The sequence below is a fragment of the Pseudomonas sp. Irchel s3f10 genome, assembly GCF_900187515.1.
GTDB lineage: Bacteria > Pseudomonadota > Gammaproteobacteria > Pseudomonadales > Pseudomonadaceae > Aquipseudomonas > Aquipseudomonas tensinigenes.
In genome coordinates this window covers 229662-283935 of record NZ_FYDZ01000005.1, presented here as the reverse complement: position 1 = coordinate 283935, position 54274 = coordinate 229662, and the positions used below count along the sequence as shown (strand labels likewise).

At 58.3% G+C, this 54274-nt stretch carries 61 protein-coding genes (1 of these 61 running past the window's edge); 30 read left to right on the top strand and 31 right to left on the bottom strand.

All coding sequences use genetic code 11. The annotated features are described in order from the left end of the window. The 3 genes from CKW17_RS14360 to CKW17_RS14350 all read left to right on the top strand — a co-directional run. A protein-coding gene (locus CKW17_RS14360) for an ABC transporter permease (protein ID WP_095120334.1) crosses the window boundary here: on the top strand, positions 1-811 show its 3' portion. 32 nt of this gene lie to the left of the window's left edge; 811 of the gene's 843 nt are visible here — the last part of the coding sequence; the start codon falls outside the window, past its left edge; it ends in the stop codon at positions 809-811. Between the two features lie 28 nt (positions 812-839). After that, positions 840-1520, top strand: coding sequence for an SOS response-associated peptidase (locus CKW17_RS14355; protein ID WP_095120333.1), 681 nt, complete (start codon positions 840-842; stop codon positions 1518-1520). Between the two features lie 331 nt (positions 1521-1851). Beyond that, the gene (locus CKW17_RS14350) at positions 1852-2124 is read left to right on the top strand and encodes a hypothetical protein (protein ID WP_095120332.1); all 273 of its coding nucleotides are present in this window, start codon (positions 1852-1854) and stop codon (positions 2122-2124) included. Between the two features lie 47 nt (positions 2125-2171). On the opposite strand, the gene CKW17_RS30375 is transcribed toward CKW17_RS14350, so the two are convergent. Genes CKW17_RS30375 through CKW17_RS14340 form a run of 3 tightly spaced genes read right to left on the bottom strand, consistent with a single transcriptional unit; the run spans position 2172 to position 3381 of the window. Then, positions 2172-2318 (bottom strand): hypothetical protein, encoded by a 147-nt coding sequence (locus CKW17_RS30375; RefSeq protein WP_176470073.1) that lies wholly within the window; start codon positions 2316-2318, stop codon positions 2172-2174. A gap of 53 nt (positions 2319-2371) precedes the next feature. Further along, the gene (locus tag CKW17_RS14345; protein WP_162835977.1) at positions 2372-2683 is read right to left on the bottom strand and encodes an AzlD domain-containing protein; all 312 of its coding nucleotides are present in this window, start codon (positions 2681-2683) and stop codon (positions 2372-2374) included. Then, on the bottom strand, positions 2683-3381 hold the full coding sequence (locus tag CKW17_RS14340; protein ID WP_095120331.1) for an AzlC family ABC transporter permease: 699 nt from the start codon (positions 3379-3381) through the stop codon (positions 2683-2685). Before CKW17_RS14340 ends, CKW17_RS14345 begins: the two co-directional genes overlap by 1 nt. Before the next feature lie 186 nt (positions 3382-3567). On the opposite strand from CKW17_RS14340, the gene CKW17_RS14335 reads away from it, so the two are divergent. After that, positions 3568-3951, top strand: a complete 384-nt coding sequence (locus tag CKW17_RS14335) for a DUF2784 domain-containing protein (RefSeq protein ID WP_095120330.1) — start codon at positions 3568-3570, stop codon at positions 3949-3951. Here CKW17_RS14335 and CKW17_RS14330 read toward each other — a convergent pair. After that, the gene (locus tag CKW17_RS14330) at positions 3948-4388 is read right to left on the bottom strand and encodes an Rrf2 family transcriptional regulator (protein WP_095120329.1); all 441 of its coding nucleotides are present in this window, start codon (positions 4386-4388) and stop codon (positions 3948-3950) included. The two genes, CKW17_RS14335 and CKW17_RS14330, sit on opposite strands and share 4 nt — an antisense overlap. 133 nt (positions 4389-4521) lie before the next feature. Here CKW17_RS14330 and CKW17_RS14325 point away from each other — a divergent pair, with 133 nt between their 5' ends. Then, positions 4522-5409 carry an NAD(P)/FAD-dependent oxidoreductase gene (locus CKW17_RS14325; RefSeq protein WP_095120328.1) on the top strand — a complete coding sequence of 296 codons (888 nt, stop codon included), beginning with the start codon at positions 4522-4524 and terminating at the stop codon, positions 5407-5409. 19 nt (positions 5410-5428) lie between these two features. On the opposite strand, the gene CKW17_RS14320 is transcribed toward CKW17_RS14325, so the two are convergent. After that, complete coding sequence (locus CKW17_RS14320) at positions 5429-5956, bottom strand: DUF3087 domain-containing protein (RefSeq protein ID WP_095120327.1); 528 nt, start codon at positions 5954-5956, stop codon at positions 5429-5431. 228 nt (positions 5957-6184) lie between these two features. On the opposite strand from CKW17_RS14320, the gene ppnN reads away from it, so the two are divergent. Next, positions 6185-7558, top strand: a complete 1374-nt coding sequence (gene ppnN / locus CKW17_RS14315) for a nucleotide 5'-monophosphate nucleosidase PpnN (RefSeq protein ID WP_008085844.1) — start codon at positions 6185-6187, stop codon at positions 7556-7558. Between the two features lie 208 nt (positions 7559-7766). On the opposite strand, the gene CKW17_RS14310 is transcribed toward ppnN, so the two are convergent. Beyond that, a complete protein-coding gene (locus CKW17_RS14310; protein ID WP_095120326.1) occupies positions 7767-9161 on the bottom strand; it encodes an FAD/NAD(P)-binding protein in 1395 nt (464 codons plus the stop codon). Further along, on the bottom strand, positions 9162-9725 hold the full coding sequence (locus CKW17_RS14305; protein WP_095120325.1) for a helix-turn-helix domain-containing protein: 564 nt from the start codon (positions 9723-9725) through the stop codon (positions 9162-9164). A gap of 85 nt (positions 9726-9810) precedes the next feature. Between CKW17_RS14305 and CKW17_RS14300 the strand changes: the two genes are divergently transcribed. The 7 genes from CKW17_RS14300 to CKW17_RS14270 all read left to right on the top strand — a co-directional run bounded on the left by CKW17_RS14300 (position 9811) and on the right by CKW17_RS14270 (position 17052). After that, on the top strand, positions 9811-10746 hold the full coding sequence (locus tag CKW17_RS14300) for a DMT family transporter (RefSeq protein ID WP_095120324.1): 936 nt from the start codon (positions 9811-9813) through the stop codon (positions 10744-10746). A 248-nt stretch (positions 10747-10994) separates the two neighbouring features. Next, positions 10995-13913: a monovalent cation/H+ antiporter subunit A gene (locus CKW17_RS14295; RefSeq protein ID WP_095120323.1), complete on the top strand. Its 2919-nt coding sequence runs from the start codon at positions 10995-10997 to the stop codon at positions 13911-13913. Continuing rightward, positions 13913-14257, top strand: a complete 345-nt coding sequence (locus CKW17_RS14290) for a Na+/H+ antiporter subunit C (protein ID WP_007910763.1) — start codon at positions 13913-13915, stop codon at positions 14255-14257. Before CKW17_RS14295 ends, CKW17_RS14290 begins: the two co-directional genes overlap by 1 nt. Then, positions 14254-15933, top strand: a complete 1680-nt coding sequence (locus CKW17_RS14285; RefSeq protein WP_095120322.1) for a monovalent cation/H+ antiporter subunit D — start codon at positions 14254-14256, stop codon at positions 15931-15933. The genes CKW17_RS14290 and CKW17_RS14285 overlap by 4 nt, the downstream gene beginning before the upstream one ends. After that, complete coding sequence (locus tag CKW17_RS14280; RefSeq protein ID WP_095120321.1) at positions 15930-16418, top strand: Na+/H+ antiporter subunit E; 489 nt, start codon at positions 15930-15932, stop codon at positions 16416-16418. Before CKW17_RS14285 ends, CKW17_RS14280 begins: the two co-directional genes overlap by 4 nt. Then, entirely contained in the window at positions 16415-16693 is a 279-nt protein-coding gene (locus CKW17_RS14275) for a K+/H+ antiporter subunit F (protein ID WP_007910754.1), read from the top strand. Before CKW17_RS14280 ends, CKW17_RS14275 begins: the two co-directional genes overlap by 4 nt. Next, complete coding sequence (locus CKW17_RS14270) at positions 16690-17052, top strand: Na+/H+ antiporter subunit G (RefSeq protein WP_016982998.1); 363 nt, start codon at positions 16690-16692, stop codon at positions 17050-17052. The genes CKW17_RS14275 and CKW17_RS14270 overlap by 4 nt, the downstream gene beginning before the upstream one ends. Positions 17053-17161: 109 nt before the next feature. Here CKW17_RS14270 and CKW17_RS14265 read toward each other — a convergent pair whose 3' ends face one another. Then, positions 17162-17602, bottom strand: coding sequence for a DUF3995 domain-containing protein (locus tag CKW17_RS14265; protein ID WP_095120320.1), 441 nt, complete (start codon positions 17600-17602; stop codon positions 17162-17164). A 94-nt stretch (positions 17603-17696) separates the two neighbouring features. On the opposite strand from CKW17_RS14265, the gene CKW17_RS14260 reads away from it, so the two are divergent. Further along, a complete protein-coding gene (locus CKW17_RS14260; protein ID WP_034152420.1) occupies positions 17697-18086 on the top strand; it encodes a DUF2946 domain-containing protein in 390 nt (129 codons plus the stop codon). Positions 18087-18178: 92 nt separating this feature from the next. Continuing rightward, positions 18179-20311, top strand: a complete 2133-nt coding sequence (locus CKW17_RS14255; RefSeq protein ID WP_095120319.1) for a TonB-dependent siderophore receptor — start codon at positions 18179-18181, stop codon at positions 20309-20311. A gap of 89 nt (positions 20312-20400) precedes the next feature. Here the strand turns inward: CKW17_RS14255 and CKW17_RS14250 are convergent, their stop codons facing one another. The 3 genes from CKW17_RS14250 to CKW17_RS14240 all read right to left on the bottom strand — a co-directional run bounded on the left by CKW17_RS14250 (position 20401) and on the right by CKW17_RS14240 (position 22188). After that, complete coding sequence (locus tag CKW17_RS14250; protein ID WP_095120318.1) at positions 20401-21417, bottom strand: ABC transporter substrate-binding protein; 1017 nt, start codon at positions 21415-21417, stop codon at positions 20401-20403. A gap of 127 nt (positions 21418-21544) precedes the next feature. Then, complete coding sequence (locus CKW17_RS14245; RefSeq protein ID WP_038366428.1) at positions 21545-21742, bottom strand: hypothetical protein; 198 nt, start codon at positions 21740-21742, stop codon at positions 21545-21547. Then, positions 21739-22188, bottom strand: coding sequence for a hypothetical protein (locus CKW17_RS14240; protein ID WP_052178306.1), 450 nt, complete (start codon positions 22186-22188; stop codon positions 21739-21741). The genes CKW17_RS14245 and CKW17_RS14240 overlap by 4 nt, the downstream gene beginning before the upstream one ends. Here CKW17_RS14240 and CKW17_RS29885 point away from each other — a divergent pair. The 3 genes from CKW17_RS29885 to CKW17_RS14230 all read left to right on the top strand — a co-directional run bounded on the left by CKW17_RS29885 (position 22183) and on the right by CKW17_RS14230 (position 23145). After that, positions 22183-22506: a hypothetical protein gene (locus tag CKW17_RS29885; RefSeq protein ID WP_141234569.1), complete on the top strand. Its 324-nt coding sequence runs from the start codon at positions 22183-22185 to the stop codon at positions 22504-22506. The genes CKW17_RS14240 and CKW17_RS29885 overlap by 6 nt on opposite strands. A gap of 102 nt (positions 22507-22608) precedes the next feature. Continuing rightward, positions 22609-22860 carry a hypothetical protein gene (locus CKW17_RS30575; protein WP_095120317.1) on the top strand — a complete coding sequence of 84 codons (252 nt, stop codon included), beginning with the start codon at positions 22609-22611 and terminating at the stop codon, positions 22858-22860. A gap of 48 nt (positions 22861-22908) precedes the next feature. Continuing rightward, positions 22909-23145, top strand: a complete 237-nt coding sequence (locus tag CKW17_RS14230) for a DUF2789 family protein (RefSeq protein ID WP_007910733.1) — start codon at positions 22909-22911, stop codon at positions 23143-23145. Here the strand turns inward: CKW17_RS14230 and CKW17_RS14225 are convergent. The 3 genes from CKW17_RS14225 to CKW17_RS14215 form a co-directional block, all read right to left on the bottom strand. Beyond that, positions 23102-23356: a hypothetical protein gene (locus tag CKW17_RS14225; protein WP_095120316.1), complete on the bottom strand. Its 255-nt coding sequence runs from the start codon at positions 23354-23356 to the stop codon at positions 23102-23104. The two genes, CKW17_RS14230 and CKW17_RS14225, sit on opposite strands and share 44 nt — an antisense overlap. Before the next feature lie 113 nt (positions 23357-23469). Continuing rightward, entirely contained in the window at positions 23470-24693 is a 1224-nt protein-coding gene (locus tag CKW17_RS14220) for a methyl-accepting chemotaxis protein (RefSeq protein ID WP_371850957.1), read from the bottom strand. A 597-nt stretch (positions 24694-25290) separates the two neighbouring features. Beyond that, positions 25291-25695 (bottom strand): TraR/DksA family transcriptional regulator, encoded by a 405-nt coding sequence (locus CKW17_RS14215; RefSeq protein ID WP_095120314.1) that lies wholly within the window; start codon positions 25693-25695, stop codon positions 25291-25293. Between the two features lie 401 nt (positions 25696-26096). Between CKW17_RS14215 and CKW17_RS14210 the strand changes: the two genes are divergently transcribed. From CKW17_RS14210 to CKW17_RS14195, 4 genes are all read left to right on the top strand, one after another. Beyond that, on the top strand, positions 26097-27005 hold the full coding sequence (locus tag CKW17_RS14210; RefSeq protein WP_095120313.1) for a MurR/RpiR family transcriptional regulator: 909 nt from the start codon (positions 26097-26099) through the stop codon (positions 27003-27005). A gap of 61 nt (positions 27006-27066) precedes the next feature. Then, complete coding sequence (locus tag CKW17_RS14205) at positions 27067-27672, top strand: glutathione S-transferase (protein ID WP_095120312.1); 606 nt, start codon at positions 27067-27069, stop codon at positions 27670-27672. A 2-nt stretch (positions 27673-27674) separates the two neighbouring features. Then, the gene (locus CKW17_RS14200) at positions 27675-28781 is read left to right on the top strand and encodes a DNA alkylation repair protein (RefSeq protein ID WP_095120311.1); all 1107 of its coding nucleotides are present in this window, start codon (positions 27675-27677) and stop codon (positions 28779-28781) included. Between the two features lie 218 nt (positions 28782-28999). Continuing rightward, positions 29000-30538: a P-loop ATPase, Sll1717 family gene (locus CKW17_RS14195; RefSeq protein WP_095120310.1), complete on the top strand. Its 1539-nt coding sequence runs from the start codon at positions 29000-29002 to the stop codon at positions 30536-30538. Positions 30539-30985: 447 nt separating this feature from the next. Here the strand turns inward: CKW17_RS14195 and CKW17_RS14190 are convergent, their stop codons facing one another. The 13 genes from CKW17_RS14190 to CKW17_RS14130 form a co-directional block, all read right to left on the bottom strand. After that, complete coding sequence (locus tag CKW17_RS14190) at positions 30986-31645, bottom strand: DUF2931 family protein (protein ID WP_095120309.1); 660 nt, start codon at positions 31643-31645, stop codon at positions 30986-30988. Positions 31646-31656: 11 nt separating this feature from the next. Beyond that, positions 31657-32313: a DUF2931 family protein gene (locus CKW17_RS14185; protein WP_095120308.1), complete on the bottom strand. Its 657-nt coding sequence runs from the start codon at positions 32311-32313 to the stop codon at positions 31657-31659. After that, entirely contained in the window at positions 32313-33854 is a 1542-nt protein-coding gene (locus CKW17_RS14180; RefSeq protein WP_095120307.1) for a DUF2235 domain-containing protein, read from the bottom strand. The genes CKW17_RS14185 and CKW17_RS14180 overlap by 1 nt, the downstream gene beginning before the upstream one ends. A gap of 136 nt (positions 33855-33990) precedes the next feature. Beyond that, entirely contained in the window at positions 33991-34353 is a 363-nt protein-coding gene (locus tag CKW17_RS14175; protein ID WP_016982978.1) for a DUF6124 family protein, read from the bottom strand. 571 nt (positions 34354-34924) lie between these two features. Beyond that, the gene (locus CKW17_RS14170; protein ID WP_095120306.1) at positions 34925-35404 is read right to left on the bottom strand and encodes a GNAT family N-acetyltransferase; all 480 of its coding nucleotides are present in this window, start codon (positions 35402-35404) and stop codon (positions 34925-34927) included. A gap of 13 nt (positions 35405-35417) precedes the next feature. Beyond that, the gene (locus tag CKW17_RS14165) at positions 35418-35630 is read right to left on the bottom strand and encodes a DUF4287 domain-containing protein (RefSeq protein ID WP_095120305.1); all 213 of its coding nucleotides are present in this window, start codon (positions 35628-35630) and stop codon (positions 35418-35420) included. A 125-nt stretch (positions 35631-35755) separates the two neighbouring features. Next, on the bottom strand, positions 35756-36649 hold the full coding sequence (locus CKW17_RS14160; protein ID WP_095120304.1) for a tetratricopeptide repeat protein: 894 nt from the start codon (positions 36647-36649) through the stop codon (positions 35756-35758). Between the two features lie 292 nt (positions 36650-36941). Then, the gene (gene arsH / locus CKW17_RS14155) at positions 36942-37631 is read right to left on the bottom strand and encodes an arsenical resistance protein ArsH (protein ID WP_095120303.1); all 690 of its coding nucleotides are present in this window, start codon (positions 37629-37631) and stop codon (positions 36942-36944) included. A 12-nt stretch (positions 37632-37643) separates the two neighbouring features. Further along, positions 37644-38114 (bottom strand): arsenate reductase ArsC, encoded by a 471-nt coding sequence (locus tag CKW17_RS14150; RefSeq protein WP_095120302.1) that lies wholly within the window; start codon positions 38112-38114, stop codon positions 37644-37646. 15 nt (positions 38115-38129) lie between these two features. Further along, positions 38130-38477 (bottom strand): metalloregulator ArsR/SmtB family transcription factor, encoded by a 348-nt coding sequence (locus CKW17_RS14145; protein ID WP_095120301.1) that lies wholly within the window; start codon positions 38475-38477, stop codon positions 38130-38132. 148 nt (positions 38478-38625) lie between these two features. Next, a complete protein-coding gene (locus CKW17_RS14140) occupies positions 38626-39057 on the bottom strand; it encodes a VOC family protein (RefSeq protein ID WP_095120300.1) in 432 nt (143 codons plus the stop codon). Next, positions 39047-39499, bottom strand: coding sequence for a GNAT family N-acetyltransferase (locus CKW17_RS14135; protein WP_095120299.1), 453 nt, complete (start codon positions 39497-39499; stop codon positions 39047-39049). Before CKW17_RS14135 ends, CKW17_RS14140 begins: the two co-directional genes overlap by 11 nt. A 74-nt stretch (positions 39500-39573) precedes the next feature. Continuing rightward, positions 39574-40479, bottom strand: coding sequence for a LysR family transcriptional regulator (locus CKW17_RS14130; protein ID WP_095120298.1), 906 nt, complete (start codon positions 40477-40479; stop codon positions 39574-39576). 133 nt (positions 40480-40612) lie between these two features. Between CKW17_RS14130 and CKW17_RS14125 the strand changes: the two genes are divergently transcribed. Together CKW17_RS14125 and CKW17_RS14120 are read left to right on the top strand one after the other, a co-directional pair. Then, a complete protein-coding gene (locus tag CKW17_RS14125) occupies positions 40613-42265 on the top strand; it encodes a GMC family oxidoreductase (RefSeq protein WP_095120297.1) in 1653 nt (550 codons plus the stop codon). 130 nt (positions 42266-42395) lie between these two features. Then, positions 42396-44018: an MFS transporter gene (locus tag CKW17_RS14120; RefSeq protein ID WP_095120296.1), complete on the top strand. Its 1623-nt coding sequence runs from the start codon at positions 42396-42398 to the stop codon at positions 44016-44018. A gap of 51 nt (positions 44019-44069) precedes the next feature. On the opposite strand, the gene CKW17_RS14115 is transcribed toward CKW17_RS14120, so the two are convergent. After that, positions 44070-44438 (bottom strand): DUF427 domain-containing protein, encoded by a 369-nt coding sequence (locus CKW17_RS14115; protein WP_095120295.1) that lies wholly within the window; start codon positions 44436-44438, stop codon positions 44070-44072. Between the two features lie 291 nt (positions 44439-44729). Further along, positions 44730-46136 (bottom strand): serralysin family metalloprotease, encoded by a 1407-nt coding sequence (locus CKW17_RS14110; protein WP_095120294.1) that lies wholly within the window; start codon positions 46134-46136, stop codon positions 44730-44732. A gap of 277 nt (positions 46137-46413) precedes the next feature. On the opposite strand from CKW17_RS14110, the gene CKW17_RS14105 reads away from it, so the two are divergent. The 3 genes from CKW17_RS14105 to CKW17_RS14095 all read left to right on the top strand — a co-directional run bounded on the left by CKW17_RS14105 (position 46414) and on the right by CKW17_RS14095 (position 49752). Next, a complete protein-coding gene (locus tag CKW17_RS14105; protein ID WP_095120293.1) occupies positions 46414-48360 on the top strand; it encodes a DNA topoisomerase III in 1947 nt (648 codons plus the stop codon). A 48-nt stretch (positions 48361-48408) separates the two neighbouring features. Continuing rightward, complete coding sequence (locus CKW17_RS14100) at positions 48409-48912, top strand: GNAT family N-acetyltransferase (protein ID WP_095120292.1); 504 nt, start codon at positions 48409-48411, stop codon at positions 48910-48912. A 510-nt stretch (positions 48913-49422) separates the two neighbouring features. Beyond that, positions 49423-49752 carry a hypothetical protein gene (locus CKW17_RS14095; protein ID WP_095120291.1) on the top strand — a complete coding sequence of 110 codons (330 nt, stop codon included), beginning with the start codon at positions 49423-49425 and terminating at the stop codon, positions 49750-49752. A 331-nt stretch (positions 49753-50083) separates the two neighbouring features. Here CKW17_RS14095 and cynR read toward each other — a convergent pair whose 3' ends face one another. Beyond that, a complete protein-coding gene (gene cynR, locus CKW17_RS14090) occupies positions 50084-50971 on the bottom strand; it encodes a transcriptional regulator CynR (RefSeq protein ID WP_095120290.1) in 888 nt (295 codons plus the stop codon). Between the two features lie 121 nt (positions 50972-51092). Between cynR and cynS the strand changes: the two genes are divergently transcribed. The 3 genes from cynS (at position 51093) to CKW17_RS14075 (ending at position 52550) form a co-directional block, all read left to right on the top strand. Next, positions 51093-51560, top strand: coding sequence for a cyanase (cynS, locus tag CKW17_RS14085; protein ID WP_016982959.1), 468 nt, complete (start codon positions 51093-51095; stop codon positions 51558-51560). Positions 51561-51641: 81 nt separating this feature from the next. After that, a complete protein-coding gene (locus CKW17_RS14080) occupies positions 51642-51878 on the top strand; it encodes a DUF2790 domain-containing protein (RefSeq protein ID WP_095120289.1) in 237 nt (78 codons plus the stop codon). Positions 51879-51890: 12 nt separating this feature from the next. Continuing rightward, positions 51891-52550, top strand: coding sequence for a carbonic anhydrase (locus CKW17_RS14075; RefSeq protein ID WP_095120288.1), 660 nt, complete (start codon positions 51891-51893; stop codon positions 52548-52550). Positions 52551-52600: 50 nt separating this feature from the next. On the opposite strand, the gene CKW17_RS14070 is transcribed toward CKW17_RS14075, so the two are convergent. Continuing rightward, entirely contained in the window at positions 52601-54103 is a 1503-nt protein-coding gene (locus tag CKW17_RS14070; RefSeq protein WP_095120287.1) for an aldehyde dehydrogenase family protein, read from the bottom strand. Between the last annotated feature and the right edge of the window lie 171 nt (positions 54104-54274).

Genomic DNA, 54274 nt, shown 5'->3' with positions numbered 1-54274 from the left:
ACTTGCCGTACCGCGCCAGCGTCCTGCGAGCTTGAATCCGACATGGCAGCGCCGCTGCAAAGGCCTGGCCCTGCCGCTGCTGATCATCGTCGCGCTGGAAATTATCGTACGCATCGGCTGGCTGCCGTCCTACCAGATGCCGGCGCCGAGCGAGATCGCCCTGACCCTCACTGACCTCGCCGAAGGCGCGCTGTGGAAACACATCGGCGCCAGCCTGATCCGCGTGCTGCTCGGATTTGCCATCGGTGCCAGCCTGGCGCTGGTATTTGCTGCCTGGGTCGGCTTGAGTCGCGAAGCCGAGGCTTATCTGGAACCGACCTTCGCCGCCTTGCGTTCCATTCCAAGCCTGGCCTGGGTGCCGCTGCTGCTGTTGTGGCTGGGCATCGACGAGACCTCGAAAATCGTCTTGATCGCCATCGGCGCGTTTTTTCCGGTGTACGTCAACGTGGTCGCGGCCATTCGCAACATTGATCGCAAACTGGTGGAGGTTGGCCGCATCTATGGCTTCAGCCGCTTGCAACTGGTGCGACGAATATTGCTGCCCGCCGCCCTGCCTGGCCTGTTCACCGGGTTGCGCAGCGGCATGAGTCTGGCGTGGATGTTTCTCGTGGCAGCAGAGTTGATCGCGGCCACCAAGGGTTTGGGCTATCTGCTCAGTGACGGCCGGGAAACCTCGCGGCCGGACATCGTACTGGCTGCGATCATCGTGCTCGCCTTGCTCGGTAAATTCAGCGACGGCCTGCTCGCGATGCTCGAACGCCGCTGGTTGAACTGGCGCGACACATTCACCGGTCAGGGCGCCAGCGACTAAGCTGAACTCTCCAACCGGAGATCGGCCCATATGCGGAAGACTCTCGCAGTACCGTGGCATTCACGACTTCGTCGCGGTGCTGAGCATTCCCGACGCGTTGATCAACCACGTTGGCGATGCGCCGCTTGATCGCTATAACGCGGCGCCGACCACCGCGCTAGCCGTCCTGCATCAACAAGGGCAGCACCTGCGTGCCGACAATCTGCGCTGGGGCTGGCGCCCGCATTGGGCCAAGGATCGCCCACCACCGATCAATGCCCGGGTCGAGAAAGTTGCGCATGGCCCGTTCTTCCGAGCGATCTGGCGACATCGCTTGATCGTGCCCGTGGACAACTGGTTTGAATGGGTCGATAGCGGAGACAAAACACGACAACCATGGCTGATCCGTCGCGCGGATCACGAAGCGGTTTTCTGCGCAGCCATCGGGCAGTTTCCGACAGCCGAAACGCCGGCTCGGGATGACGACGGTTTCGTGATTATCACCGCCGATGCCGTCGGCGGCATGCTCGATATCCATGATCGCCGACCGGTGGTGTTCCGCGCAGAGTTGGCGCGCGAATGGCTCGATCCGGCGACGCCGGTTGAACGCGCCGAGCAAATGTTGCGGTTCGAAGGCGAAGGTAGCGAAGCGTTCGAGTGGTACAAAGTCGGCAAAGCTGTCGGTAACGCACGCAATCAGGGCGCCAGTTTGATTATTGAGCAGACTTAAACATTTGCCGACTTCACGCGTCTATCAATGTAGAACCTGCCGAAGGCTGCGATCTTTTGACGCAGCATTATAAGGAATAAAACTATTGCAAACTTTACCAACTCATAGAGCGAATCACTGCCGTTACAAACCCTGTTTCATTTTTGAGACGGCGCACATAAAACACACGTTTGAATGAACTAACCGCCTGTCTGACATTTCAACCGTCATACATACATTTAGATGCACTACGGCTAGCATGCGCGCCGCATTTCCATTTGGTATACCAGTTGACCAAAGAGTCAACAAACCAGGAACCCCCTAACGTCTACAAGCCTTGCAGAGAAATAAGTTGCGCGACGATTTTGCAATCAAACAGGTCAGCGGCCTGGAGTGTATTTATCTGTCGATGACAGAACGCTTTGAACTCGACTGTTTTATCGGCCACTACATCAAGACCCGAAACCTGCGTGCCGTACCCGATATCGAACGCATCCTGCGCACCACCCTTGAAGGGTATCCGGGCCACGCGCCGGTGATGGTCAACGAGCTCAATGCGTGGATTGATCGAACCTTGGGATATCGGGCCACACACCCCGATTTCACGCAGTTGGACGAACTTTGAAACCGTAAAAAAGCCCCACACTTGTGGGGCTTTATCGTAGAAGTCACTCAAAACTTGCGGTCAGGATCGGAAAGCTCTCGGCCATCATCGTGCTTCCAGGTCTGCTCCTTGTGCTTCTCCCGCTCTATTTCTTCTTGCGTCGGTTCATCCGTGTCTTCGTCATCCGTCTCTGGATGCTTTTGCTCAGTCGCCATGTGCACCTCCCGTGATCAGTAACCTTTCATCCCTGAAGCGTAGAACAGACAACTTACAGCCACCAGCGCAGCAAAAAGAAGAACGCCATGCTCAACAACATGCTGAGCAAAGTACTGCGCGTGTAGATCACCAGAGCGATCGCCACCAGCGAACTGAGCAGGTAGGGATTATCCCACTGCAGATTCAGCTGTTTGTCGGGCATGAAGACAATCGGCCCACAGATAGCGGTCAACATCCCCGGTACCGCAAACCCGAGAAACTGTCGCGCATTGCTGCTCAGACGCACCGGCAAACGCGGTTCGAGAAACACGTAGCGGTTGAGAAACACCAGAAGCCCCATGCCAAAAATCACCGCCCAAACCATCATGTGCGCTCCCGATACAGCTTGTTGCAGATAAACCCGGCGGTCATTCCAGCCAGTCCGGACAACACCAGCGCCGAACCCCATTGCCAGTAACTGAACAGCACCGAACAAAACAGCGACACCGCCACACACACCAGCGTCGGTACGTTACGCACCACCGGCGTGATCAACGCGATAAACGTGGCGGCAATCGAGAAATCCAGCCCCAAGTGCTCAAGCCCTGGAATGCTGCTGCCGAGGACAATGCCGGCGAGAGTGAACAGATTCCACGCGATGTAGAACGTCAGGCCAACGCCCAGCGCATACCAGCGGTTAAACTGCTGGCGATCATGTTGACTGGTCAGTGCAAACAACTCATCGGTAAGCAAAAAACCCAGACCTGCTCGCCAGCGCCCCGGCAGCGGCGAAATCACCGAGCGCATGCTCATGCCATAGAGCAAGTGCTGCGAGGTCAGCAGCAACGTGGTCAGCAGAATCGAGAAAATCCCCGCACCGCCCTTGAGCATGCCGATCGCCACCAATTGCGCCGCACCGGCAAACACGATGCTCGACAAGCCCTGCCCTTGCAGCGGCGTGAGGTTGGCCTCGATCGCCATGGAGCCGGCCAGTAGCCCCCAAGGCGCGGTGGCCAGAGACAACGGCATGATCGCCGCAGCGCCGCGAAGGAACGCACTGCGCGGCATAACTGAATCAGACATAAACGTTCTTCAACCAGGAAAACGGTCGAAGACTGTGCCAGCCATTTCGCCTATCTGGCTTGAACAATCTTGCGCACTTGTGGGAAATCGGCCGGATGAGCGCGCAATACGCTGATTTTCGCACTGACTGTTAATGCCCTGAGCGGCGTAACATAGCGCCATTCACAACCGCGTCAGGGAGACGACATGCTGTACCGAATCGCAGCCGACGGGCTGGTGCTGTTTCATTTGTCATTCATTCTGTTCGTGCTGTTTGGCGGGCTGCTGGTCCTCAAATGGCCACGGGTGATGTGGCTGCATTTGCCCGCCGCCTCCTGGGGCGTGGCGGTCGAGGTGCTGCATCTGACCTGCCCGCTGACGTACTGGGAAAACCTTATGCGTCACGCCGCCGGGCAGACCGAATATGCCGGCGGCTTCATCGAGCATTACATCTGGCCGATCATCTATCCGGCCGGGCTCACCCCGCAGATTCAACTGGCGCTCGGCAGCGTGGTGCTGGCGGTCAACCTGCTGGTGTATGGGCGGGCAATTCGCTCATGGAAACATCGTCGCGCCGCTTCGCCGCTTTAATTATCCTCGCCGACTGACTTGAAGCGGGCCTCGAAATCCGCTGCCAGGTCCGCCAAGGTGATGCCGCCCAACCGCGATAGCAACAGCGCCTGCGCCTCATCGAAGGTGCGTGTCAGTGCGGCGTTCACCGCTTGCTCGACCAGACACTCCGGGTGATCCGTCGACAAACCGATGGAAAAAATCGACTGCGTGCCCAACGCCTGGTGGATATCCAGCAGGGTGATCTGCGCCAGCGGTTTGGCCAGCGCCCAGCCTCCCTGATGGCCCTTCTCTGACGTCACAAAACCCTGCTCCTTGAGCAAACCCATGGTGCGCCGCACCACCACCGGGTTGGTGCCAAGCATGCCGGCGATGGTTTCCGAGGTCGCGCGCTTTTCATGGCGAGCCATGTGAATCAACACATGGAGCATGCGCGATAACCGCGTGTCGTTTCTCATCGATGAACCTTTTCTCAAGCCGTTGCGAAGATGCGCCGAGTATCGCTTGCAAGGTCTGAAGTTACGAGACTATTGACAGCAATATTTCTCGTAACTTACGGTGTGCCTTGAAAACTCAAGAGGAGATTCGCTCATGGTGTACGACGTCATCATCGTCGGCGGCAGCTATGCCGGGCTGTCCGCCGGCCTGCAACTGGCCCGCGCCCGACGCGATGTGCTGGTGCTGGATTCAGGGCTGCGACGCAACCGTTTTGCCGAAACATCCCACGGTTTCCTCGGCCAGGATGGACGTGCACCGGGGCAAATTGCTGACGAGGCACGCGCACAATTACTGGCCTACCCCAGCGTGCAATGGCTAACGGATACCGCAGTTGAAACGACTCGGACTGACAGCGGATTCGATTTGCGCACCCAGAGCGGACAATGGTTCAGCGCCAAGCGACTGATCCTGGCCTCGGGCGTCATCGACGAGTTGCCGGACATCGACGGCCTCAGGCAACGCTGGGGCCAAAGTGTTTTCCATTGCCCCTACTGCCACGGTTATGAACTGAATCAAGGCGCGATCGGCGTATTGGCGACGTCACCGATGTCGATTCTTCACGCCCTGCTACTGCCGGATTGGGGCCCGACCACGTTCTTCACCAACGGCGTGTTCGAGCCGGATGCCGAACAATTGGCGGAACTGGATCGCCGCGGCGTAACCCTGGAAACCCGGCCGGTCAGTCACATCCGTGGCGAGCGTGCGGACGTGGTACTCAGCGATGGTCAAGTCATCGCTGTTGCAGGCCTGTTCGCCATGCCACGCACACGCATGGCCAGCCCGCTGGCTGAACAATTGGGATGTACATTCGAGGATGGCCCGATGGGACCGTTTATTCAGACTGACGCGACACAACAAACCAGCGTCGCCGGCGTATTTGCCTGCGGAGATGCGGCATTGGCTGCCGGTTCGGTAGCGCTGGCAGTTGGCGATGGGGCCCGCGCCGGTGCAGGCACTCATCGCTCACTGATCTTTGGCTGAAACTTATACTGCGGACGTTTCAGCGCGAAGTTGGCTTCAACGCCTCCAGCCAGGCCGGATCCAGGCGCGTCTGCTCGGTATCGAGTCCCAGCGCCTGCATCCCCTCCTTGTGCATTTCAACTTCCCGCCACAGCTGCCCGTGATCGCTGGAGTTGCCGTCCAGTTCGTGCATTTGCGTCAATCCCAGATGGTAGAAGCGTAGAACCTTCATCGCCGTCGGATCGTTCTGCTCCACCGCCGCCGTCACCTGATGCATCACATTGGTGATGCTCATCAGATTGCGCTTGAGCCGCCAGCTGTACACCGCTGGCGCCATCCAGCTCTGATTCCAGAAGCGCCCGCGCAATAACGCAGCGGTCAGCAGAAATGCGACAAACACCCCGCCGACATTGAAGCGCAGGTTATCGCCGCCAGGCTCGCCGAACAACGCCACTGCCACGCTGGAAAACAGCATCGCCAGCACCAGGAACAGCACGGCGATGATGATCGTGCTGCGGCGCGTCTGCTGGCGAAAGGTGGCGGCGTCCATCGGCTGAATCTCGAACATCACAAATGACTTCCTTGAGCGACAAAAGGGCTAACTGAAAAAACCGGCCGGCGCATTATCGCCTCTAGCGCGGATTTAGCTATGCTGGGGCTCCTTTTCATCTTTTCAGCGTCCAACGGGGACATGGCGGTATAGCGCAGATCGTGCCATCTTCACTTCATTCATGGATACACACTATTCGGATGCCATCGCCTAGTCTTGAGATGACATCGTTTTAAGGATCATTGCATGACCCAACGACACGTAATCAATGCCTCGGTCAGCCCGAAAGGCAGCCTGGAAACCCTTTCTCAACGTGAAGTTCAGCAACTGAGCGAAGCCGGATCCGGCAGCACCTACACCCTCTTCCGCCAGTGCGCCCTGGCCATCCTCAACACCGGCGCCCATGTCGATAACGCCAAGACCATCCTCGAAGCCTACAAAGACTTCGAAATCCGCATTCACCAGCAGGATCGCGGCGTACGCCTGGAGCTGTTGAACGCGCCGGCCGACGCTTTCGTCGATGGCGAAATGATCGCCAGCACCCGCGAAATGCTGTTCAGCGCCCTGCGCGACATCGTCTACACCGAAAACGAACTCGACAGCCAACGCATCGACCTGACCACCTCGCAAGGCATCAGCGACTACGTTTTCCACCTGCTGCGTAACGCGCGCACCCTGCGCCCGGGCGTCGAGCCGAAGATCGTCGTGTGCTGGGGCGGCCACTCGATCAACACCGAAGAATACAAATACACCAAGAAAGTCGGCCACGAACTGGGCCTGCGCAGTCTCGACATCTGCACCGGTTGCGGTCCGGGCGTGATGAAAGGCCCGATGAAAGGCGCGACCATCGCTCACGCCAAACAGCGTATTCACGGCGGGCGTTATCTGGGTTTGACCGAGCCGGGCATCATCGCCGCCGAAGCGCCGAACCCGATCGTCAACGAGCTGGTGATCCTGCCGGACATCGAAAAACGTCTGGAAGCCTTCGTCCGCGTTGGCCACGGCATCATCATCTTCCCGGGCGGCGCCGGTACGGCTGAAGAGTTCCTCTACCTGCTGGGCATCCTGATGCACCCGGACAACAAGGGGCTGCCGTTCCCGGTGATCCTCACCGGGCCGAAACATGCCGCGCCGTATCTGGAACAGTTAGACGCGTTCGTCACCGCGACCCTCGGTGAAGCCGCCAAGCAGCACTACGAGATCATCATCGACGACCCGGCCGAAGTGGCGCGGCAGATGACCCAAGGCCTGAAGGCGGTGAAGCAGTTCCGTCGCGAGCGCAACGACGCGTTCCACTTCAACTGGCTGCTGAAAATCGACGAAGGCTTCCAGCGTCCGTTCGATCCGACCCACGAAAATATGGCCAACCTGAAACTGCACCGCGACCAGCCACCGCACGAACTGGCGGCCAATCTTCGTCGGGCGTTCTCCGGCATTGTCGCTGGCAACGTCAAGGACAAGGGCATTCGCCTGATCGAAGAACACGGGCCGTACCAGATCCGTGGTGACGCGGCGATCATGCAACCGCTCGATGCCCTGCTCAAAGCCTTCGTCGCCCAACACCGAATGAAACTGCCGGGCGGCGCGGCGTATGTGCCGTGTTATCGAGTGGTGGCGTAACTCTTTTGGTTACCACGCAACACATGTAGGAGCGAGCCTGCTCGCGATAGCGGTACGTCAGTCGCTGTGGATGTCGACTGACCCACCGCTTTCGCGAGCAGGCTCGCTCCCACAGATTCCGTTGTGTGGCGCAAAGGGTATTTACAACCACAGTCCCCCTGTGGGAGCCAGCCTGCTCGCGAAGAGGCCCGAAAGAACACCATCAACCTTATCCCGCCAACCGCGCCGCCAGCGCCTTGGCCTGCAACGCCACATCCGTCACCGCCGTACTCTCCCACCACATCCCCCGCAATGGTGGTCCCATTGCAAACAACCGATCAGCCGCTCGCCCTTCTTCATCCAGCACCGCGCCATCCACCGCCGCCGCAATCCCCAACGCCAACGGTCCTGGCTGCACCAGACCGCGCGCCAGCACCTGCTGCGGCAACGGTCGCGCCACCCGGCGCCAGTCGTATTCAATTCCACTGGAATTGATCAATGCGGCACCTTGCACCACGCAAGTTTCAGACTCTCCGCGCCGCCGAATGCGAATACGGACGCCACCGTCCGGACTTGGCTCAAGCCCATTGAACGAAGCTGCCTGAATACGCAATCGCCCTTCTTTATAAAGACGCTCAACCAGCGCCGCACTCAGCGGCGGCGAACGGTGATGATGACTTTCCCACCACGGCCGTACATGCCGTACGAATTGTCGACGCTGCGCGTCAGTCGCCTGGCTCCATAACCGGGCGATGTGCACCCGAACCGTGTCCAGTGGCGCCTGCCAATCAATACCTTGCGCGATGGCTGCCCGGCATTGCCGACGCAATTCACGGAGCAACTGCCGTGGTGTGCGCAGACTGTGATTGGCGCCAAGAAAATCCACCCAGGCCGGTGGTTGTCGGCGCACATGGGGCAACAAGCCATGCCGGGAAAACACTTCGATCGGCCCACGATGCCCGGCTTGCTCCAGCGATACCACGGCGTCGACCATGGTCAGGCCGGAACCGATGATCAGCACGGTGGATTGCGGATCGAGCTGGCGCATGGCCGCAACATCCCAGGGATCAAGGGCGGCGGCGTTGAGGCCACTGGAAGCTTTCTGCGGGGTTCGTGCTGCGGGGAACATACCGGTCGCCAGCACCGCGCAGGCTCCGTGCAATGACTGCCCATCGCTCAGTGTGAGCTGCACCGAACCGGTATCGACTTGCAGATCGACGACCTCCGCACGGATGTGCTCAGCGCTCGAGCCATTTTGCATTCCGGCAATGCGCGCTTCGGCCAGGCGTTGCTGCACATAAACACCGAACAATCCACGCGGGGGAAACAGCTCACTGACCGGCACATTCTGCTCGGCAGACTCCGGCCAGCCGCCACCGGCAATGTGCTCGGTCAGCCATTGCGTCAGGTCATCCGGATTATCCGGATCGACGCTCATTCGCGCCGCATTGCCATTGAGTGTGTGACCCAACTCGACCGCGCTGTACGCCTCGCCCCGTCCCAGTTCCGCACGCGGTTCAACGATCAAGACCTTGCGCCGGCCAGGCAGACGCAATAATTGCACCGCCAGCATCGTGCCACTGAGGCCACCACCGATAATCAGGATGTCTGCGCTCTGACTCATTCAAATCACCACATTGCGCACAAACCGCGCCGCGACATCGCCATCGTTGCGATAGGAATGCGGCTGATTGCTGGCAAACATGAAAAACTCACCCGTGCCGATGTGCTGCGGCTGATCGCCGAGCATTAGCGTCAGGCAACCCTCGAAGACGAAAATCTGCTCGCTCCAGCCCTCGGCATCCGCTTGCGACGGATAGACCTCGCCGGGTTGCAGACACCATTCCCATTGCTCGACTTCGCGAGTCGCCGTGGCTTTGGAGAGCAACACCGCTTTGCTGCCCGGGTGGGTGCCTGCCCAGGCCACCTCGTTGATGCGGCTTGGATCGCGGGCATCCGGCGCCTGGATCAGATCGCTGAACGCCACATCGAGCGCTTCGGCGACGCGATCAAGCGTAGTCAGACTGACGTTCTTTTCACCCGCCTCGATCGCCACCAGCATGCGCCGGCTGACCCCGGACTTTTCTGCCAGCGCGGTCTGGCTCATGTCGGCGGCATGCCGTAGGCGCCGCACATTCAGGCTGACGTGTTGCAGGACGGACGCCCGTTGCGTTGAATCTTTGTGCACTATATTGCTCACTCAGTGAGGTTGGGCAGTATACTGCGCAACGTTGGGCGCATTGTGCGGCCTCCTTTTTATAGTGCGCAAGGTCATGACGTCGCAGAACAGCTCCCCCACCCCCCTCCGTTTCTCCCGTTTCAGCAAAGCCGAGTTCGTGCTGGTGCTGATCACCATGATCTGGGGCGGTACTTTCCTGCTGGTTCAGCATGCGATGACCGTCAGCGGCCCGATGTTTTTTGTCGGCCTGCGCTTCGCCGCAGCGGCGTGCATTGTCGCGTTGTTTTCCTGGCGACATCTACGTGAGCTGACACTGTTTGAACTCAGGGCCGGTGCCTTCATCGGCGTGGCGATCATGCTCGGTTACGGCTTGCAGACGGTCGGGTTGCAAACGATTCCGAGCAGTCAATCGGCATTCATCACCGCGCTGTACGTGCCGTTCGTGCCGTTGCTGCAATGGCTGGTGCTCGGCCGTCGGCCGGGACTGATGCCGAGCATCGGTATCATGCTGGCGTTTACCGGTTTGATGTTGCTGTCGGGTCCGTCCGGGGCTGCGCTGAATTTCAGTCCGGGTGAAATTGCCACATTGATCAGCGCGATCGCCATCGCGGCCGAGATCATTCTGATCAGCACCTATGCCGGCCAGGTGGATGTGCGCCGGGTGACCGTGGTGCAACTGGCAACCACGTCAGTGTTGTCGTTCCTGTTGGTGGTGCCGACCGGTGAACTGATTCCGGATTTCTCCTGGACCCTGCTGGTGACAGCGCTGGGGTTGGGCGCAGCGAGTGCAGCGATTCAAGTGGCGATGAACTGGGCGCAGAGAAGTGTCTCGCCAACCCGGGCGACGTTGATCTATGCCGGTGAGCCGGTGTGGGCCGGAATTGTCGGGCGGATTGCCGGGGAACGGTTGCCGGCAATTGCGCTGGTGGGCGCCGGGTTGATTGTTGCGGCGGTGATTGTCAGTGAGTTGAAGACCAAGGGTAAGGTCGCGGAAGCCGAAGCTGAGTTGGAGCGGGAAACGCAGGGATAAAGCTCCGAAATCTTCACAGTCTGAATTATTGCTATCGCGAGCAGGCTCACTCCTACACTTGAAATACGTTCCCCCTGTAGGAGTGAGCCTGCTCGCGATGAGGCCATCCCAAGCAATATCCATCTACCTGAAACAATGCCAAACAGAAAATTCCAGACTACTTTGTAGGATTCTGAGACATCCTGGCGTTTGGTGATCGGGGAGCTGGCACGTATGATGCTTCACAAACTTCCGCAGATTAGAAGCCTATGTCCCTGATAGTTCTACTGCTTCTGCCATTCATTGGCAGCTGTCTGGCAGCGGTGCTGCCGCACAACGCGCGTAATACCGAATCCCTGTTGGCAGGTCTGGTCGCTTTGATCGGCACCGTCCAGGTCGCGCTGTTGTATCCGCAAATTGCCCACGGCGGCGTGATCCGCGAAGAATTCATGTGGCTGCCCAGCCTCGGTCTGAACTTCGTTCTGCGCATGGACGGTTTCGCCTGGCTGTTCTCGATGCTGGTGCTCGGCATCGGCACGCTGGTCTCCTTGTACGCTCGTTATTACATGTCGCCGGACGATCCGGTGCCGCGTTTCTTCGCGTTTTTCCTGGCGTTCATGGGCGCCATGCTCGGTCTGGTGATCTCCGGCAACCTGATTCAGATCGTGTTTTTCTGGGAGCTGACCAGCCTCTTCTCGTTCCTGCTGATCGGCTACTGGCACCACCGCGCCGACGCCCGTCGCGGTGCCTACATGGCGTTGATGGTCACCGGTGCCGGCGGATTATGCCTGCTGGCGGGGGTCATGATTCTCGGCCATGTCGTCGGCAGCTATGACCTCGACAAGGTCCTGGCCGCCGGCGACATGATTCGTGCACACGCCCTCTACCCTATTCTCTTACCCCTCATTCTTATCGGCGCACTCAGCAAAAGTGCGCAGTTTCCTTTTCACTTCTGGTTGCCGCACGCAATGGCGGCGCCGACACCGGTTTCTGCCTATCTGCACTCGGCGACCATGGTCAAGGCCGGGGTTTTCCTGCTTGCGCGGCTGTGGCCTTCGCTGTCCGGCAGTGAAGAATGGTTCTACATCGTCAGCGGCGCCGGCGCGTGTACGCTGTTGCTCGGCGCGTATTGCGCGATGTTCCAGAACGATCTCAAAGGTCTGCTCGCTTACTCGACCATCAGCCACCTCGGTCTGATCACCCTGTTGCTGGGTCTGAACAGTCCGCTGGCGGCGGTAGCAGCGGTGTTCCATATTCTCAACCACGCGACCTTCAAAGCCTCGCTGTTCATGGCCGCCGGCATCATCGATCACGAAAGCGGCACCCGCGATATCCGCAAACTCAGCGGCCTGATCAAACTGATTCCGTTCACCGCTGCGCTGGCCATGGTTGCCAGCGCCTCGATGGCGGGCGTGCCATTACTCAACGGTTTCCTGTCGAAAGAGATGTTCTTCGCCGAAACCGTGTTCATCAACGCCACGGCGTGGGTCGAAGCGGCGCTGCCCATTGTCGCGACCATCGCCGGTACATTCAGCGTTGCCTATTCCCTGCGTTTCACCGTCGATGTGTTCTTCGGCCCGCCGGCCACTGACCTGCCACACACTCCGCACGAGCCGCCGCGCTGGATGCGCGCGCCGGTCGAGTTGCTGGTGTTCACTTGCTTGCTGGTGGGGATTTTCCCGGCGCAGATCGTCGGTCCATTGCTCGCGGCAGCGGCATTGCCCGTCGTCGGCGGTGAACTGCCTGAATACAGCCTGGCGATCTGGCACGGCCTGAACGCACCGATGATCATGAGCCTGATCGCCATGTCCGGCGGCATCATCGTCTATCTGTTGCTACGCAATCAGCTCAAGCGCGGGCGCTTCAAGTATCCGCCACTGGTTGGCCGCTTTAACGGCAAGCGCTTGTTCGAGCGTAGTCTGGTGGTGATGATGCGCATGGCCCGGCGCGCAGAGCGGCGACTCGGCACCAAGCGTCTGCAGATGCAATTATTCCTGATGGTGTTGGCGGCCGTGCTCGCCGGCCTGATTCCGATGTTGCACAGCAGCCTGAGTTGGGGCGACCGGCCGAAGATTCCCGGCTCGATCGTTTTCGTAACCCTGTGGCTGCTGGCAATTGCCTGCGCTCTCGGCGCCGCGTGGCAGGCCAAGTATCACCGTCTCGCCGCTCTGACCATGGTTAGCGTTTGCGGGCTGATGACCTGCGTGACCTTCGTCTGGTTCTCCGCGCCCGACCTGGCCCTGACGCAACTGGCGGTCGAAGTGGTCACCACCGTGCTGATCCTGCTCGGCCTGCGCTGGTTGCCACGCCGTATCGAAGAAGTCTCGCCACTGCCAAGCAGCCTGCGCAAGGCGCGGATTCGTCGTCTGCGCGACTTGCTGCTGTCGATTGCCGTCGGTGGCGGCATGGCATTGCTGTCGTACGCCATGCTGACGCGGCAGACGCCAAATGACATTTCCTCGTTCTACCTCAGCCGCGCCATGCCCGAGGGCGGCGGCAGCAACGTGGTCAACGTGATGCTGGTGGATTTCCGTGGCTTCGACACCCTTGGTGAAATCACCGTGCTGGTCGCCGTGGCGCTGACCGTGTTCGCCCTGCTGCGGCGTTTCCGCCCACCGAAAGAAAGCCTGCAACTGCCCGCTCAGCAACGCTTGCTGGCGCCGGACGTGGTCACCGATCTGGTCAACCCGCGTTCGGCCAGCGACACCGCACTCGGCTTCATGATGGTGCCGGCGGTGCTGGTGCGTCTGTTGTTGCCGATTGCGCTGGTGGTGTCGTTCTACCTGTTCATGCGCGGGCACAATCAACCGGGCGGCGGTTTCGTCGCCGGTCTGGTGATGTCGGTGGCGTTCATCCTGCAATACATGGTTGCCGGCACACAGTGGGTCGAGGCGCAGATGAGCCTACGCCCATTGCGCTGGATGGGTACCGGATTGCTGTTTGCCACCGCCACCGGGCTGGGGGCGATGGTCGTCGGTTATCCGTTCCTGACCACGCACACCTGGCATTTCAGCTTGCCGCTGCTGGGTGACATCCATATCGCCAGCGCGCTGTTCTTCGACATTGGAGTGTATGGCGTGGTGGTCGGTTCGACCTTGTTGATCCTCACCGCCCTCGCCCACCAATCGGTGCGGGGTCACAAGACCGCATCGCTGCCCAAGTCCGTCGCCAGCAAAGGAGCCGTCTGATGGAAGAAGTCATCGCAATCGCCATCGGCGTACTCGCCGCCTCCGGCGTCTGGCTGATCCTGCGGCCACGGACGTTCCAGGTGGTGATGGGCCTGTGCCTGCTGTCGTATGGCGTCAATCTGTTCATCTTCAGCATGGGCAGCCTGTTCATCGGCAAGGAGCCGGTGATCAAGGACGGCGTCACCCAGGATTTGCTGCACTACACCGATCCGCTGCCACAGGCGCTGGTACTCACCGCGATCGTCATCAGCTTCGCCATGACCGCACTGTTCCTCGTCGTTCTGCTCGCCTCGCGCGGCCTGACCGGTACTGACCACGTCGACGGCCGGGAGCCTAAAGAATGATGGCGATGACTCACCTGATCGCCGCACCGATTCTGCTGCCGCTGCTGACCGCGGCCATCATGCTGATGCTCGGCGAGCGGCACCGACCGCTGAAGGCGAAAATCAACCTGTTCTCCAGCCTCGTCGGCCTGTTCATTTCGGTGCTGTTGCTGCAATGGACGCAAACCACTGGCGTCCCCGGTTCCATCGGCGTTTACCTGCCGGGCAACTGGCAGGCGCCGTTCGGCATTGTGCTGGTGGTCGATCGCCTGTCGGCGTTGATGCTGGTGCTGACCGGGATCATCGGCGTCAGCGCTTTGCTGTTTGCCATGGCCCGTTGGGATGGCGCCGGTTCTAGCTTCCACGCGCTGTTCCAGATTCAGTTGATGGGCCTGTACGGCGCGTTCCTGACCGCTGACCTGTTCAACCTGTTCGTGTTCTTCGAAGTGCTGCTTGCGGCTTCTTATGGCTTGTTGTTGCATGGGTCGGGTCGGGCACGGGTCTCATCGGGGCTGCATTACATCTCGATCAACCTGCTGGCCTCGTCGCTGTTTCTGATTGGCGCGGCGCTGATTTACGGCGTCACCGGCACGTTGAACATGGCCGATCTGGCGCTGAAGATTCCGCTGGTGCCGGAAGCCGACCGTGGCTTGCTGCATGCCGGTGCGGGGATTCTCGCCGTCGCGTTCCTGGCCAAGGCCGGCATGTGGCCGCTGAACTTCTGGCTCGTGCCGGCCTATTCATCGGCCAGTGCGCCGGTGGCGGCGATGTTCGCGATCATGACCAAGGTTGGCGTCTACACCTTGCTGCGTCTGTGGACCCTGTTGTTTTCCGGGCAGGCCGGTGCGTCGGCATTCTTCGGTGGCGACTGGCTGATCTACGGCGGCATGGCGACGATGGCCTGCGCGGCGCTGGCGATTCTCGCTGCACAACGCCTGGAGCGCATGGCCAGCCTGAGCATTCTGGTGTCGGCGGGGATTCTGCTGTCCGCCGTCGGTTTCGCCCAGCCGAACCTGATCGGCTCGGCACTGTTCTATCTGGTCAGTTCGACCCTGGCGTTGAGCGCGCTGTTCCTGCTGGCCGAGTTGATCGAGCGTTCGCGCTCGGCCAACGAGATCCCGCTGGAAGACGAAAGCGAACTGCTGCCGCGTCCGCAGGAGTCCCTGCAGCCACCCAAAGGCATCAACCTCGATGACGAACAGAAAGCCGTGGTCGGCCAGGTTATCCCGTGGACCATGGCGTTTCTCGGCCTGAGCTTCATTGCTTGCGCGCTGCTGATCATCGGCATGCCGCCGCTCTCCGGGTTCATCGGCAAACTCAGTCTGATCGGCGCGCTGCTCAATCCGCAGGGCCTGGGCACTGGCGCGCCGATTTCCAACGCGGCCTGGGCGTTGCTGGCGCTGCTGATTCTCACCGGGCTGGCATCGCTGATGGCGTTCTCGCGTCTCGGCATCCAGCGCTTCTGGACGCCGGAGGAGCGCCCTTCGCCGCTGCTGCGCAAACTCGAATGCGCGCCGATCTTCCTGTTGCTGGGGCTGAGCATCGTCCTGACTTTTAAGGCTGAACCCCTGTTGCGTTACACCCAAGCCACCGCCGAAGCGCTGAACAACCCCCAGCAATACGTCATGGCGGTGCTCGGCACCCGTGCCGTACCGAGCCCGGAAGCCAAATCGGCGATGCTGGAGGTGCAGCCATGAAGCGTGTGTTTCCTGCACCGTTGTTGTCGCTGGCGCTGTGCGTCTTGTGGCTGACCCTGAACCTGTCGATCAGCCCGGGCAATCTGCTGCTCGGCGCGATACTGGGTTTTGCTGCACCGTTGATGATGCGCAAACTGCGCCCGAAACAAGTGCGCATTCGCCGTCCGGGAACGATTCTGCGCCTGTTCCTGCTAGTGGGCCGTGACGTGGTGATGTCCAACCTCATCGTCGCGTGGGGCGTGCTCAACGCCGGTCGGCGACCTCTCCGCTCTGGCTTTGTCAAAGTCCCGCTGGACCTGCGCGACGCCCACGGACTGGCGACTCTGGCGATGATCTGCACGGTGGTGCCCGGCACGGTATGGTCGGAACTGTCGCTGGATCGCAGCATTCTGTTGTTGCACGTCTGGGACCTGGATGACGAAACGCAATTCATCGAGCACTTCAAGAGCACCTACGAGCGGCCGCTGATGGAGATTTTCGAATGAGCCCATTACTGTCGAACGCGATTCTGCTGACGCTGTTCCTGTTCTCGCTGGCAATGGTGCTGACCCTGGTGCGCCTGTTCAAAGGCCCATCGGCGCAGGATCGGGTTCTGGCGCTGGACTACCTGTACATCGTCGCCATGCTGATGATGCTGACCCTGGGCATTCGTTATTCCAGTGACACTTACTTCGAAGCGGCGCTGCTGATTGCGCTGTTCGGCTTCGTCGGCTCATTTGCCTTGGCGAAATTCCTGCTGCGTGGCGAGGTGATCGAATGAATGCTGAATTGTCTCTGTGGGTCGAGATTCCGGTGGCGATCCTGCTGGTGCTCAGCGGTCTGTTTGCGTTGATCGGCGCGATCGGGTTATTGCGCATGAAGGATTATTTCCAGCGCATGCACCCGCCGGCACTGGCTTCGACGCTCGGGGCATGGTGCGTGGCACTGGCGTCGATCATCTGCTTTTCGGCGCTGAAGTCGGGGCCGGTCATACATGCTTGGCTGATCCCGATTTTGCTGGCGATCACTGTGCCGGTGACTACTTTGCTGCTGGCGCGGGCGGCGCTGTTCCGCAAGCGCATGGCTGGGGATGATGTGCCGGCCGAGGTCAGTAGCCGCCGGACCGAGAGTGGTAGCTGAAGATTGGTAGGGGCTGATATGACGCCATCGCGAGCAGGCTCACTCCTACAGGGGAACGCATTCCAAATGTAGGAGTGAGCCTGCTCGCGATTGCGATATCCGACTCACCTCAAACCCAAGCCACCGCCAACAACCCCGCCCCCAACACCGCACACAAGGGCGAATACACCCAGGTGTCCAGCCGCGCAAACCGCGAATCCGTCACTTCCTTGAAAAACCCGACCAGATTCGAATCACCAATCGCCCGGGCAAACATCAATAGCGCAATCGCGCTGATCACCCATTGCAGCGCCTTGTGCGTCACCGCCGGCATTCCCCAGCCCACCCGCATGCACACCAATGCCGCAATCACCAACAACGCGGCCGCCACGATCAACGTGAGCCAGCCCGAAGGCTTGAACGCCGGTCGCACCGTTGCGACAAAACCGCGCACCGGCACCTGCGGCACGACTACTGCCGCCGCCCACTGCCCACCCAACGCCCAATACACGTGCATCAAGGCGATCACCGCAAACGTTGTCACCAGCCATTGAGCCAACACAAAGGTCATGGTTGAAATCCTTGGAAAGGGATTTGAACAAATCATCCTAGTCGGATTTTTTTCAAGTGCACGACCGATCAGCGGTACGGTAAAGTGCCGCCCCATGAAATTCTCCCGTTCCGATCGTTCACTGCTGGCCTGGATGCTCTATTGCTGCGTCCTGTTCAACGTGTTCGCCTGCAGCATCGGTCACGGACAAATGGTCGGCATGCAGCTCAACGGTATCGGCGGCCAGTTCTGTACGGTCGACCCGGCCACTCAAGCGCCGCTCGCCAGCAACCCCACCGAAGAACAACTGCCGACCCTGTCCAAGGCATTCGGCTGCCCGCTGTGTTCGGTCGGCGGTGGCATGGGCCCGGCGTTCAACTCCAGCCTGACCCTGGCGATCCTGCCGGAACAACACAGCCCACCGCTGGCACCGATCGTCAGTGCCGACCTCCCTGCCCGCTTCACCTGGCCTTCGGCCAACCCTCGCGCCCCTCCGATCGCCTGAATGTCCCTGCCTTTTTGATTTGTCAGCCCACTGCGCCAACGCGCGGCGTTCGCCTGTGCGCTGACTCCTAGACAAGCATTCAGGATTCAATGATGAAACAACTCACTTTGCTGGCGAGCCTGTGCGGCTGCCTGTCCGTCAACGTCTGGGCGCAATCCACCGTGGATCTGGCGCCGATCACCATCGACGGCGAGTCCGGCGCAGAACCGGGCTTGAGCCTCGACCAGTCCAGCGGCATGGCCTCGCGCCTCGGTTTGAGCGTGCGTGACACGCCGGCGTCGGTAGCCATCGCCAATCGCAACGACATCGAACGTCACGGCGCGCAGAACTTCCAGGACGCCGCCAACACCTTGCCCGGCGTCAACGCCAGCGCGCCGCCGGGGTTCGGCGGATTCGTTTCCTACCGTGGTTTCACCAGCAGCCAGATCACCCAGATGTTCAACGGCATCAACGTATCCGGCGGCCTCGCGCGGCCGGTCGATTCGTGGATATACGACCGAGTGGAATTGGTCGGCGGCCCGTCATCGCTGATCAACGGCGCAGGCTCGGTCGGCGGTTCGCTGAACTACGTGACCAAACTCGCCACCCGCGGTGAACAGGCAATTGAAGGCCGGGTCAGCTACGGCACCTACGACACCACCGAAACCGCGTTCGGCCTCAACCATGCTCTGACCGATCCCAGCGCCGACGTGCAGCACTACGCGCGACTCGACGTCAGCCACAACACCAGCAACGGCTACATCGACCGCCAGGAGCGCGATGCCTGGAGCGTGGCGTTCTCGCTGCTCAGCGACCTGACGCCCGACCTGTCGCACACGTTGGCCCTGGAATATCAGGATGAACATGAAGACAGTCCGTACTGGGGCACGCCCGTGCTCAACCCCAAGGCCGGCGAGCTGAAGATCGATAAACACAACCGCTTCAACAACTACAACGTCGAGGACGGTCGTTACGAACAGCGAACGATCTGGGTGCGCTCGATCATCGACTATCGGATCAACGACAGCACCACCCTGCGCAACACGCTGTATCACCTCGACAGCCAGCGCGATTACCGCAATCTCGAAACCTACCAGTACAACGCCGACAACACGGCGGTGAATCGCTCCACTGCGTATCAGGTGCGCCATCAGGGCGAGCAGAACGGCAACCAGTTCGAACTGCGCCACGACAACACGCTGTTCGGTCTCGACACGACGTGGTCGGGGGGCTTCGAATACAAGGTCAACCAGACCACCAACTCGCCGCTGAATATTAAAGGTTCCAGCACGGTAGATCCGAACAACTATCGTCCGGGGCACTTCTACGACATCCCCGGCACCAACCCCAAGTTGATCAGCGACAAAACCAACGAGGTCACCACCAAGGCACTGTTCGTGGAAAACCGTCTGGCGTTGACCGACAAACTGTCGCTGCTCACCGGTCTGCGCTATGACGACATTGACCTCGACGTGACCAACCATCGCACCGTGACCGCCGCCAACCCCAAGCACCTCAAGCGCAGTTGGGAGCCAGTCACCGGTCGCGCCGGCCTGACGTACCAATTCATTCCATCGGCAAACGTCTACGTGCAATACAGCACCGCCGCCGAGCAACCGAATGGTACGCAGGACTTCGACGTCTCGACTGGCAAGCAATGGGAGATCGGCAGCAAATTCGATTATCTGAATGGACGTGGCTCGGCGACGATTGCCGCGTACACGATTGAGCGAAAGGACTTCGCCGTGACGGATCCGCTGGATCCGGCCGGCAGTATTCCGGTCGGTCAACAGACGTCGAAAGGAGTGGAAATCGCCAGTTCGTTGCGCATCACTGACAAGTTGCTAGCCGAAGGCAACTTCGCCTGGGTCGATGCGCAGTACGGTGATTTCACCGAAAAGAATGCTGCCGGCGCGGTCGTGTCACGCAAGGGCAACACGCCGACCAACGTGCCGGATCGGGTCGGCAATCTGTGGCTGACTTATGATTTTTCGCCGCAATGGCAAGGTGGGGTTGATGCGCGATATGTGGCGTCGGTGTATGCGGACACGGCCAACACCATGACGGTGCCGTCGTACACCTTGTTCGGCAGCTTCCTCAGCTACAAGGTTGATTCGCACACCACCGTGACCGGGCGCGTGCGTAATCTGACCAATGAGGTGTATGCCGAGTTTGCGCATGTTTCGCCGGCGTATTACCTCGGAACACCGCGCACCTTTGAGTTGGCGGTGCAGACCCGATTCTAAAAGCATCGCGAGCAGGCTCACTCCTACATTTGGAATGCGTTCCTCTGTAGGAGCGAGCCTGCTCGCGATGAGGCCAGCCGCATCAACACCTATTTCAGATCAGCCGAAACCTTCTCCGCCACATCCTTCGGCAACCAGGCCTGCCACACATCCGGGTGCGCCTTCATGAACGCCACCGCCGCATCACGCGGCGCCGTGTGCTTCTCGCTCATCTCGGCCAACGCCTTGTTCAACGGCTCGATGGGAAACTCCACTTTGCTGAAAAATTCGGCAATCTGCGGATACTGCTTTTGAAACGGCGTAGACACGCCAATCGACAGCTTCGAAGCTAGCGAACGGGTCGGTTTCGGATTGGGATTATCGGCGTCAGTCAGGGTCTTCCAAGCCTCGGCATCAAACGGTGGTTCTTCCAACTGCACCAGTTTGAACTTGCCCAGCAGCGGCGTCGGCGACCAGTAGTAAAACAGCACCGGCTTACCGCGACGAATCGAAGAGCTGATCTCGGCGTCCAGCGCCGCACCCGAACCACTGCGGAAATTGGTGTAATCGTCCTGCAGACCATAAGCCGTCAACTTCTGTTTGTTGACCACTTCCGACGTCCAGCCGATCGGACTGTTGAGGAACCGACCCTTGCCCGGTGTTTCCGGGTCCTTGAACACGTCCTTGTACTTTTTAAGATCACTGACACTGCGCAGATCCGGCGCCAGCGGCTTGATGCCTTTGGCCGGGTCGCCCTTGATCACGTACTCCGGCACCCACCAACCCTCGGTAGCGCCTTTGACCGTGTCACCGAGACTGACGACCTTGCCTTCGGCCTCAGCCTTGACCCACACCGGACTGCGCCCGGCCCACTCCTCGCCAATGACCTGAATGTCATTGTTGGCCAGGGCGGTTTCCAGCGTGATGGTGGTGCCAGGCAAGGTGTCGGTCGGTAAGCCGTAACCCTTCTCGACGATGATCCGCAGGACATCCGTGATCAGGCTGCCGCTTTCCCAGTTCAGGTCGGCAAAGTGGATCGGCGCCTGGACGGCCATCACCGATGGCGCTGATGTCAGCAAACCGAACGTGGCCACGCTGGCAACCAATAACCGTCGAAATCCGTTCATGCATTGCACCTCGTGCTGTTCTCAGCAATGGCAGGTTGGCCTGACAGAAGACCGCAAGCCTCTGAATACTCAGTCAACTGACTGTAGCCGAGGTTCCTGCTTTTTCCGGGCCGCGCTCCGGACGAGGTTATGAATCAGACTTTTCCTGCAGGCTTTGCAGCTCGCGTCTGACCATGCTGGCGTATTCCGCGGGACGCAAAGTGTAGATCTGCGCAGCCAGCCAATTCAGCCAGGCGCCTTGCAGTTCGGCCTTGGCGGCGAATAAACGCCGAGCCTCCTCGCGTGCAGTGTCGAGGTTCTGCGCATGGAAATCCGCGCGGCTCACTCGCTGGCCTTGAACGTCACCAGCTCGCCCTTGCGCCACTTGGCGGCCTTGGCGGTCACCGCTTTCAGCGTTTTGGTCAGGCCTTCCTGCAATTGCTGATGAGCGGCGAATACAGTCACCACGCTGTGGCCTTCCTTGAACAGAATCGCGTGCCCGTCAGCGGTCTCAACGAAGGCGTAATCGCCCAGTCCATAAACCGTGAGTTTGATTTCGCGAAAACGGATATCCATCTTGCCGCCTTCGCGGCTGGGCAAGACCGATGCACTGAAATGATCGCCGACCTTGAGCTTGAGCCCCGGTTTGTCGTCGACCACCAAGGCGCTTTCGGTGTCGATCTCGGCCACGTAAATGCCTTCAGCGTTCTGTTCGGTGATGTAAACAAAACGCGACTGGAACAGCTTGACCAGCTTTGCACGCAAATCACCCAACACGAACAAAGCATGCATATCGAGATTACTGACTGCCAAAGAAACATCCCCACATCTGAAAAAACCGCACACGGAAAACGCGCACGGCAAAAAAACGGCCAGGCCGATGTCACTGCAAACAAATCGATAAAGCCCGAATCGAGCAGAGTGCTCATTCAACGCGAGGTTGCTAAGACTACTGGATTGTCACTCGCGAAACTCATCCCGATGTCGCCAAAACTTGAAGGAAAAATCCTCAGCGTCGGCAAGAGCAGTCTGACTACGAACTTTAGGGAAAATTCTCACGAAAAAAAGCACTTTTCCGACATATCGCTGGCGAAAAATTGCTTTAGATAAGCCCTGTCGTCAACAGGTACTGGCGATTCTAGAGCAGCGATGCTCATTACGACTACCCGCAACGGCCTTTAAATCCCGGCCGACTGATGAAAAGGACTTCATATGTGCACTCTGACTCACTTTGCCATGACTGCTGACGACCGGATCAAATCACCACTGATACTGAGTGCCACTGACATCAACGACCATTGTCCCCGATTTCAGGTCGTGCCCGCCGGCAACGCGTTCTTTCACATAAAGGAAACATCGACCGGACGCGTAAGAGGTTTCCGCGAAGATCACAACGAAGCCTGCGCACTTGCCCGCTCACTTGAGTCAAAGATCGAACTCCTGGCGAACAGCTGCCTCAGATAAAGAGAGCGATCGAACGCGCCATACCGGCGCCCACCAAAGGAGTACAAGATGGAACTGCCAGCATACGATCTGAAAACCCTGTTCGATCAACTGGGACTGCCTTCAGAAGGTAACGCAATCGACGATTTCATCGAGGCGCATCCGCTGGACGCCAATACCAAACTTATCGACGCCGACTTTTGGTCGCCGCAACAAGCACAGTTACTCAAGGAATGGCTAAGGGCCGACGGTGAAGAAGCGGTCATGGTCGATGAGCTGAATGTACGCTTGCATCGCGGCAAGTAATCACGGGGCAGTGAAGGCTGTCGGTTGGCTCGGCGTGCATCTGCGCTAGCCACGCAGCCTTGCACTCTTCCGCTTCGTCGCGACTGGCAAAAGCGGTGCCGCGACGCTCGCCATTGAGCAGCACCACCCAGCAAACGCTACGCCCCATTGCGCGCAAACCGGACGGCACGCCACTGCCGATCATCACGGCAACATCAACTCTGCACTGCATGCAGCCCTCCCGAAATCATTAGCAACCTAACTAAGTGGTCAGATTAATGGTTTCTTTAGAACGGAAACAGCAAGCTCCCTGCACAGATTCATTGCATCGGGCGTAACAATCCCTCAGCGCGGACTTTCCGGCTTATAGCCCAGACGCAAACCACCCCAGTGCCGGCCCTTGATCATGATCGGCACCGACAGATCATGCATCAGCTCACCGGTGTCGCGAGTGTAGGTCTGCAACAACACCGGTTGCTGATGGCTGCCGCAGCGAATACCGGTGCGGTCGGCAAATTTGCGCTTTGTGCGATTGTTGACCGCATCGACCTGCGCATCGCCGGTCAACGGCTGACTGAACAGCTGATTGTGCGTCGGCACATAACCCTGTTGAGTGCAGGCGATGGCGAACACCAACCCCTCGTGACGCGGCAACAGTGGCTCCTGAATCGCCGGCAGCACCTGATCGGTGTATCGGTCGAAACGGGTTTGAAATTTCGCCGGCTGCGTATTCGGTATCGGCTGATACTGACGGTCGAACAAGTCCTCGAGACTGATCCGCCCCTGCTCGACATCCGCTTCGAACCGCGCGGCAATCTGGCTCGCCCCTTCGCGGGCCAGATCGTAGATGCGCTGGTGATAGTCATCCAGCCCGACTTCGGCCAGACGCTCGCTGATGCTTTCCGCCTGCCCTTCCATCTGCACCGCTGCTTCGGCGAGGCGGCGAGTTTGTTGATCGCTGATCGCCAAATCGCTGCGCATCTGTTCGATGGCCTTGAACAGACTGTCGAGTTGTTCGCGATTGGTTTCTGCACCCTGAGCGATTTCACCGACCTGACTTTCCACCCCGGCTGCCAGTCGCGCGATGTTCTCCAGATGCTGGCCGGTGTGCTCGACCTGCTCGACACCGATCTGCAGATCACTCGACAACTCACGAATCTGCTCCACCACCTGCGCCGTGCGTTGCTGAATGTCGGCGACCATCTCACCCACTTCACCGGTGGCCGACGCCGTGCGCGCCGCCAACCCGCGAACTTCATCCGCCACCACCGCAAAACCGCGACCATGCTCACCGGCCCGCGCCGCTTCGATCGCCGCGTTCAATGCGAGCAGATTGGTCTGGCTGGCAATCGACTGAATCACCAACGTCACGCGCTGAATATCGTCGCTGCGCAGGCTCAACGCTTCGATCAATTCACGGCTGGCATTCGCGCGCTGACTGAGCTGATGCATGCGCGCGATCGAATCCACCAGTTCCGTGCGCCCCGCCGCGCTGCTGTGATGCGCCTGACTCGCCGCCTCAAGGGCTTCGCGACTGAGCTGCGAAGTCGCGTGTTCGGTCGCAATCATCACCTCGGCATTGCTGACGATTTGCGCCGCCGCATCCAGTTGCGATTCGAGTTTGCTCGCCAGTTCCTTGACCGAAAACGCCACACCCGCCGCCGACAAGGCGTTATGACTGGTGGTGTAGGAAAGGTCGCGGGTCAGTTCGGACATTGCGCTGCCGCTATCGGCAGGCTGGGTATCGGGGATGGCGCGGGCGCGCAGGCGCGGCAGCCAGACAATCAGCACCGCCAGCGGCATGCCAATGTACAGCGACCATTCACCCAGCGTCATGCCGGCCAGCAACAGCATCAGGGCGATGCTTTGCAGGGTCGGTGTGATCCAGCGGTTTTTCGGCAAAAGCACTGGTGCAGGCAAAGCCCCAACCAGAGATCCATCTCTCGTCATATCAACACCCCACGCTTGTTCTCATTGTTGTGACTGCATTAAACGCCACTACAACGCCATTATCCATGGTCCGTTAGTCGTGGGGTCTGTGGCAGGTCAATGGAATCGCGCGGAAATATTGCGGACGATAAAAAGCTTCGCGGGCAAGCCCGGCTCCCACAGGTTCGGTGTTGAACCTTGTGGGGCGGACTTGCCCGCGGTCACAGCGCCGGAAAATCAGGCCTGACGCTGGTGCTTGTCGATCTGCTCGTGACGCTCTTGAGCTTCGATGCAGTACTTGGTGGTCGGGCTGATCAGCAGGCGTTTCAGGCCAATGGCCTCGCCGCTGTCATCGCACCAGCCAAAGCTGTCTTCCTTGATGCGCTCAAGGGCTTGTTCCAGTTGCGGCAGCATGCGCTGGTCGCGATCGATCGCGTTCACCAGCCAAGTGCGCTCTTCTTCAACCGAAGCCGCGTCCGCCGGGTCAGCCGGGGTGTCCAGGCTTTCGATGGCGATACGATTTTGCTCAATGCGCTCGTGGGTTTCGACTTTCATGTTCTGCAGCAGCTCAGTGAAGAAAGCGTGCTGCTCTTCATTCATGTAGTCATCTGCCGGCATGGCCAGCAACTTGTCCTTTGTCATTGATATCTCTATAAAAAAACGTGCATTAAGGCGAATTAGGGAGCGTTTCGGCGAACCGCGTGCGGTCGGCGAAAAGGCATCGTTTATTGCAAATGCCACCCGGCACTCAATTTACGAGGGGCGGCAGTCTAAGGCCCGAATGAGGCCTCAGCAACTGTAAATACAGGGAATTTGTCCGACAACGTTCGGAAACTGCTCTGACACAGGGTTCACACGGCCATCGGAGTGCGTTTATAGCAAGAAATTCAGTCGAGCGGCTGTATATAGAAGACAAACGGCTAACCACGCAGCGCCCAGACGCAATTTTTTACCACGCACTGCATCGTTTCAGCAAAGCAGACCTGCAAAAGCCCCCCTACTATCAGGCCCACCGTGTGATCAACCAGCCTGAAGGATGACCTATGCCCCGCCCCGATCTGCCGGCCACCGACGAGGTTTCACTCGCCAGCCCCCCGATCAATGCCGAGCGCCTGCTGCAACTGATCACCGACGAATACGACGCCCTGCCGCGCCAGCTCAAACGCATCGCCAGCTACATCAGCCAACAGAGCGACCGGATCATGGTCGACCGCATCAGCGACATCGCCCGCGAGTGCGAAGTGCACCCGTCCGCCATCGTACGCTTCTCGCAACGCTTTGGTTTTAGCGGCTTCAGCGAAATGCAGGCGCTGTTCCGCAGTGCCTACACGCACAAAGCCTCACCGGTGCAAAACTACCAGCAACGCATCCGCAGCATGATCGCCAACCAGTCGCAGCAAGCCAGCGCCGGCGACCTCGCCCGTGAATGCATCGACGCCACCCGCTCCGGCATCGAACGCCTGGGCCGTGAACTCGACGACGCCGCGTTCGAAAAAGCCGTCGACCTGATCGTCAACGCCGACAACATTTATGTCGTCGGCGTACGCCGCTCCTTCGCCGTCGCCGACTACCTCGTTTACAACTTGCAACACACTCAGAAAAAAATTCACCTGGTGTCCGGGCTAGGCGGTAGCTATCGAGAACAAATGCGCAGCGTGCGCGCCAACGATCTGGTCATCGCCATCAGCTTCGTGCCCTACGCCAAGGAAACCCAACACTGCCTGCGCTTCGCCCGACAACAACAGGCCAACACCCTGATTCTCACCGACAGCCACCTCTCACCACTGGCGAAACTCGCCCACAGCGTATTGCTGGTCAACGAAGGCAGCGCCCTCGCCTTTCGCTCGCTGAGTGCGACGCTGTGTTTGTGCCAGGCCTTGTTTGTAGCGGTGGCGTATCGGTTGGGGTTGAATGTGGATGAGATTCACGAGCAACCCGGCTTCGACGACTGACAATTGCCTCAACGTCAGCTAGGTTATGCCTTCCCACCGGTTCGACTTGAAGGAACGCGTCATGAAACTGATCGGCATGCTGGACTCCCCTTACGTGCGCCGCGTGGCGATCTCCGCCAAACGCCTTGGCATCGACCTCGAACACGAGTCGGTCTCGGTGTTCCGCCACTTCGAGCAATTCCAGCAGATCAACCCGGTGGTCAAAGCCCCCACACTGATCCTCGACGACGGCGTGGTCCTGATGGACTCGACCCTCATCCTCGATTACCTCGAAGCCAGCTCCGGCAAAAGCCTGCTCCCCGCCGACCTCAAACCACGCGCCCACGCCCTGCGCCTGATCGGCCTCAGCCTCGCCGCCTGCGAAAAAGCCGTGCAGCTCTACTACGAACGCAACCTGCGCCCAGCCGACATCCAATACCAGCCGTGGGTCGAACGCGTCGAAGGCCAACTCGCCGCCGCCTTCACCGCCCTCGAGCAAGAACTGGAAAAAACCGGCCTGCCCACCGACGGCACCCTCACCCAGGCCGGCATCAGCCTCGCCGTCGCCTGGAGCTTCACCGACCTCGTCGTCCCCGACCAGATCGACACCCGCCGCTACCCGTACATCGCCCAATACACCGCCTACGCCGAAACCCTCGAAGCGTTCGTCAGCACCCCGATGACCTGACCATGAGCACCACCGACACCGCCGCCCCGGCGTTAAAGGAAATCTTCAACGCCGAGCGCTTGCAGCACATCGCCCGCGAAATGAGCGCCGTGTACCCGGCGTTCAAGGCAAAGGCGTTTCTCAAGCACGCACAGGATGGACTCGCTGAATTATCAGTGATGCAACGTATGGCGCGTGTCAGTGAAAGCCTGCATGCGGTGTTGCCGCTGGATTACCAAGATTCCCTCGAAGTGCTTTTCGAACTCGCGCCAAGGCTGAACAGCGGATTCGTCAGCATGTGCCTGCCGCATTACGTCGCGAGCTATGGCGGACACGCCTTCGACACCTCCATGGACGCCCTGAAGTACTTCACCACCTTCGGCTCCTCCGAATTCGCCATCCGCCACTTTCTGCGCAGCGATCTGGAGCGCTCGCTGGAATTAATGCACGACTGGACCCGAGACGAAAACCACCACGTTCGACGCCTCGCCAGCGAAGGCAGCCGCCCTCGCCTGCCTTGGTCGTTTCGATTGGAAGCGGTGCAGGCGGATCCGCAGTTGGCCGCCGGGATATTGGATCGGTTGAAGGCGGATGAGAGTTTGTACGTGCGCAAGTCCGTGGCGAATCATTTGAATGATGTGACGAAGGTGCATCCGGAGTGGGTGCTGGACACGATTGAAGGTTGGTCGCTGGAGAACAAGCACACGGCTTGGATTGCGAAGCATGCGTTGCGGAGTTTGATCAAGCAGGGGGATTTAAGGGCGCTGACGGTGATTGGTGCGGGGGCGAAGGCTGAGGTTGAGTTGTTGGATGTGCGGGTTGAACCGGCGGTGGTGCGGTTGGGGGAAGCGATTACGTTGTCGTTTGTGGTGAAGTCGACGGTGGCGCATGAGCAGCGGTTGGTGATTGATTATGCGATTGACTATGTGAAGGCGAATGGCGGGGTTTCGGGGAAGGTTTTTAAGTTGAAGACGGTGGTGTTGGCGGGGTTTGGGGTGGAGGTTGTGGGGAGGCGGCAGGTGATTAGGGATTTTACGACGCGGAAGCATTTTGTGGGGCGGCATGGGGTTCGGGTTATGGTTAATGGGGAGGTATTGGGTAATGCTGCATTTGACATTGTTGCTGGATAATGCGAAAGACAGAATCCGTTCATCTGGTAGTAACACTGGTTGATATGAAATTACGGACTTCATTTGCCAGAGAAATCAATACTAAATCACCTTCACCTCTAGCTCCCTATCATGCGACACTGCCGCAAACTTCGTATTCTTCGCCGACGTTTTCTGGCTGTAGAAAACGAGCAGCAAGAAACGTAAAAATCATTTAACCCTTAGAACATGGAAGCACTATGGCAAACTATATTTTTAGAAAAAATTCTCAGATAGGAAACTTAGATGCGGAATATGACACCTTTTTAAAGAACTGCTTTCTAGAGACAAATATATTTTCCAACCTACTGAGTTTTGAAAACTCCCTAGATTTTACCAAACGAGTAATTGTCGGAAGAACAGGGTCTGGAAAAACCGCTCTACTTAAGCAACTCGCAGAAAACTCTAAAATAAAAAAACACTCCATAATTGAAGCCGAGTCTACGGTATTCGAACATATAAAAAATAACGTATTTATCTCCGACCTTATCCACAAAGGGATTGACCTAAGAATATTTTACAAATCACTTTGGATTCACGTCCTACTAGTTAGGGTGATAGACTTACTATATCCCGGAAAAACATTTCTCAATTTAATGCCAGAATTCACTTCCGGCAGCAAGAAAAAATACAACTCCGCTTTAGCCTCGGAATACGTTGACAAATTTCGCGACAACTTCTTTAATGACAATATAGTTTCAGAAATAACAGAAAAAATGCAAAATGACCTTTCTGGCTCGCTAGGGCTCGGCGTACTAAAAATTGGAGGAAAAGAAGTATCTGAAGTTACCGAAAAAATCCAAAGAACGACAACTCAATACATAAGCAGCGAACTAATCAGAAAACAAAAAGAACTTATCAAGCTACTTATCGAAGAAAACTCAAAAGAAGGACAACTAAAATATATAATCAGCATTGATGACCTTGACAAGTCATGGCTCAGCTCCAGCTCAATCAGATACGACTTTATTAATGCCCTTCTCGACGCTTTTAGGGAGCTAATAGATATTAGAACCGTAAAAGTTATAATATCCATCCGGACTGATATCCTAAAAGGCATTTATGACAACAATCTCCGCCAAGAAGAAAAAGACAAGTCACTCATCATCCCTATCCACTGGGATGAAAGAGAAATAAGAGACATGTTAGACAAGCGAATCGATTTTTTAATAAAAGATCAATATCAAGGTCGGGCAGTAGCAAAATTTTCAGATATTTTTAGCTTTTCAGTCAAAGGTCAAACAGCTGAAAGCTACATCATGGAAAGAACAATGCTGCGACCAAGAGACGCTATAGACTTCGTAAATCTCAGCCTTGCAGAAGCTGACGGTTCAACTGAGCTTTGTGAAGATTTTCTGCTTGAAGCTGAGGAAAAATTTTATGTTTCCAGAAAGCAAGCATTGTGCAAGGAGTGGGCAAGCATCTACGAGCATATTGGTCGTTATATTGATGCCATATCGCACATCGACCAACAATTTTTCCAGACCAAAGATATCGCACAAACCATAGACAAAATCCAATATGAAATACTATCTTCTACAGATCTCGAAAACGTACCATTATCCGAATCGATTTCGACTGACTTCAATCTCCTTCTCAATATATGGTTTGTTGTAGGAGTCATCGGTATTAAAAAAACTGAAACTTTAACGATATACTCCAGCTTCGCAAAACAAGAGCTGGACATCAGCGACTTCAAAAAAGAGTTTAAAATACACCCATTATTCTTCAGATATTAATCTTACCTACGCAAAAATAAATACAGAAACAAAAAAACGGGAACAGAATAAAACGGGTGGCGGATTTATTTTTTGAATCTCAACCCGTTGAGAACGGAGATCGAGAATGCGCCCAGTTTGGATTGTAAAAATCCTACAAGAATTCTGAGATTGCAATTTTCATACATAGAGGTCGGACGTACTACCGTTGCCTTGCCAGGGTCACCATCGTAAATTCTGACGTGAAACTCATACATTTCATTCCGAATCAAGTAGTTAAAACCACGGTACTCATATCCCGCGTCGTGGTCGACATAATCGAAGCGTGTAGTTTTTTTCAATTCTCAAAATAAATTTCCGTGATCCGACTAGCGCCAACCAAACGCAATGCGACATTCAGGTGGCATACGAGAAAAGCCTCGTGAGGCGCTTCATACAGGGTGAGGTTGGAGGTCAGAAGCACGCTACTCACCAACTACCGTAAGGGATACCGTACTTCTCGATATACCGCTTTGCCTTTTCACTCACCGGATAAGCGTAACGCCCTTCGTTCTTACCTTGGCTCGGCCCTAGCGGCTCAATTTCTGCCTGCGCTCGAGCGACTTTGACCGGGTGGTGGCAAGAGTCTCTTACCCAAACCTGCACAACACCACCGGGGGCCAACCCTAGATAAACCGACGCCATAAATCTCGCTTCCTGATCAGGGGTCTGCGGGCAACGTTGATTGACGGACGCCACCATCAACTGCCTGGCTTCCTCTGGGATTTCTACCCATGCCTGCCACGTTTTCTGTTCGACAATCGATTGCCAACGGACCCAGATGCGAACAGGTAAATCTGCTCCCATCACTCTCCTTCCGCTGCCGCCTACCCCACCTGTCCAACCTCGGGCGGACTCCGTGCCATCTTCAGGTTCTCCCCCCGCAGCGGTGCCGCCGCCGGTTTTGTAGAAAATCCTGCCGTTAATGTCTTGAATAGAACTGTTCTCTACCCAGACTTTCATGTAATCCGGCTCCGTAAAAGCCAGTTCCCACCATTCGGATTTCGGGTCGTTTTTGGCTGATAGTGGTTCAGCAATCTGGCATCCCGTGACCAGCAAGATGCAAAGCATCGTAATGAGTTGCTTCATTGGCTGACGGGTTACCAACTCCCATACGGAATGCCAAACTTGTCGATATACCTCTTGGCCTTTTCGCTCACCGGGTAGGCATAGCGCCCACCGTGCTTCCCTTGCTCCGGACCTAGCGGTTCAACTTCGCCTTGGGCATGAGCAACTTGGACCGGGCGGTGGCATGAGTCCCTGACCCAAGCTTGTAATACGCCACCTGGGGCCAGCCCCACGTACAGCGACGCCATGTATCGAGCGGCCCTTTCGGGAGTTTCCGGGCAACGTTGGTGCGTTGAGTCCACCATCAATTGCCTGGCTGATTCTGGGATTTCGATGAATCCCTTGTAGGTCTTCTGCTCTGATATGGACTGCCAACGAACGAAGATGAGTTTGGGAAGATCGGCACCAGTTACCGGAATACCAGAGCCACTGACAGTGCCCCAACCACGGGCGGACTCTGTGCCATCTTCGGGTTCACCTCCGGCAGCGGTTCTCCCTCCTGCCTTGAAAAACATCCTGTTTTGAATGTCCAGAACGGAGCTGTCCTCTACCCATATTTTCATGTAGTCCGGCTCAACAAACCCTAGTTGCCACCACGGGGACTTAGGGTCACTTTCGCCACTTTCTGCGGCTCTCGTCTGGCAACCCGCCAACAGAAAAACGCCCAGCAGAACAATCAACGCTCTCATTACCAAAGCTTCCAATCAGGTACGTGTGGGTGTTGTACGCGAATTGCGTCTGCCGTCGGCGCGTTGATGTAAACGGCTTCTATGCCGCTTGCATCCCTCCTGCCGAGGGGATGATTCCAGTTCGCGGAGGTGTGAATGTATTTGAGCTTTAGCAGCTTTTCTTCGTCAGCCGTGGTGCTGTAGTCGCCGGCGACAAAACGATTACACAATGCTTGCAAGTCATCTGGCACAGCGTACTCATCGCTCTCAGGCATATCGATGAACTGGACGCCCTTTTCCTTCGCCAGTTGATACATGACTCTCAAGTAGACGCGCGAGAGCTTGCCGCTCACTGGTCGCTTGAGTTGCAGCGCGGCGTACACACGCTTCTCTCGGGGTGCCAGTCGATCCTGATTGTCCGTAGGGAGTAAGAGCGCGGCCGGTGTGACAACTTCCAGTAGATTTGCAGGCCACCCTTTGGCAACCCACTGACTTTTCAGGCGTGCAGCATCCCGGTAGATCGATGTAGTTGCAACGTCAGTTTGGACTGAGACTTCAAGCGCTTGCATGGGACTGACCAACACGCATTCCTCGACTTCATCGAGGTAGCTTCCTCCGACATCCGAATGGACGCCGGGAAAGGTGTATTCCGGATGGTCGGGCTTAACCCGACTGAGCGCGAAGTTTGCGCGGCACTCATCGCGAGCTACGAGATGGACAACATCTTTGAAGAACCTGCGATCCAGGTAAAGCTTCACACCTGGAGCGATAGGGCTCGTCACTTGACCAAGGTTGGTAAAACCGGCGATGGATGGCACTGTGTCGAACAGGCCAATAAATCCCATTTTGATACCGTTTCCGTATTGGCTATCAAAACTGCGGCTGAAGTCTTTGGCACTGTTGTTCAACAAGCTTCCCAGTGGCCCTTGCTTGCCTCGCACGATTTCATTTGAGAAATGCCTTGCAGCTGCTGCGCCACGACTGAAGCCAAACGTATCAAAAGTCAGAGACACAATTTCACTGCCAGGACTATCTAGCAGGGCTTCTTCGATGGTTTGTTTTATTTGTGCGAAAGACGCCTGAACACGTCCCGCGACACCGGTATCACCGCGCCCCATGCCAGAGCCTACGGCGCTGTCTTTCTCATTGTTTACAGTGCCAATACCGTCGACATAGACAGGACGTGATATGCATCTAAAGGCGCCAGCGCCCTCGGCTTTCTCGGTCTTTTTATATAGATCATGCAGTTTTTTAACATTGGTGAGTCCGGCTCCGTAACTGCTGTCCGGGTCACTCATGTACGGCATGCAACTGACAGGAATATCCTGAGGCGCAATCGGATGCTGCGCCCCACACAGCAATCCAGCCGCCGTGTTATTCGCATTATTCCCAGTGCCATCAAAGAAAACTCCAATCCTCAACGCAATCCCGATTTTCTCAGGTTCGCGCGCAGGTTCTTTCCCGTGCTTCTCATATTCCGCCCAACGCTGGGCGTGAATATCGACGGGTTTGGCTTCTTCGTAGCGAAAATTTTTCGGGGGGTTGGGTACGTAGCCACTCATCCGTGATTCCTGGTTCTGATCCTTGAGAACGGCCCGAAGGTTGACAGCCGTGGCTGGGGGGCGCAAGCCGTGGCCGTGTGCCAGCCAGGGTGTGACCGCGGGGTTCGACGAGGGTTTCCCCTCGTCGGGGTGGGGGTTAGCTGGCGATTTCGACGTTATCCAGCGCTTGGTTTACGGCGATTTCGCCGAGCATCACGACCTGGGCGATGCCCAGTGCGGTTTTGCGGTGCGGGGTGTCGAGCATGGCGGCGAAGTTGAGGAGCATTTCGCTGGCGGAGCCGAGGGTTTCGCTGGCGTTGGCGAGCAGGGATTCGCTGTTGTACTTCGGGTTGGCGAGGTACATGCGTTCGGGCTGTTGGGTGCTGGCCATGATTTGGCTGGCGGGTTTGAGGTAGTGGTCGAGGGCGCGTTCGGCGGCTTCGTGGAATCGCTTGGAATCGGGGGATTCGTAGGGGGATGTGGGGTCGGTTTCTGGTGGGTTGGGTGTTGGTTTGATCATGGTGAAACTCCTAGTTAATAAAAAGGAGCCTTCACATTCGCTACCAAACGAAGGTGGCGGCCATACGCGGGTTGGTAGACCGGTAACTAGGACCCGGCACACCCGAAGGTGTCCTGCGCATGGCCACCATTTAGCAGAGACCTGATGAGGTCTGCGAACGGTTCGCGATGCGACTAGTTATGGCGGGCTACCAAACCCGATCACTGTTTTTCAGCGACCGACAGACGATAGAACCCGCGCCCTAGACGCACAAGCCGGCGGATTCTGGCTTAGTCGTAGGTAACGGCGCAAGGCGTTGTAGGGTTTCGGTGGTTACTTGAGGCTTCGTTTAAACAGTGGTGGTTTTTACTGTTTATTTCGGTCAGTGGTTGATGGGGTGACTGGGTGGGCGTCTTCGCGAGCAAGCTCGCTCCCACAGGGGTTTTGTGGTCGGCGCGAGACTTGCTGTGGCTGGGCTGGCGTCTTCGCGAGCAGGCTCGCTCCCACAGGTTTTGTGTTGGGCTCGGGGTCCGCGGTGGCCGGGCTGTTGTCATCGCGGGCAAGCCCGGCTCCCACAGGGATTGGGGGATGGTTAGGGTCGGTGGCGTGTCATGTTGATGAGGGCGGATCGTCCACCATTTGGCGCCGGGCGCTCTTCGATGGAGTACGGCACGAAGCCAAGTTTCGGGTAGAGCAGCAGGCCTGCGGTGTTTTCGTTGAAGCAGGACAGTTGCACTTCCTTGGCCTGATATTTTTCGAAGCCCACTGCGGTCATGGTTTCGACGATGTATCGCGCAACACCCTGGCCTCGGGCGTAGGGCGCGACGATGACGTTGCCGATGCAACAGATGCCATCGTGCTCAGCGCGGTAGAAATTGGCGAAGCCAACAAACTCGCCGTTGGCCAGAAAAGCCGTGGAGTCGAAGCGTTGGCTGATTGCGCTGTGCATCTGCTCTTCCGTCAGCGGGAAGTCGGCTTTCGGGAACATGAAGAACAGCTCTTGTTCACCTTGGGGAAAGCTGCAGAGGGTGTTGACGTCGTCGGCCGTCACTGGCCGGTGGGAGAAATTCATCGCTGCCCTGCCCTCACTGTTTACCCGCCAGATGATGCGCAACCAAGGCGTTGGCATGGCCGTGGCCCATGCCGTGTTCTTCCTTGAGCCACGCCACCAGTTCCATGTGTTTCTTGTCGGTGATGCCGGCGAGCAGGTTCAGCCAGTGATCGATGGGCTGGCCGTATTTTTTTTCGATGGAGGGAAAGTATGACGCCGGGCCTTTTACCTTGTTGTCTTCGCTCATGCTGCAAGCTCCCTGTGGTCACGACGGAGGGTCGGCGGACGCTCCTTGTCGGCAGGTCATAGAGTGGACGCGAGACGCTGTTCCGGCAAGTGGCCCGCCGATCAGTTCGGGCCACACGGCACCCCTTATTTTTTCGATAGCGCTCTGAGTCGCTCTCTATCGGTCAGCCCATCGGTCCTGACGCTGGCGACAGTCGTGTGGTTTTTCTGCTGCGGCGAAAGGATCGGTTCGCCGGGGTATCGGTAATCGCTAAAGCCCTGCATGACTTTTTGGTCGATGGCACTGTTACCGCAACTTTGCCGCAAGGCGATCGCTGGCACCAACGAGCCGGGGGTGTAAGTCAGTTCCAGCTGCACCGACTTGCGCTCGGGGGTCGACAGCTTTTCTCGCGCCAGAGCCTTCTCGATACCGTCAATCTTCGCCCTGACGCCATACTGCATCCGGTTGAGATAAACCTTGTTGTACTGCTGTTGTTGTTCGATCGTCATCACCACGCCTTTGCTGCGCAGGCGTTGAAGGTTGTCCCATGAGTCGGCTTTGAAATACAGCTTCAGCGCCCCCTGAAGGTCTTGCGGGCCGCCTTTGCCGTTCTCCAGAAACTCGGCGACTTTGAGCTCCATTGCGGTATTGCCGGGTTCCGCGATTGAGCGCTCATAAAAGTCCCGGGCAGCCACCAGATCGACCGGCCCGCCGACACCGTCTGCCGCCATATCGCCCAGTCGGCTGTAGACATTCGGCGCACGTCGGGCCACCGACTGATAGATGTCTTTGGCCTTCTCGATGTTTTTCGGCACGCCATGTCCCTGCTCGTACATCTCACCGAGGATCACCTTGCAGTTGGCGTTCTGGGTGCTGAGATAGCGGATTTCGTCGAACTGCTGCTCACTGATCGACGCTTGCTTGAAGTACGCCGCACAACGAAAGCTGGGGAATTCATCGTCCGCAAAATTGGGGCGATGGTGGGATTTGCAGCCTGCAACGAGGGCAGTAAGCGCCAGTACAGCAACAACCTTGTTCATGAATGGCATCCGTTGAAATCGTGCAGATTTCATCGGCAGGCAGGCGCAAAACCTGAAGTGTCGGTTACTTGAAAACACCACAAAAACCTGTGGGAGCGAGCTTGCTCGCGAAGGCGGTGTGTCAGCCAAGATCATCAACACCATCGCCACGCAGTTGGGCGGTCGAATCACCCTGGCCGACAGCGCTGAGGGCGGCCTGCGCGCCACCTTGTCGATGTCTAACCCGCTTCGCAACGTAGCACCCGCGAGCCGCCGCAGAGTTGAGTCTGCCGTCCCTCGCCGAGGGACAGTCTCAGATCGAACGCTGATTAACCCGCGCCATCAGTTGCTCGGCACTTTCCTTGCGCTCGGAGTAGCGATCGACCAGATGCGCCTGTTGATCGCGCAGCAGCACGGTGAACTTCACCAGTTCTTCCATCACATCGACCACACGATCATAAAACGGCGACGCGTTCATCCGCCCGGTGTCGTCGAACTCCATGTAGGCCTTGGGCACCGAGGATTGGTTGGGGATGGTGAACATGCGCATCCAGCGGCCCAACACGCGCAACTGGTTGACCACGTTGAACGACTGCGAACCGCCGCAGACCTGCATCACGGCCAGGGTTTTGCCCTGGGTCGGGCGTACCGCGCCGAGTTCCAGCGGGATCCAGTCGATCTGCGCCTTGAACACGGCGGACATCGCGCCATGACGTTCAGGTGAGCACCAGACCTGCCCTTCCGACCACAGCACCAGATCACGCAGCTCCTGCACCTTGGGATGGTCGACCGGAACGTCGTCAGGCAGCGGTAGACCGGAAGGGTTGAAGATGCGCGTTTCGGCGCCGAAGTGTTCGAGCAGGCGCGCGGCCTCCTCTACCAGCAAACGGCTGAACGAGCGTTCGCGGGTCGAGCCGTAGAGCAGCAGGATGCGCGGTTTGTGTTTATCCAAAGCAGAGCCTTCGAACAGCGAATGATCAAGATGGGGCAGGTGTTCTGACATGTGTCCTCCAGCTCAGAGAGAGCCGATACGATCCAGCTCACGCTGGAGTTCAGCGCGGCTGAGTGCTTTAAATGGCAGGCCGAGGAAGGTCGCGCAGCGCCGCTCGATGATCGCCAGCGTGGCAGCAAATGCCGCGTCCACGGCGGCATCGTCACCGAGCACATCCGAGGGATCTGCCAGGCCCCAATGGGCTTTGAGTGCGGGGCCGAAGTACACCGGGCAGCTCTCACCGGCGGCCTTGTCGCAGACGGTGATGACAATGTCTGGCGGATTGTCTTCGAACGCGTCATTGCCTTTGCTGTACAAGCCATCGATGGCAATGCCGGCCTGTTGCAGCGTCGACAGGCTGCGCGGCAACACTTGGCCCCTGGGGAAACTTCCGGAGCTCACGGCCTCGAATCCGGGGCGCGCCAGATGATTGAACATGGCTTCGGACAGGATGCTGCGGCAGCTGTTGGCCGTGCACATAAACAGAATTCGCATGGTTTTCTTGCTTCCTCAGCAGCAGGCGGTTTCACGGACAGGACGCCCGTCCATGTTCTGCAGGCGGGCGGCGTTGTCCTTGAGCCAATCGGCGTTGGCTTTGGACGTCACTTGCAGAATCTCGCGCACCCACGCCGGCAGCTCCGGATTGAGCCGGTAATAGACCCACTGGCCCTGACGGCGATCGAGCAGCAAGCCATTGCTGCGCAGTTGCGCGAGGTGGCGGCTGATTTTCGGTTGGCTGTCGTCGAGCGCACACATCAGCTCGCAGACGCAGAGTTCACCTTGATCGGAAATGAGCAGCATGGCGCGGACGCGGGTTTCGTCAGCGAGGCTCTTGAAGACTTCGGTGGGAGTGATCATGGGACGGGTTCTGTACATATGGAAATTCGAATATACGGATATCCATATATTAATCAACCCCAAGAATTTCCTTTTTGCCAAAGCGCTGTAGAAGGCACAGTCTTCAATGCCGCAAGCAACGTCATTCCTGCCAGCCCTGCAAACGGGACTACAGGTGCGTGTCCACCGGCGCGACGATCTCTACTTTGATCTTGCCCGGATCCTCACAGTAGAGGGCGTAGTGCTCCGGGCCGCCGGCGTACGGATAGGCGCTCTCGTAGAGAAGACGAAAACCGGACGTTCGCAGCCAATCCGCCATTTCATACACTTGCGCCTGTGAACCCGCCTGGAACGCCAGATGATTCAAGCCCACGCCCCGGCGGTTAAAGCCCTGTTGCAGATCGCTTGCCTGAACGAACACCAGGTAGGTGCCGTTGAGAATAAAGCTGCACCCGGCGGGCCAGTTTTGATGCTGCGCATAACCCAGCATCAAGAGCAACGGCTGCCAAAAACGCAGCGAGACTTCCAGCGATGAGACATTGATTTCAACGTGATGAAGCCTGCCGGTTTTGGGTGTACTGCCCAGATCGCTATTGGTCATCGGCGGCATTTCCTTGGGTTGCACCAAGGGTTTTCAACAGCGTATGACGACTCCACGGGCCGCAGTATTCAGGCACGTGCGCGATCAATCGGTAGCCGCAGCGGGTGTACCAACGGGCGACGTCGTCATCCAGCGTTTCGATCAACGCATCCACGCACGCCCTTTCAACCGCTAACGCCTCAAGCTTGTGCAACGCCTGAGTACCCAGCCCGGTTCCGCGCCATTGCGCGTCGATCCACAGGTAATTGACAAACAGGCGCCGGAATTCGGTTCTGCCGGTAGCGCCGCCGATCAGTGTTCCCTCCTCCATCAGTGCACAGGCGATGGCTTCAGCTTGCCCGCCGCGCGCCTCAGACAAGGCTCGGCCATGCCGTAAGACGCCGTCACTGATGGCCTTCAAGGTGTCCGCATTGATGTCGCGAACGCTAAGCCATTCCCTCATTGCTGCTCTCCATTGCCAAAGGCTTTGAAGCTATTCAAGCAAAAGCGGCGCCAACAGCAGCACAGCCAGAAGGATTAACGGATGCCAACCTGCGATCTGCCCAGCAACAACCCCTGCTCCGCTTCACATAACCCCACCACATAATCCCAGACCACCCGCAGCCGCACCGACTTGTGCAACTCCCGCCGCGTGCTGATCCAGTAGCTGCGCTCGATGCTTTCATCCGGCAGCAACGGCACCAGATCGGGATCCGACTCGGCCATGTAGCAAGGCAGCACTGCAATACCCAATCCCGACCGCGCCGCTTCCTGCTGAGCAATAACGCTGGTGCTATGGAACACAACCCGAGGGCTGCGGCAGAAGCTGTTGAGAAACATCAGTTCCTGGCTGAACAGCAAATCATCGACATAACCGATCCACGCATGCCGCCCGAGGTCTTCGCGGCTTTGCAGTGGCGGCGCCTTATCGAGATAGCGTTGGCTGGCGTACAACGCGAGTCGATAGTCGGTGAGTTTGCGCGTCACCAGCATGTCCGCCGCCGGGCGCTCCAGATGAATGCTGATTTCCGCCTCGCGGTTGAGAATGCTGACAAAGCGCGGCACCGCGACCAGTTCCACTTCCAATCCCGGATAGCGCTCGAACAAGCCGATCATGCGGCTGGCGAGAAACTTGATGCCTAGCCCTTCGGTGACGCCAACACGAATCTTGCCCAACGGCGCAGTGGATTGGGTGATTTCCTCCTGCGCCAGCAACGCAACGTTTTCCATCGCCTCAGCGTGTTTAAGCAGCGCCTCCCCCGCCGGGGTCATTTCGTAACCTTGCGCGTGCTGGACGAACAGCGCGGTGCCGAGGCTTTTTTCGATGGCTTCGATATGGCGGGCGACGGTGGCGTGGGTGGTGTTGAGGCGGCGGGCAGCGGTGAGCAGGCGGCCGCTGCGTTGCAGTTCGAGAAAAAACCGCAGGTCGTTCCAGTCGAACATGGCGTGTCCTTGTCGGCTATGGTCTATGCAGGCTGTTTGAAAACGCACAGCGGCTGCGCAAAAACTAACATTCTTTTAACGAAAGCTAACAACTAGAGTGTCCGACAATAAAAACAAAAAGCGAGGTCAGGGAATGCAGACTTCCCTCGATGAATACGACTACATCGTGGTCGGCGCCGGCCCTGCCGGGTGTTTGTTGGCCAATCGACTGTCCGCAGATCCGCAGCAGCGCGTGCTGTTGCTCGAAGCCGGCGGGCGCGACAACTATGCGTGGATTCACATTCCTGTCGGTTACCTGTTCTGCATCGGTAACCCGCGCACCGACTGGTGCTTCAAGACTGAAGAACAACCGGGCCTCAACGGCCGCGCGCTGAGCTATCCGCGCGGCAAAGTGCTGGGCGGTTGTTCGTCCATCAACGGCATGATCTACATGCGCGGCCAGGCCAACGATTACGATGGCTGGGCGGCCGAGGGCAATCCGGGCTGGGCTTGGAATGACGTGTTGCCGCTGTTCAAACAGAGCGAAAACCACTTTGCCGGCGCGGCTGAATTTCACGGCGCCAAGGGTGAGTGGCGGGTTGAACAGCAGCGCCTGTCGTGGCCGATTCTGGATGCGTTTCGCAGTGCCGCCGAGCAAAGTGGCATCGCCAGCATCGACGACTTCAATCAGGGCGACAACGAAGGTTGCGGCTACTTTCAGGTCAATCAGAAATCCGGCGTGCGCTGGAACGCGGCGAAGGCGTTTTTGAAACCGGTGCGTGACCGGGCGAATCTGACGGTGCTGACCGGGGTTGAGGTGGATCGGGTGTTGCTGGAGGGCGGTCGCGCTTCAAAAGTCAGCGCGCGTCACGAAGGTCAGACCAAGCAATTCAAGGCGCGCAAGGAGATCGTCCTGTGTGCCGGCGCGGTCGGATCACCAAGCATTTTGCAGCGCTCCGGGATTGGCCCGCGACCGCTGCTAGAACGCCTCGGCATCGGCGTGATTCATGAGCTGCCGGACGTCGGCGGCAACCTGCAGGATCACCTGCAATTGCGCCTGATCTACAAACTGGAAAACGCGCGCACGCTGAACCAGATCGCTGGCAGCGTGTGGGGCAAGATGGGCATGGGTCTGCGTTATCTGTATGACCGTAGCGGGCCGCTGTCGATGGCGCCGAGTCAGTTGGGCGCGTTTGCGCGTTCGGGGCCGGAGCAGACCTCGGCGAATCTTGAATATCACGTGCAGCCACTGTCGCTGGAGCGCTTTGGCGAACCGTTGCACAGCTTTCCGGCGTTTACCGCTTCGGTGTGCGACCTGCGTCCGCAGAGTCGTGGACGCATCGACATTCGCTCGGCGGATCCGCAGGAGGCGCCGCTGATTCAGCCCAACTATCTCAGTCATCCTGAAGATCTGCGCGTGGCAGCGGATGCGATTCGCCTGACCCGACGCATTGTCAGCGCGCCTGCCCTGCGTGCGTTCAAACCGGTGGAATACCTGCCCGGCGCCAGCCTGCAAAGTGATGAAGAGTTGCAGCAAGCGGCAGCGAAGATCGGCACGACGATTTTCCACCCGGTCGGTACCTGCCGCATGGGCAATGACGGCGATGCGGTGGTCGATGCACAACTGCGTGTACACGGCGTGCCCGGGTTGCGCATTGCCGATGCGTCGATCATGCCGCGGATCACCTCGGGCAACACCTGTTCGCCTACGCTGATGATTGCCGAAAAGGCTGCTCAACTCATTCTCAATTCCAAAGCTGTAAACACCGAACCTGTAGGAGTGAGCCTGCTCGCGATGACGGAATAACATTCAACATCTGCGTTGGCTGATACACCGCCATCGCGAGCAGGCTCACTCCTACAGGGGATATGCGTTTGATTCATGGACATCGAGCACCAGTGGAACAACAAAAACAATCACTGTGAGGGATACCGATATGTCAGAACACGTTCAGCCGCTGGACGCCGTGCGCAGCGCCGAGACCAGCCCGGATACACGCAAAGTCATCTTCGCTTCCTCACTGGGAACGGTGTTCGAGTGGTATGACTTCTTCCTCTACGGCGCGCTCGCGGCGGTGATCAGCAAGCAGTTTTTCGCCGGGGTCAACGACACCACGGCGTTCATCTTTGCGCTGATGGCCTTCGCCGCAGGCTTTATCGTGCGGCCGTTCGGGGCGCTGGTGTTCGGTCGGTTGGGGGACATGATCGGGCGCAAATACACCTTTCTCGCGACGATCATCCTGATGGGCGTGGCGACGTTCTGCGTCGGTCTGCTGCCGACCTACGCCAGCATCGGCATCGCCGCGCCGATCATTCTGGTGGTGCTGCGCATGCTGCAGGGCCTGGCGCTCGGCGGTGAATACGGCGGCGCAGCCACCTACGTGGCGGAGCACGCGCCGATTGGCAAACGCGGTTTCCACACCAGCTGGATTCAGTCCACCGCCACTCTCGGCCTGTTGCTGTCGCTGCTGGTGGTGCTCGGTTGCCGCTACTTCACCGGCGATCAGTTTGAGGTGTGGGGCTGGCGTATTCCGTTCCTGCTGTCGATCGTGCTGCTGGGCATTTCCACCTGGATTCGCCTGAGCCTGCACGAGTCGCCGGCGTACCTGAAAATGAAAGAGGAAGGCAAAACCTCGAAGGCGCCGATCCGCGAATCCTTCGGCAAATGGGAAAATCTCAAAGTCGTGCTGATCGCCCTGTTCAGCATCAACGCCGGCCAAGCGGTGACCTTCTACGCGGCGCAGTTCTACGTGCTGTTCTTCCTCACCCAGTTCCTGAAAATGGACCCGGCGGTGGCCAACACTTTGTTGATCATCAGCGTGGTCATCGGCGCACCGTTCTTCATCTTTTTCGGCTGGCTGTCAGACAAGGTCGGGCGTAAACCGGTGCTGATGCTGGGCTTGCTGCTGGCCACGGCGCTGTACTTCCCGATCTTCAAATCCCTCGCGCATTACGCCAACCCGGCGATCGATCAGGCCAGCCGTCAGGCGCCGATCACCGTGCTGGCGGATCCGGCGACCTGCACCTTCCAGTTCGACCCGGTGGGCAAAGCCAAATTCGACAGCCCGTGCGACAAGGTCAAAACCTTCCTGGTCAAGCAAGGCCTGCCCTACTCCAGCGCCGCTGCGCCTGCTGGCAGCGCCGTGCAAGTGAGCGTCGGCGACGTCAAACTCGACGGCTTCGATGAGGCTTCACTCCGCGGTGCGATCACCCTGGCCGGCTACCCGCAACAGGCCGATCTGCAGCAAATCAACAAACCGATGATCGTCGCCCTGATCGTGGCGCTGATCATCATCTCGGCGATGTGCTACGGCCCGCTGGCGGCGCTGATGGTCGAACTGTTCCCGACGCGCATTCGCTACACCTCGATGTCGCTGCCGTACCACATCGGCAACGGCTGGTTTGGCGGGTTCCTGCCGACGGTGTCGTTTGCGCTGGTGGTGTACACCGGGGACATCTTTTACGGGCTGTGGTATCCGGTGTTGATTACCGGGGTGAGCCTGGTGGTGGGGATGATCTGTTTGCGTGAGACGAAGAATATCGATCTCGACAAGAACTGAAACTCAACCAGCCAAATATCGGCGAGGGCATTTACCCTCGCCTTTTTTTGCTCAGGCATCAGCCTTGATCACTTCGAACTTCACCTGATCCGGATAAAACGCCACGTAGTCCTTTATCGGCCCGACCGATATTTTCGGTTTCTCATAAGTCCACACCGCGTTCGCCCCCTCATGACCAGGCACTTGCAGGCTGAAGTAGTTGGCGTCGCCCTTGTACGGGCAATAACTGGTGTGGTCGGTGCGGGCGAAATACTTTTCGTCGATGTCTTCGCGGGGGACGTAATAGACCGGCGGGTAGTTGGCCTCGTTGAGGATCAGTACGTGGGAGGACGCGGCGACCTGGATGCCGTGGAATTTAACTATCAGGCAGCCGGGAAGTTGTTCGAGGGTGATGACGGGACTGGGGCCGGAGGTTTTCATGGGGGGTTCTCCTGGATACGGCGAAGAGACCGGTTCAGGTATAGCCCATTGGTTATGGTTGGGGTGGATTTACAGCTGAACGGCCCTTTAACATCAAAAGCCCCTCACCCTAGCCCTCTCCCCGAGGGAGAGGGAACTGACCGAGTTGTCTGGCGAAATCCATCGACCTGAAAAATCGAGTCGATTATGGATTCAAAGCCAATCGTTCAAGTCGGTGAATTTCGCCAATATCCCCCAATCGGTCCCCTCTACCTCTGGGAGAGGGTTAGGGTGAGGGCCGCTCTTAAGGCATCACGCAACAATATCAGTCGCCACCGCCTGCCCCACCACACCCACGGCAAAGTCCACCGAACCCTGCCCCGTCAGATCAACCATCAGGCTGGTCTGATTGGTCTGCGCGAAGTAGGTCAGAATCGCATCGCCCGCATGCCCAGTAAAACCGCTGACAAAGTTCAGCGACGCCGCGCCCGTGGCGAAACCGGCGATCCCCGACAGGTCGATCTTGTCCAGCCCGCTGGTGAAATCCATGATCCAGTCCGGCGCGGTCATGGTCGAGTCGCTGGCAGCACCGAATACGAAGGTGTCTGCACCTGCACCGCCCCACAAGGTATCGCCACCGCCACCACCGTAAAGGATGTCATTACCGGCACCGCCAACCAGTTCGTTGGCAACGGCGTTGCCGATCAGCAGGTCATTGCCTGAACCGGCGAGGGCATTTTCCACTGTCACGCCGTGAGCAATGGAAACGTTACCGACCAGGCCGCCAACATCGGAGAACGAGCCTTCATTGAGGTTGATCTTCTGGTTCTGGCTGAAACCGGAGAAATCCAGCGTGTCATTACCGCCGCCATCCCACACCGAGAAAACCACTTTGGAGGAGGCCGAAGTGGCGCTGTAGAAATCGCGCTCGGCGTTGGAGTTGAAACCGTAGGTGGTGTCGTCGGCGCGGGTCGCGTAGTTGGCACCATACAGTTTCTGCACCGCGACGATATCGTCCAGCAACGGCGCCGAAGCGTACGCACCGCTGCCGGCCTTGCTGAAGTTCTGGTCGGTGTTGGCTTCGCTCCAGTAGCTCATCAGGCTGTAGCCGCGAGTGTCTTCGGCGTACTTGGCGTCGTTATAGGTCGGGTTGCCATTACCGGCGTTGTACGCGCCCGGGTGTGACAGGCCCAAGGTATGGCCAATCTCGTGGGTCAGGGTCTGGCGCCCGTAGTTGTTGGTGTCCGGGGTTTTGTTGACCTGATACTGATCGTTGATCAAGTACCACGACTGCCCGTCATAGCTGCCGCCGCTCGGCAGGTAAGCGAACGCTGCGCCACCGGTGCTGACATCGTAGTTACCGAAGGTCATGTGGCCATCGCCGCCCTTGCCTTCAGTGAAGGTAACGTTGGCGACGTCGGCCCAGGATTGCATGGCCAGCACCGCCTGGGCCTTTTGCTGGACGCTGAACTCGCTGAAGTTACCCAGTTTGACGTTGTAGTTCGCCGGTTCCTCGGTCAGGAAGGTGTAACTGAGGTCGATCTTGCCGTCAGCGTTCTTGTCGCCCCACGACAGACCTTTACGCAGGATTTCATCCGCAGCCTGGTCGGCAGTGAATGAGGGTTTGCCGTTGACCAGCCCGACGCCACGGTCATACAGGTGGCTGAAGGTATCGATTTCGTCGAAGGCGCTGCTGGTTTTCGATTTGGCTTGAGCCATGATGGACTTCCTTGTTTCTGAGTAGTCAGTGTCGACAGACCACGGCGATCTTCTGGCGAGATCGTCCTGTCACTCGCGTGTTTGAATCGCCGAAAAACCTGACACACACGCAAACCGGGTGCTACTCAATTTCTCGATAGCCGGGCCTGCGTCCCTGTATTACCCGTCACCTGCTGCAATGCTTTTTGTCTGTATATCCATACAGATAAAAGTTGCCCCTGACGCCAAGTCCGGCCATTCTGTGCACCTGTTCGGACTTTGATCGACGATGGTGGTTATGCGGCTGTACCTCTGTGAAAAACCCTCCCAGGCCAAAGATATTGCGGCCGTGCTCGGCGCCAAGCGTCGGGGCGACGGCTGCTGGCTGGGAACGGACGTCACGGTGACCTGGTGCATCGGCCACTTGCTCGAAACCGCGCCGCCGGATGCCTATGACGCGCGCTACAAGCGCTGGGTGCTGGCTGATCTGCCGATCATCCCGGACAAGTGGAAAATGACCGTCAAGCCGCGCACCGCCAGCCAGTACAAAGCGGTCAAACGCCTGCTCGGCGAGGCCAGCGAACTGATCATCGCCACCGACGCCGACCGTGAGGGCGAGATGATCGCCCGGGAACTGGTCGAGCACTGCCGTTATCGCGGGCCGATCCGCCGTTTATGGCTCTCGGCGCTGGACGAAGCCTCGATCCGCAAAGCCTTGGCCGCGCTGAAACCGGGGGCCGAAACCTTCAGCCTGTATCACTCGGCGCTGGGACGCTCGCGGGCGGACTGGCTGATCGGCATGAACATGAGTCGGCTGTTTACACTGCTGGGGCGACAATCGGGTTATCAAGGCGTGTTGCCAGTAGGCCGGGTACAGACACCGACCTTACGGCTGGTGGTTGATCGCGACCGCAGCATCGCCGATTTCGTGCCAGTGCCATTCTGGGCGATCGATGTTGATCTGCTGCACAACAGCATTCCGTTTACCGCGCAGTGGCGCGCGCCGTCGGATGTTTGTGATGATCAGGAGCGCTGCCTGAATCAGGCGCTGGCCCAGCAAGCGGCCGCCGCCATCAACGGCGCTGCCAGTGCCCGGGTGGTCAAGCTGAAAACCGAGCGCATGCGCGAAGTGGCGCCCCTGCCCTTCGATCTCGGCACCTTGCAGGAAGTTTGCTCGAAGAAACTCGGCCTCGGTGCGCAGGAAACCCTAGACATTGCTCAGGCACTCTACGAAACCTACAAAGTCATCACTTACCCGCGCAGTGATTGCGGCTACTTGCCGCTAAGCCAGCACAGTGAGGCGCCGGGGATTCTCGTGGCGTTGCGTCAGGCTGATCCGAGCCTCGAAGCGCTCAACGGGTTTCTGGAGCCGCAACGCAAATCCCGCGCGTGGAACGACGCCAAGGTCAGCGCTCACCACGGCATTATTCCCACCGCAGCGGCGAAGAATCTAGAGCGCCTGAGTGGCAAGCACCGCGCGGTCTATACGCTGATCCGCGCGCGCTATCTGGCGCAGTTCCTGCCCAATCACGAATACGATCGCACCCAGGCCGATTTCGATTGCGCCGGTGAAGCCTTGCGCGCGGTGGGCAAGCAGATCATCGAAGCAGGCTGGAAACGTGCCCTGCCCGAGGCACTGGCGCCGGCCACGGGCCGCGAAGCACCCGCACCGCAAACCTTGCCGACCCTTAGCCAAGGCGTCGAATGCGCCATCGCCGCTGTGAAGCTCAAGGATTTGTGGACGCAACCGCCCAAACCCTACACCGAGGGCGATCTGATCAAGGCGATGAAAAACGTCGCCAAACTGGTGGAGGATCCGCTGCTCAAACAGAAACTCAAGGACACCACCGGTATCGGTACCGAAGCCACCCGTGCTTCGATCATTCAGGGTTTGATTGACCGTGGCTATCTAGTGAAAAACGGCAAGGCCCTCGCCGCCACCCCGGCCGCGTTCAGCCTGATCGACGCCGTGCCGCGCGCGATTGCCGACCCCGGCACCACGGCGATCTGGGAGCAGGCGCTGGACATGGTGCAAAGTGGCGAAATGAGCCTTGAAGAGTTCGTCACCAAACAAGCGGCATGGATGAGCAAACAGGTGACGCGCTGCTCCAGCCTCAGCCTGACCATCAGCGGCCCGCCACCTGCCGGTAAAGCCGCAGCGCCGTGGAAGAAGAAACGCAAATCATCGACCCGCAGCAAAACCACAGGTACAACCAAACGCGCGCCGAAAGCAGCAGGCAAATAAAACCCGCTAGTGTTTCTGCAAGACTCAGCACTTTCAGGAACCCGGCGCATGGCCAATATCGAACTGCACCCTGCTCAGCGCGATGAGCTGGAAATCATCGAAAACCTCATGCAGTTCTACATGTACGACTTCAGCGAATGGCTGCCGCTGAAGCTCGCCGAACACGGCTTCTTCTCCATCCAGCCGAAAATCGACTACTGGCGCCACCCGGCCACCCAACCATTTCTGATTCAGGTCGACGGCGAACTGGCCGGCTTCGTGACCGTCGATAACGAAATCCACATTCCCGGCGCCGAACACAACATCGGCTACTTTTTCATCGCGCGACGCTTTCGTGGCCAAGGCGTCGCGCAGTTTGTCGTCTCTGCCCTCTTGAGCCAGATCCCCGGTCAATGGCAGATTTTCCATATCGACGCCAACCTGCCGGCGCAGCGCTTCTGGGCCAGGCTGATTCCGTTGATGAGCAATGGCCACTTCACCCTGCAGCAGCGCGAAGTAGACGGTTATCCGTGCACCTTCTACGGGCTGCGCACGCCTTTTTCCGTTGCCTGAACGGATTCTTTCTCATTCCAAAACAGCTTTGTCCGACAATATGTAGTGAACAAAAATAATCACTACAAAACCGTTGACGGCGTCGTTTTGCTTTTGCATGATGAAGACGTTCCCCGATCGGGAACATCGGTAACACGCTTGAGCAAACTCGTCTGACCGCCGAGTTGTTTTTTCCGGATACACGCTGCCCACAAGGCAGATTGAAGAAGCTGACCTGGCCTGAACGTCCAGTACAAGGACGAGAAGCGCTGGCGAAAATTCTCAAGACGCTTGTGGTCGACACGGTAAATGTCGTCAAGGAGCCTCCCGGTTTTCGCTGCTTCTCCTCGTTGTGACGCTATTGCGTAGCAGTTATTCAACACGACTACATGCAACAGATGCACGACCCCGTACTTCACACGGGCGAGCGCTGACGTCCTGGTTTCGGTGCCAGGGATCAACTAACCGATGGGCTACCTGTATTAGCGAATCAACTTTGAAAGATCACCAGACTGGTCAAGGGGCAATATCATGAATCTGAACAATCAACCTACTATCGAAGAACTGGCTCGTATGTTCGCTGCGCAGAAAGACAGCCACGACAGCCATATTCTGTGGATCAGCAAGTCGGGGCAGGTGCATATCGACTGCCTGGCGACTCATGCTGACGAAGACGAGTTCGACCGCAACCACCAGAACCTGCTGGCCCGCCTGAAGATGTACCGTCGCGGCCACGGTTATGTTGGCAAGAAAGCCGCGGCCGACAAGGACTTCATCGGTAATGTTCTGCAAACGCTGAAACAGGCGTGGGGTTCGATGCAGAACAAGAATGAAGTTCGGGTGATTGATCGGTTCTGCTGAGTTAGTCATTAAATAATTGAAAGGCCTGTTTCCTTGACGAAAGCAGGCCTTTTTTTGTTCGCTTGCATTGATTTGGCGTGACTGGAATTGTAGCCCCTCACCCCAGCCCTCTCCCGAGGGAGAGGGAGCCGATTTGTGCTGCGCTCAAAATTTTAGTTCGGCTCAAAATTTTCAGGTCGACGTAAATTGCACAAACACATCGGTCAGTCCCCTCCCGAGGGAGAGGGAGCCGATTTATGGCGCTTTCAGAACCTGAGTTCGACTCAGGTTTCTCAGGTCGGCGTAAATCGCACAAACACCTCGGTCAGTCCCCTCTCCCTCTGGGAGAGGGTTAGGGTGAGGGGCTTCCCATGCCCAACACCAATTCCACAAACGCCACCGCCGCCGCACTGTGATAATTATTGCGCCGCCGCAACACCGCCGCCCCACGCTGCGGCGCGTCACTCTCCACCCGCAACCGGCGCAACGCCCGATCTTCCGTCGCAATCGCTTCCGGCAACATCGTCGCCATCGGCGAACAACGCACCACTTCCAGCAACGTACTCACCGAGTTCACCTCGATCCGCACCTGCGGCGTAATCCCGTGTTGGCGAAAATACTCATCCACCGATAACCGCGTGATGAAGTCAGGCGCCAGCAAAGCGAAATCCAGCGAAGCGACATCCCCCGGTGTCAGCACCGCCGCACTGTCATACAGCGGATGCTCACGCCCGACCATGATCCCCAGCGTTTCGGTAAACGCCGGAATGCACTCGATCTCAGGACTGCGCACCGGCGTAAACGCAATCGCAATATCCAGTGAGTCATCCGCCAGCCCCGCCTCGATGTCGTCCATCGACAGCTCGAAAATCTGCAAATGAATCCCCGGATACCGCGCGGCAAAATCGCGCACCAACGGCCCGACCAGATACGCCATGAACGTCGGCGTCATCGCCAGACGCAACGTCCCGCGAGACAAATCCTTCACGTCATGCAACGCGCGTTTACCCGCCTCCAACTCCACCAGCACCCGTCGCGCGCATTCGATGTAGGCCTCGCCAGCATCGGTGGGTTTGACCGTACGCGAAGTGCGATCAAACAGGCTCACCCCAAGGGTTTCTTCCAATTGGCGAATCTGCTGCGACAGGGTTGGCTGCGACACATGCAACGCCTCGGCGGCACGGGTGAAGCCGCCGTGATCGGCAACGGCCAGCAGATAACGCAAATGTCGCAGCAGCATGGGAAATACCATCTATAGGCAGGACTTATGCCAAGCATTGTATATCGGTCTTGGACGCTATGGATGAATCGGCAGAAGATCAATCCCACACAGCAAGCCAACCCCTGAAAGGAGTGACACCATGCAACAGTCCCACGCCTACAACGACACCAGCCTGGCCCTGACCACCCGCGTTCTCGACGCCAAGGCACGCAAAGATCTGTCGTGGCAGGATCTGGCCGACGGCACCGGCCTCAGCCTGGCGTACGTCACCGCTGCCCTGCTCGGCCAGCACCCGCTGCCAGAAAACGCCGCACAAGTGGTTGGCGACAAGCTTGAACTGAGCGCTGAAGACGTCGCGGCGATGCAGATCATCCCCCTGCGTGGCAGCCTCAGCGGCGTACCGACCGACCCGACCATCTACCGCTTCCACGAGATGATCCAGATCTACGGCACCACCCTCAAAGCGCTGGTTCACGAGCAGTTCGGCGACGGCATCATCAGCGCGATCAACTTCAAACTCGACATCAAGAAAGTCGAAGACCCGGAAGGCGGCTCCCGCGCCGTGGTCACCCTCGACGGCAAGTTCCTGCCCCTGCGTCCGTTCTGATCCGCACCGGCCCGCACCCTGCGTGCGGGCCAACACACCTCAAATGGCTACCCGTCATCCAACATATCTGGAGGCTGCCCCATGCATAAAATTCTGTTGATTCTGGCCCTGCTCGGCGGCTTCGGCGCCCAGGCAATTGCCGCTGACGAGGCCGTCGCCTACCGCTACGGCATGCAACTGGATATCGCCCAAGTGCTGAGCATCACCCCGGTTGCCGATGTGTGTGGCGTGGTGCCGGTGGAGATGACGTATCTGGACAGCCACGGCGGCAAACACATTCTTCAGTACAGCGAATTCGGCAGCGGTTGCTCGAACTGAGAGGACAACACCATGAAAAACCTGATTGATGGCTTCCTGAAATTCCAGAACGAAGCGTTTCCGCAACGCACCGAACTGTTCAAACACCTGGCAACCACGCAACAGCCCGGCACCTTGTTCATCACCTGTTCCGACAGCCGTGTCGTGCCGGAACTGCTGACCCAGCAAGAACCCGGCGAGCTGTTTGTGATCCGTAACGCCGGCAATATCGTGCCGTCCTACAGCCCGCATCCGGGCGGGGTTTCGGCAACGGTGGAATACGCAGTGGCGGTACTCGGGGTGACCGACATTGTCATCTGCGGGCATTCGGACTGCGGTGCGATGACCGCGATTGCCCAGTGCAAATGCATGGATCACTTGCCCGCCGTCAGCGGCTGGCTGCAGCATGCCGAGTCGGCAAAAGTGGTGAATGAAGCGCGGCCGCATGCCAATGACGCGGCGAAATTGAGTTCGATGGTGCGCGAAAACGTGATCGCGCAATTGGCGAATATCCAGACCCACCCGAGCGTGCGTCTGGCCCAGGAAAAAGGCCTGCTGAACCTGCATGGCTGGGTGTATGACATCGAGACTGGCTCGGTCGATGCGCTGTCCTCGGACCGCCGCACGTTTGTGCCACTGGCCGAGCAACCGGCGACTTGCGCGATCCATGCACAAACCACCCACGCTGCCTGAGCATTGATCGTTCCCACGCTGGAGCATGGGAACGATCACAGACTACGAGATCAGCGTTTTACGGTGAGGTCGATCTGGGTCATCCGGCTACGAACAGTGAACACGCCATCCCCCGAAAGAATCGCACTGCGCGCAAACAAGCGCCCGCTCTCCCAGTTCGAAAGACCCAGCTCCGGCTTGTTCAACGCATACTGCCCATCGACCCAACGGGTAATGCCATTGCCCACGAACGGCGCATTCACCGCGTTGTAGAAACGCTCTTGCACGGCTGCGTCCTCACTGATCAACGACACGGTAAATTGCGGGCTGTAGCGGTTGAACAGCGCAATCGCCTGATCCAGATCATCGACGATCATCAGGCTTACTTCCGGGGTTTCTTCCCATTCCCACTCGCGGCCCAACTCGGACTCTGCCAAGGGTTCTGCCAGTGCCTCGGTCTGATAGCCCTCGGCGCGATAAACCTCGACGGTTGTGTTCTGCCACTCGCTTGGCAGGTAACTCTCGCTGCCTTCGACGATGTGCAATTTGCAGCCTTGGCCACGCGCAGTACCGGCCTGTTGCAGCGCATCAAGAAACAGCGGCACCAATTCCGCCGCGCGATCACGCTGGATCAGGCAGACGTTGAGGGTGTTGCAGACTTTGCGGTCCAGCGAGTTGCGCACCACGGCGGCGAAGCGTTTGGCATCGGCCGCACGATCCGCGATCAACCATGCGCCACCCGTGCCGTGCAGGCTGACGGCGGTGCCGGCCTGCTGGGCAATGCTGCCCAACTGACTGACCGCACGACCCGAACCGCGCGCGACGGCCAACGACAAACGGCGGTCAGCGAACATCGCCCAACCGGCGGCATGATTGACGCTTTCCACCAACGACACCGCACCGGCCGGCAGACCAGCATCGGCCAGCGCCGGGTTCAAGGCGTGAGTGACGATGGCTTGCGCGGTACCCAATGCATCGCTGCCGATACGCAGCACGGCGGTGTTGCCGGTGCGCAAGACACCGGCGGCGTCGGCGAACACGTTCGGCCGGCCTTCAAAGACAAACGCGACGATGCCCAGCGGCGAAACCACTTGCTCGACCTTCCAGCCGTCATGCTCGACGCTGCTGATGACTTTGCCGCGCGTTGCCGCCGCATCTCGCCAGGCACGCAGGCCGGCAATCATATCGCCGCGCATGCGCTCATCGGCGAGCAAACGGGTGGTGGAGCGGCCGCGCGCCTTGGCCCGCTCGATGTCGGCAAGGTTGGCGGTTTCGATGTGCGCCCAGCAGTCCGGGGTTTCCAGACGTTGCGCGAACAAGTCGAAGAACTTGCTGATGGCCTCATCGGACACCGCCGACAAGGCAGTGAATGCCGCTGCCGCACGCTCGATCGCCACGGACGCCGCTTGCTGATCCGCCACGGGGATCAGCAGCAACTCGCCACTGACCTGCTCCACCAAAAGGTGGTCACCGGGCTGAAAGCGCGCGGCCAGTTCGGGGCTGACCACGGTGACGCGGTTACCAGCGAAAGGGATCGGCGTGCCAGCGACTAGACGTTCGAGCGCAAGAGACATGAAGCGGATTCACCATGCAGGGAGCGGCCGGAAAATGTATAGGAACACCCTCCCCCCAGGCAACACAAAACCCCTTGTAGGAGTGAGCCTGCTCGCGATAGCGGTTGATCAGATACACACATGTTGACTGACACTACGCTATCGCGAGCAGGCTCACTCCTACATGGATTG

What these genes read in the sequence shown, in the direction of transcription:
- CKW17_RS14290 (WP_007910763.1), top strand. Translation starts at nt 13,913, where the DNA reads ATGGAAGAAGTCATCGCAATCGCCATCGGCGTACTCGCCGCCTCCGGC.
- CKW17_RS14300 (WP_095120324.1), top strand. Translation starts at nt 9,811, where the DNA reads ATGACGTCGCAGAACAGCTCCCCCACCCCCCTCCGTTTCTCCCGTTTC.
- CKW17_RS14150 (WP_095120302.1), bottom strand. Translation starts at nt 38,114, where the DNA reads ATGCGAATTCTGTTTATGTGCACGGCCAACAGCTGCCGCAGCATCCTG.
- CKW17_RS14105 (WP_095120293.1), top strand. Translation starts at nt 46,414, where the DNA reads ATGCGGCTGTACCTCTGTGAAAAACCCTCCCAGGCCAAAGATATTGCG.
- CKW17_RS30375 (WP_176470073.1), bottom strand. Translation starts at nt 2,318, where the DNA reads ATGGCGACTGAGCAAAAGCATCCAGAGACGGATGACGAAGACACGGAT.
- CKW17_RS14270 (WP_016982998.1), top strand. Translation starts at nt 16,690, where the DNA reads ATGAATGCTGAATTGTCTCTGTGGGTCGAGATTCCGGTGGCGATCCTG.
- CKW17_RS29885 (WP_141234569.1), top strand. Translation starts at nt 22,183, where the DNA reads ATGCATATCGAGATTACTGACTGCCAAAGAAACATCCCCACATCTGAA.
- CKW17_RS14285 (WP_095120322.1), top strand. Translation starts at nt 14,254, where the DNA reads ATGATGGCGATGACTCACCTGATCGCCGCACCGATTCTGCTGCCGCTG.
- CKW17_RS14165 (WP_095120305.1), bottom strand. Translation starts at nt 35,630, where the DNA reads ATGAGCGAAGACAACAAGGTAAAAGGCCCGGCGTCATACTTTCCCTCC.
- CKW17_RS14200 (WP_095120311.1), top strand. Translation starts at nt 27,675, where the DNA reads ATGAGCACCACCGACACCGCCGCCCCGGCGTTAAAGGAAATCTTCAAC.
- CKW17_RS14145 (WP_095120301.1), bottom strand. Translation starts at nt 38,477, where the DNA reads ATGATCACTCCCACCGAAGTCTTCAAGAGCCTCGCTGACGAAACCCGC.
- CKW17_RS14185 (WP_095120308.1), bottom strand. Translation starts at nt 32,313, where the DNA reads ATGAGAGCGTTGATTGTTCTGCTGGGCGTTTTTCTGTTGGCGGGTTGC.
- CKW17_RS14330 (WP_095120329.1), bottom strand. Translation starts at nt 4,388, where the DNA reads ATGAGAAACGACACGCGGTTATCGCGCATGCTCCATGTGTTGATTCAC.
- CKW17_RS14255 (WP_095120319.1), top strand. Translation starts at nt 18,179, where the DNA reads ATGAAACAACTCACTTTGCTGGCGAGCCTGTGCGGCTGCCTGTCCGTC.
- CKW17_RS14125 (WP_095120297.1), top strand. Translation starts at nt 40,613, where the DNA reads ATGCAGACTTCCCTCGATGAATACGACTACATCGTGGTCGGCGCCGGC.
- CKW17_RS14110 (WP_095120294.1), bottom strand. Translation starts at nt 46,136, where the DNA reads ATGGCTCAAGCCAAATCGAAAACCAGCAGCGCCTTCGACGAAATCGAT.
- CKW17_RS14075 (WP_095120288.1), top strand. Translation starts at nt 51,891, where the DNA reads ATGAAAAACCTGATTGATGGCTTCCTGAAATTCCAGAACGAAGCGTTT.
- CKW17_RS14080 (WP_095120289.1), top strand. Translation starts at nt 51,642, where the DNA reads ATGCATAAAATTCTGTTGATTCTGGCCCTGCTCGGCGGCTTCGGCGCC.
- CKW17_RS14280 (WP_095120321.1), top strand. Translation starts at nt 15,930, where the DNA reads ATGAAGCGTGTGTTTCCTGCACCGTTGTTGTCGCTGGCGCTGTGCGTC.
- CKW17_RS14275 (WP_007910754.1), top strand. Translation starts at nt 16,415, where the DNA reads ATGAGCCCATTACTGTCGAACGCGATTCTGCTGACGCTGTTCCTGTTC.
- cynS (WP_016982959.1), top strand. Translation starts at nt 51,093, where the DNA reads ATGCAACAGTCCCACGCCTACAACGACACCAGCCTGGCCCTGACCACC.
- CKW17_RS14120 (WP_095120296.1), top strand. Translation starts at nt 42,396, where the DNA reads ATGTCAGAACACGTTCAGCCGCTGGACGCCGTGCGCAGCGCCGAGACC.
- CKW17_RS14215 (WP_095120314.1), bottom strand. Translation starts at nt 25,695, where the DNA reads ATGACAAAGGACAAGTTGCTGGCCATGCCGGCAGATGACTACATGAAT.
- CKW17_RS30575 (WP_095120317.1), top strand. Translation starts at nt 22,609, where the DNA reads ATGTGCACTCTGACTCACTTTGCCATGACTGCTGACGACCGGATCAAA.
- CKW17_RS14175 (WP_016982978.1), bottom strand. Translation starts at nt 34,353, where the DNA reads ATGATCAAACCAACACCCAACCCACCAGAAACCGACCCCACATCCCCC.
- CKW17_RS14335 (WP_095120330.1), top strand. Translation starts at nt 3,568, where the DNA reads ATGCTGTACCGAATCGCAGCCGACGGGCTGGTGCTGTTTCATTTGTCA.
- CKW17_RS14195 (WP_095120310.1), top strand. Translation starts at nt 29,000, where the DNA reads ATGGCAAACTATATTTTTAGAAAAAATTCTCAGATAGGAAACTTAGAT.
- CKW17_RS14190 (WP_095120309.1), bottom strand. Translation starts at nt 31,645, where the DNA reads ATGAAGCAACTCATTACGATGCTTTGCATCTTGCTGGTCACGGGATGC.
- CKW17_RS14260 (WP_034152420.1), top strand. Translation starts at nt 17,697, where the DNA reads ATGAAATTCTCCCGTTCCGATCGTTCACTGCTGGCCTGGATGCTCTAT.
- CKW17_RS14220 (WP_371850957.1), bottom strand. Translation starts at nt 24,693, where the DNA reads ATGATTGCGACCGAACACGCGACTTCGCAGCTCAGTCGCGAAGCCCTT.
- CKW17_RS14115 (WP_095120295.1), bottom strand. Translation starts at nt 44,438, where the DNA reads ATGAAAACCTCCGGCCCCAGTCCCGTCATCACCCTCGAACAACTTCCC.
- CKW17_RS14240 (WP_052178306.1), bottom strand. Translation starts at nt 22,188, where the DNA reads ATGCATGCTTTGTTCGTGTTGGGTGATTTGCGTGCAAAGCTGGTCAAG.
- CKW17_RS14345 (WP_162835977.1), bottom strand. Translation starts at nt 2,683, where the DNA reads ATGGTTTGGGCGGTGATTTTTGGCATGGGGCTTCTGGTGTTTCTCAAC.
- CKW17_RS14310 (WP_095120326.1), bottom strand. Translation starts at nt 9,161, where the DNA reads ATGAGTCAGAGCGCAGACATCCTGATTATCGGTGGTGGCCTCAGTGGC.
- CKW17_RS14135 (WP_095120299.1), bottom strand. Translation starts at nt 39,499, where the DNA reads ATGAGGGAATGGCTTAGCGTTCGCGACATCAATGCGGACACCTTGAAG.
- CKW17_RS14205 (WP_095120312.1), top strand. Translation starts at nt 27,067, where the DNA reads ATGAAACTGATCGGCATGCTGGACTCCCCTTACGTGCGCCGCGTGGCG.
- CKW17_RS14295 (WP_095120323.1), top strand. Translation starts at nt 10,995, where the DNA reads ATGTCCCTGATAGTTCTACTGCTTCTGCCATTCATTGGCAGCTGTCTG.
- CKW17_RS14340 (WP_095120331.1), bottom strand. Translation starts at nt 3,381, where the DNA reads ATGTCTGATTCAGTTATGCCGCGCAGTGCGTTCCTTCGCGGCGCTGCG.
- arsH (WP_095120303.1), bottom strand. Translation starts at nt 37,631, where the DNA reads ATGTCAGAACACCTGCCCCATCTTGATCATTCGCTGTTCGAAGGCTCT.
- CKW17_RS14180 (WP_095120307.1), bottom strand. Translation starts at nt 33,854, where the DNA reads ATGAGTGGCTACGTACCCAACCCCCCGAAAAATTTTCGCTACGAAGAA.
- CKW17_RS14170 (WP_095120306.1), bottom strand. Translation starts at nt 35,404, where the DNA reads ATGAATTTCTCCCACCGGCCAGTGACGGCCGACGACGTCAACACCCTC.
- CKW17_RS14225 (WP_095120316.1), bottom strand. Translation starts at nt 23,356, where the DNA reads ATGCAGTGCAGAGTTGATGTTGCCGTGATGATCGGCAGTGGCGTGCCG.
- CKW17_RS14095 (WP_095120291.1), top strand. Translation starts at nt 49,423, where the DNA reads ATGAATCTGAACAATCAACCTACTATCGAAGAACTGGCTCGTATGTTC.
- CKW17_RS14320 (WP_095120327.1), bottom strand. Translation starts at nt 5,956, where the DNA reads ATGTTCGAGATTCAGCCGATGGACGCCGCCACCTTTCGCCAGCAGACG.
- cynR (WP_095120290.1), bottom strand. Translation starts at nt 50,971, where the DNA reads ATGCTGCTGCGACATTTGCGTTATCTGCTGGCCGTTGCCGATCACGGC.
- CKW17_RS14325 (WP_095120328.1), top strand. Translation starts at nt 4,522, where the DNA reads ATGGTGTACGACGTCATCATCGTCGGCGGCAGCTATGCCGGGCTGTCC.
- CKW17_RS14265 (WP_095120320.1), bottom strand. Translation starts at nt 17,602, where the DNA reads ATGACCTTTGTGTTGGCTCAATGGCTGGTGACAACGTTTGCGGTGATC.
- CKW17_RS14250 (WP_095120318.1), bottom strand. Translation starts at nt 21,417, where the DNA reads ATGAACGGATTTCGACGGTTATTGGTTGCCAGCGTGGCCACGTTCGGT.
- CKW17_RS14130 (WP_095120298.1), bottom strand. Translation starts at nt 40,479, where the DNA reads ATGTTCGACTGGAACGACCTGCGGTTTTTTCTCGAACTGCAACGCAGC.
- CKW17_RS14070 (WP_095120287.1), bottom strand. Translation starts at nt 54,103, where the DNA reads ATGTCTCTTGCGCTCGAACGTCTAGTCGCTGGCACGCCGATCCCTTTC.
- ppnN (WP_008085844.1), top strand. Translation starts at nt 6,185, where the DNA reads ATGACCCAACGACACGTAATCAATGCCTCGGTCAGCCCGAAAGGCAGC.
- CKW17_RS14160 (WP_095120304.1), bottom strand. Translation starts at nt 36,649, where the DNA reads ATGAACAAGGTTGTTGCTGTACTGGCGCTTACTGCCCTCGTTGCAGGC.
- CKW17_RS14230 (WP_007910733.1), top strand. Translation starts at nt 22,909, where the DNA reads ATGGAACTGCCAGCATACGATCTGAAAACCCTGTTCGATCAACTGGGA.
- CKW17_RS14140 (WP_095120300.1), bottom strand. Translation starts at nt 39,057, where the DNA reads ATGACCAATAGCGATCTGGGCAGTACACCCAAAACCGGCAGGCTTCAT.
- CKW17_RS14210 (WP_095120313.1), top strand. Translation starts at nt 26,097, where the DNA reads ATGCCCCGCCCCGATCTGCCGGCCACCGACGAGGTTTCACTCGCCAGC.
- CKW17_RS14100 (WP_095120292.1), top strand. Translation starts at nt 48,409, where the DNA reads ATGGCCAATATCGAACTGCACCCTGCTCAGCGCGATGAGCTGGAAATC.